The sequence below is a fragment of the Fangia hongkongensis FSC776 = DSM 21703 genome (assembly GCF_000379445.1).
Classification (GTDB): domain Bacteria; phylum Pseudomonadota; class Gammaproteobacteria; order Francisellales; family Francisellaceae; genus Fangia; species Fangia hongkongensis.
On sequence record NZ_KB902271.1, the window covers coordinates 57,672 to 115,342 of the forward strand.

Annotated in this window: 46 protein-coding genes and 1 pseudogene (2 of these 47 cut by a window edge); 16 read left to right on the forward strand and 31 right to left on the reverse strand. The window is 39.3% G+C overall.

Annotated elements, in window-relative coordinates; genetic code table 11:
- The 16 genes from A37Q_RS0110930 to rpsP all read right to left on the reverse strand — a co-directional run.
- Positions 1 to 4,608: the 5' portion of a calcium-binding protein gene (locus A37Q_RS0110930; RefSeq protein ID WP_018300312.1), read on the reverse strand. The gene continues 1,974 nt to the left of window position 1, outside the view; 4,608 of the gene's 6,582 nt are visible here — the first part of the coding sequence; the start codon lies at positions 4,606 to 4,608; its stop codon lies off the left edge, out of view.
- Entirely contained in the window at positions 4,608 to 5,573 is a 966-nt protein-coding gene (locus A37Q_RS0110935; RefSeq protein WP_018300313.1) for a hypothetical protein, read from the reverse strand. The genes A37Q_RS0110930 and A37Q_RS0110935 overlap by 1 nt, the downstream gene beginning before the upstream one ends.
- 144 nt (positions 5,574 to 5,717) lie before the next feature.
- Positions 5,718 to 6,656, reverse strand: coding sequence for a tRNA (adenosine(37)-N6)-dimethylallyltransferase MiaA (miaA, locus tag A37Q_RS0110940; protein WP_018300314.1), 939 nt, complete (start codon positions 6,654 to 6,656; stop codon positions 5,718 to 5,720).
- Positions 6,649 to 8,388 (reverse strand): SurA N-terminal domain-containing protein, encoded by a 1,740-nt coding sequence (locus A37Q_RS0110945; protein WP_018300315.1) that lies wholly within the window; start codon positions 8,386 to 8,388, stop codon positions 6,649 to 6,651. The genes miaA and A37Q_RS0110945 overlap by 8 nt, the downstream gene beginning before the upstream one ends.
- A gap of 228 nt (positions 8,389 to 8,616) precedes the next feature.
- Positions 8,617 to 8,889 (reverse strand): HU family DNA-binding protein, encoded by a 273-nt coding sequence (locus A37Q_RS0110950; protein WP_018300316.1) that lies wholly within the window; start codon positions 8,887 to 8,889, stop codon positions 8,617 to 8,619.
- 129 nt (positions 8,890 to 9,018) lie between these two features.
- Complete coding sequence (lon, locus tag A37Q_RS0110955) at positions 9,019 to 11,421, reverse strand: endopeptidase La (protein WP_018300317.1); 2,403 nt, start codon at positions 11,419 to 11,421, stop codon at positions 9,019 to 9,021.
- A complete protein-coding gene (gene clpX, locus A37Q_RS0110960; protein WP_018300318.1) occupies positions 11,414 to 12,721 on the reverse strand; it encodes an ATP-dependent Clp protease ATP-binding subunit ClpX in 1,308 nt (435 codons plus the stop codon). The genes lon and clpX overlap by 8 nt, the downstream gene beginning before the upstream one ends.
- Positions 12,722 to 12,831: 110 nt before the next feature.
- Positions 12,832 to 13,440, reverse strand: a complete 609-nt coding sequence (gene clpP / locus A37Q_RS0110965; protein ID WP_018300319.1) for an ATP-dependent Clp endopeptidase proteolytic subunit ClpP — start codon at positions 13,438 to 13,440, stop codon at positions 12,832 to 12,834.
- 162 nt (positions 13,441 to 13,602) lie between these two features.
- Positions 13,603 to 14,919 (reverse strand): trigger factor, encoded by a 1,317-nt coding sequence (gene tig / locus A37Q_RS0110970; RefSeq protein ID WP_018300320.1) that lies wholly within the window; start codon positions 14,917 to 14,919, stop codon positions 13,603 to 13,605.
- A gap of 153 nt (positions 14,920 to 15,072) precedes the next feature.
- Entirely contained in the window at positions 15,073 to 16,482 is a 1,410-nt protein-coding gene (dacB, locus tag A37Q_RS0110975) for a D-alanyl-D-alanine carboxypeptidase/D-alanyl-D-alanine endopeptidase (RefSeq protein ID WP_018300321.1), read from the reverse strand.
- A 136-nt stretch (positions 16,483 to 16,618) separates the two neighbouring features.
- Positions 16,619 to 17,962 (reverse strand): HEPN domain-containing protein, encoded by a 1,344-nt coding sequence (locus A37Q_RS0110980; protein ID WP_154648682.1) that lies wholly within the window; start codon positions 17,960 to 17,962, stop codon positions 16,619 to 16,621.
- 39 nt (positions 17,963 to 18,001) lie between these two features.
- Complete coding sequence (xerD, locus tag A37Q_RS0110985; protein ID WP_018300323.1) at positions 18,002 to 18,892, reverse strand: site-specific tyrosine recombinase XerD; 891 nt, start codon at positions 18,890 to 18,892, stop codon at positions 18,002 to 18,004.
- A gap of 6 nt (positions 18,893 to 18,898) precedes the next feature.
- Positions 18,899 to 19,246, reverse strand: a complete 348-nt coding sequence (gene rplS, locus A37Q_RS0110990) for a 50S ribosomal protein L19 (RefSeq protein WP_018300324.1) — start codon at positions 19,244 to 19,246, stop codon at positions 18,899 to 18,901.
- Between the two features lie 33 nt (positions 19,247 to 19,279).
- A complete protein-coding gene (gene trmD, locus A37Q_RS0110995) occupies positions 19,280 to 20,032 on the reverse strand; it encodes a tRNA (guanosine(37)-N1)-methyltransferase TrmD (RefSeq protein ID WP_018300325.1) in 753 nt (250 codons plus the stop codon).
- Between the two features lie 8 nt (positions 20,033 to 20,040).
- The gene (gene rimM, locus A37Q_RS0111000) at positions 20,041 to 20,559 is read right to left on the reverse strand and encodes a ribosome maturation factor RimM (protein WP_026196659.1); all 519 of its coding nucleotides are present in this window, start codon (positions 20,557 to 20,559) and stop codon (positions 20,041 to 20,043) included.
- Between the two features lie 90 nt (positions 20,560 to 20,649).
- Positions 20,650 to 20,931 carry a 30S ribosomal protein S16 gene (rpsP, locus tag A37Q_RS0111005; protein ID WP_018300327.1) on the reverse strand — a complete coding sequence of 94 codons (282 nt, stop codon included), beginning with the start codon at positions 20,929 to 20,931 and terminating at the stop codon, positions 20,650 to 20,652.
- Between the two features lie 249 nt (positions 20,932 to 21,180).
- On the opposite strand from rpsP, the gene sthA reads away from it, so the two are divergent.
- Positions 21,181 to 22,554 carry a Si-specific NAD(P)(+) transhydrogenase gene (sthA, locus tag A37Q_RS0111010; protein ID WP_035405270.1) on the forward strand — a complete coding sequence of 458 codons (1,374 nt, stop codon included), beginning with the start codon at positions 21,181 to 21,183 and terminating at the stop codon, positions 22,552 to 22,554.
- A 3-nt stretch (positions 22,555 to 22,557) separates the two neighbouring features.
- On the opposite strand, the gene A37Q_RS0111015 is transcribed toward sthA, so the two are convergent.
- From A37Q_RS0111015 to A37Q_RS0111030, 4 genes are all read right to left on the reverse strand, one after another.
- Complete coding sequence (locus A37Q_RS0111015) at positions 22,558 to 23,589, reverse strand: HlyD family secretion protein (protein ID WP_018300329.1); 1,032 nt, start codon at positions 23,587 to 23,589, stop codon at positions 22,558 to 22,560.
- A 22-nt stretch (positions 23,590 to 23,611) separates the two neighbouring features.
- Positions 23,612 to 24,511 (reverse strand): GTPase Era, encoded by a 900-nt coding sequence (gene era, locus A37Q_RS0111020; protein ID WP_018300330.1) that lies wholly within the window; start codon positions 24,509 to 24,511, stop codon positions 23,612 to 23,614.
- Positions 24,512 to 24,570: 59 nt separating this feature from the next.
- Complete coding sequence (locus A37Q_RS0111025) at positions 24,571 to 25,755, reverse strand: pyridoxal phosphate-dependent aminotransferase (RefSeq protein WP_018300331.1); 1,185 nt, start codon at positions 25,753 to 25,755, stop codon at positions 24,571 to 24,573.
- Positions 25,756 to 25,823: 68 nt separating this feature from the next.
- Positions 25,824 to 27,023, reverse strand: coding sequence for a YihY family inner membrane protein (locus A37Q_RS0111030; RefSeq protein ID WP_018300332.1), 1,200 nt, complete (start codon positions 27,021 to 27,023; stop codon positions 25,824 to 25,826).
- A gap of 20 nt (positions 27,024 to 27,043) precedes the next feature.
- Between A37Q_RS0111030 and wrbA the strand changes: the two genes are divergently transcribed.
- The 3 genes from wrbA to topA all read left to right on the forward strand — a co-directional run bounded on the left by wrbA (position 27,044) and on the right by topA (position 33,636).
- Positions 27,044 to 27,655, forward strand: a complete 612-nt coding sequence (gene wrbA, locus A37Q_RS0111035; RefSeq protein WP_026196661.1) for an NAD(P)H:quinone oxidoreductase — start codon at positions 27,044 to 27,046, stop codon at positions 27,653 to 27,655.
- A gap of 118 nt (positions 27,656 to 27,773) precedes the next feature.
- Positions 27,774 to 31,118, forward strand: coding sequence for a beta-ketoacyl-ACP synthase 3 (locus A37Q_RS0111040; RefSeq protein ID WP_018300334.1), 3,345 nt, complete (start codon positions 27,774 to 27,776; stop codon positions 31,116 to 31,118).
- Positions 31,119 to 31,329: 211 nt separating this feature from the next.
- Complete coding sequence (topA, locus tag A37Q_RS0111045) at positions 31,330 to 33,636, forward strand: type I DNA topoisomerase (RefSeq protein WP_018300335.1); 2,307 nt, start codon at positions 31,330 to 31,332, stop codon at positions 33,634 to 33,636.
- On the opposite strand, the gene A37Q_RS0111050 is transcribed toward topA, so the two are convergent.
- The 4 genes from A37Q_RS0111050 to A37Q_RS0111065 form a co-directional block, all read right to left on the reverse strand.
- Complete coding sequence (locus tag A37Q_RS0111050) at positions 33,637 to 34,020, reverse strand: hypothetical protein (RefSeq protein WP_018300336.1); 384 nt, start codon at positions 34,018 to 34,020, stop codon at positions 33,637 to 33,639.
- A 5-nt stretch (positions 34,021 to 34,025) separates the two neighbouring features.
- Positions 34,026 to 35,939, reverse strand: a complete 1,914-nt coding sequence (locus A37Q_RS0111055) for a pyrroloquinoline quinone-dependent dehydrogenase (RefSeq protein ID WP_200403748.1) — start codon at positions 35,937 to 35,939, stop codon at positions 34,026 to 34,028.
- A gap of 15 nt (positions 35,940 to 35,954) precedes the next feature.
- The gene (locus tag A37Q_RS0111060; protein ID WP_018300338.1) at positions 35,955 to 36,323 is read right to left on the reverse strand and encodes a hypothetical protein; all 369 of its coding nucleotides are present in this window, start codon (positions 36,321 to 36,323) and stop codon (positions 35,955 to 35,957) included.
- A 68-nt stretch (positions 36,324 to 36,391) separates the two neighbouring features.
- Positions 36,392 to 37,096 carry a DUF445 domain-containing protein gene (locus A37Q_RS0111065; RefSeq protein WP_018300339.1) on the reverse strand — a complete coding sequence of 235 codons (705 nt, stop codon included), beginning with the start codon at positions 37,094 to 37,096 and terminating at the stop codon, positions 36,392 to 36,394.
- Positions 37,097 to 37,263: 167 nt separating this feature from the next.
- On the opposite strand from A37Q_RS0111065, the gene accD reads away from it, so the two are divergent.
- From accD to A37Q_RS0111090, 5 genes are all read left to right on the forward strand, one after another.
- Positions 37,264 to 38,151, forward strand: coding sequence for an acetyl-CoA carboxylase, carboxyltransferase subunit beta (gene accD / locus A37Q_RS15335; RefSeq protein ID WP_035405272.1), 888 nt, complete (start codon positions 37,264 to 37,266; stop codon positions 38,149 to 38,151).
- Positions 38,141 to 39,361: a glutamate ligase domain-containing protein gene (locus tag A37Q_RS0111075; protein WP_018300341.1), complete on the forward strand. Its 1,221-nt coding sequence runs from the start codon at positions 38,141 to 38,143 to the stop codon at positions 39,359 to 39,361. Before accD ends, A37Q_RS0111075 begins: the two co-directional genes overlap by 11 nt.
- Complete coding sequence (gene tsaE, locus A37Q_RS0111080; RefSeq protein ID WP_018300342.1) at positions 39,333 to 39,755, forward strand: tRNA (adenosine(37)-N6)-threonylcarbamoyltransferase complex ATPase subunit type 1 TsaE; 423 nt, start codon at positions 39,333 to 39,335, stop codon at positions 39,753 to 39,755. The genes A37Q_RS0111075 and tsaE overlap by 29 nt, the downstream gene beginning before the upstream one ends.
- An 11-nt stretch (positions 39,756 to 39,766) precedes the next feature.
- Positions 39,767 to 40,681: a LysO family transporter gene (locus tag A37Q_RS0111085; RefSeq protein ID WP_018300343.1), complete on the forward strand. Its 915-nt coding sequence runs from the start codon at positions 39,767 to 39,769 to the stop codon at positions 40,679 to 40,681.
- Between the two features lie 68 nt (positions 40,682 to 40,749).
- Positions 40,750 to 41,106: a (2Fe-2S) ferredoxin domain-containing protein gene (locus A37Q_RS0111090; RefSeq protein WP_018300344.1), complete on the forward strand. Its 357-nt coding sequence runs from the start codon at positions 40,750 to 40,752 to the stop codon at positions 41,104 to 41,106.
- On the opposite strand, the gene A37Q_RS0111095 is transcribed toward A37Q_RS0111090, so the two are convergent.
- Entirely contained in the window at positions 41,093 to 42,259 is a 1,167-nt protein-coding gene (locus tag A37Q_RS0111095; RefSeq protein WP_018300345.1) for an MFS transporter, read from the reverse strand. The two genes, A37Q_RS0111090 and A37Q_RS0111095, sit on opposite strands and share 14 nt — an antisense overlap.
- A 142-nt stretch (positions 42,260 to 42,401) precedes the next feature.
- Here A37Q_RS0111095 and A37Q_RS0111100 point away from each other — a divergent pair, with 142 nt between their 5' ends.
- Positions 42,402 to 43,562, forward strand: a complete 1,161-nt coding sequence (locus A37Q_RS0111100) for a M14 family metallopeptidase (RefSeq protein ID WP_018300346.1) — start codon at positions 42,402 to 42,404, stop codon at positions 43,560 to 43,562.
- Here the strand turns inward: A37Q_RS0111100 and A37Q_RS0111105 are convergent.
- A complete protein-coding gene (locus A37Q_RS0111105) occupies positions 43,524 to 44,102 on the reverse strand; it encodes a hypothetical protein (protein ID WP_018300347.1) in 579 nt (192 codons plus the stop codon). The genes A37Q_RS0111100 and A37Q_RS0111105 overlap by 39 nt on opposite strands.
- 210 nt (positions 44,103 to 44,312) lie before the next feature.
- Between A37Q_RS0111105 and A37Q_RS0111110 the strand changes: the two genes are divergently transcribed.
- The 3 genes from A37Q_RS0111110 (at position 44,313) to A37Q_RS0111120 (ending at position 45,846) form a co-directional block, all read left to right on the forward strand.
- The gene (locus tag A37Q_RS0111110) at positions 44,313 to 45,161 is read left to right on the forward strand and encodes a hypothetical protein (RefSeq protein ID WP_018300348.1); all 849 of its coding nucleotides are present in this window, start codon (positions 44,313 to 44,315) and stop codon (positions 45,159 to 45,161) included.
- 32 nt (positions 45,162 to 45,193) lie between these two features.
- Complete coding sequence (locus A37Q_RS15340) at positions 45,194 to 45,517, forward strand: hypothetical protein (protein ID WP_018300349.1); 324 nt, start codon at positions 45,194 to 45,196, stop codon at positions 45,515 to 45,517.
- A 131-nt stretch (positions 45,518 to 45,648) separates the two neighbouring features.
- A complete protein-coding gene (locus tag A37Q_RS0111120) occupies positions 45,649 to 45,846 on the forward strand; it encodes a hypothetical protein (RefSeq protein ID WP_169710302.1) in 198 nt (65 codons plus the stop codon).
- A gap of 51 nt (positions 45,847 to 45,897) precedes the next feature.
- Here the strand turns inward: A37Q_RS0111120 and lpdA are convergent, their stop codons facing one another.
- The 4 genes and pseudogenes from lpdA to aceE form a co-directional block, all read right to left on the reverse strand.
- On the reverse strand, positions 45,898 to 47,313 hold the full coding sequence (gene lpdA / locus A37Q_RS0111125) for a dihydrolipoyl dehydrogenase (protein WP_018300351.1): 1,416 nt from the start codon (positions 47,311 to 47,313) through the stop codon (positions 45,898 to 45,900).
- Between the two features lie 15 nt (positions 47,314 to 47,328).
- Positions 47,329 to 48,747, reverse strand: coding sequence for a dihydrolipoyllysine-residue acetyltransferase (aceF, locus tag A37Q_RS0111130; protein ID WP_476702577.1), 1,419 nt, complete (start codon positions 48,745 to 48,747; stop codon positions 47,329 to 47,331).
- Positions 48,748 to 48,912, reverse strand: a pseudogene (locus A37Q_RS16625) (biotin/lipoyl-containing protein); the annotation flags it as partial. It abuts the gene before it with no gap.
- A 22-nt stretch (positions 48,913 to 48,934) separates the two neighbouring features.
- Positions 48,935 to 51,616, reverse strand: coding sequence for a pyruvate dehydrogenase (acetyl-transferring), homodimeric type (gene aceE, locus A37Q_RS0111135; RefSeq protein ID WP_018300353.1), 2,682 nt, complete (start codon positions 51,614 to 51,616; stop codon positions 48,935 to 48,937).
- Positions 51,617 to 51,834: 218 nt separating this feature from the next.
- Here aceE and ygfZ point away from each other — a divergent pair, with 218 nt between their 5' ends.
- Both ygfZ and A37Q_RS0111145 read left to right on the forward strand, forming a co-directional pair.
- Positions 51,835 to 52,638, forward strand: coding sequence for a CAF17-like 4Fe-4S cluster assembly/insertion protein YgfZ (gene ygfZ / locus A37Q_RS0111140; protein ID WP_018300354.1), 804 nt, complete (start codon positions 51,835 to 51,837; stop codon positions 52,636 to 52,638).
- A gap of 2 nt (positions 52,639 to 52,640) precedes the next feature.
- Positions 52,641 to 54,641 carry a UvrD-helicase domain-containing protein gene (locus tag A37Q_RS0111145; RefSeq protein WP_018300355.1) on the forward strand — a complete coding sequence of 667 codons (2,001 nt, stop codon included), beginning with the start codon at positions 52,641 to 52,643 and terminating at the stop codon, positions 54,639 to 54,641.
- Here A37Q_RS0111145 and A37Q_RS0111150 read toward each other — a convergent pair.
- A complete protein-coding gene (locus tag A37Q_RS0111150) occupies positions 54,624 to 57,017 on the reverse strand; it encodes a family 20 glycosylhydrolase (RefSeq protein ID WP_018300356.1) in 2,394 nt (797 codons plus the stop codon). The genes A37Q_RS0111145 and A37Q_RS0111150 overlap by 18 nt on opposite strands.
- A 401-nt stretch (positions 57,018 to 57,418) precedes the next feature.
- On the opposite strand from A37Q_RS0111150, the gene A37Q_RS15345 reads away from it, so the two are divergent.
- On the forward strand, positions 57,419 to 57,671 hold the 5' portion of the coding sequence (locus tag A37Q_RS15345) for a disulfide bond formation protein B (RefSeq protein ID WP_018300357.1). 293 nt of this gene lie beyond the right edge of the window; 253 of the gene's 546 nt are visible here — the first part of the coding sequence; the start codon lies at positions 57,419 to 57,421; its stop codon lies beyond the right edge, outside the window.

A 57,671-nucleotide genomic window follows, 5' to 3' on the forward strand; every position in this document is an offset into this window, starting at 1 on the left:
GCGAATAAAATCAAGATCAGAGAATGTGGTTTGATCAGAGAATATAATTGTATCTGAACCACCCCATAGTGACTTGGAGGTAAAAGCCCCATAAATAACACTATCAAATTTCGCTTCTGTAAGAAAAAAAGTATTATGACCCGATTCACCAGTGGCTATATTCTTCCCACTACCAATATAGATCGCATCATCACCCTTCCCACCATATAAGCGATTATCTCCCGTGCCACCATCGAGTACATCATTGCCATCACCACCAGATAATTCATCATTTCCTGCACCCCCTTGCAAATAATCATCACCTTCATTTCCTGTCAGCGTATCGTCACCGCCAAGCCCAATTAATGTATCATTGGCAATACCACCAGAATAAACATCATTTCCCTCGGTTCCATGATAGTGATAGCTAAAAGGCGCTGGATTGAGCACACCATCTTCTCTTTGCCAAATTGTGCCATCGGAAAACTGAACGGTATTGAGCTTCGCCCTTTTAAGAAGATCAGAATCCTCTACCATATAATGATCAGGATAGGTGTATTTATCCTCATAATAAAAGCCCTTCACAGTGATGCTCTCTGTATCTGAAAGAGAAAGCATAAGATCATAATCAAAGCGTGTGACTGTAACATCTTCTGGCTTGATTCCTGATAAAAATACCAGCGTATCTTCATATAAATCTAATGGTGATGTGCGCGGTGCAATATGATCGTCAACATTTGCTGAGATCCCTGCTGCATAGAGATCTCTACTGGTACTAAAGACATTCGCATTTTTTAAAATCGTATCATGACCATCGCCTCTTGAGTAATAATAAGTATTTTTGTTATGGGAGCCACTGATAATCTGATCATCTCCTCGACCGCCTGTTACAAATGTGTGAAACTGATTTAAATACTGAGGTTGTCTCTCAAACCACATATCCTGATCATAAACTGCCTTTGGTGCTGCCCCCGCAAGTATAATATCATTACCATCACCACCATAAAGTTTATCATTGCCGTAGACCCCGCCATCTAAAATATCATCGCCTTCACCACCATAAATAACATCACTTCCCTGAAATCCATTTAAATAGTCATTCCCCTCTCCACCTTGAAGATAATCATCGCCTTGAGAAGCCAAAAGTGTATCGTTACCCTCACCCCCAAAAAGCTCAAACCCATCTGGCCTATAGTAAAACTTCCACTGTCCAGCTCGCTTGGTATCAATCGTATCATCCCCCTCATCACCATACACTTTGCTGCCTGTTACTGACTTCCCATAAACATAAATCTGATCATTACCATCACCGCCATAAATAACATCACCCGCATCATAAGTATAAATAACATCATCTCCCTCAAAGGCATAAACCATCTCCTGAAGCTCTGTTGCTATGATATTATCAGCCTCGCTTGTCCCCAAGGTTGGCAACTGGAAAATCTCATCGTTTGAGCGATATTCATGCTCATCAAAATAAAATGTTTTAAGCTTATAATTCTTGGTATAAAACTGCTCAATTGTTATCTGATCAAGTGGATTATTCTCAAAAGATAGAACTAAATCACTTCCTTCTTTTTGAAGGATAACATCCTCTTTTGAAACACCTTGAATCTGTAGGTAGTCTTGATGGTCACTTGTAGTATGGCCTGCAAAAATGCTATCTCTGCCATCGCCAGAGCGATAGATATACTGACTACTTGTATTATCTGCACTTATTATCTCATCATTTCCTTTTCCGCCTAAAATGTCGTTTCTTTTAAAGCTATCTTTAGCACCTTCTGGCGCTTTTACAATAATCTGATCATCACCATCACCTGTAAGCAGAGTGTCATTACCATTTATCTCAATCGTATTATCTGCATTTCCTGTCACGATAAAGCTCTGATTACCCTTTGCAGCAATAAAATGCTCGGCATCTACAGCTTCTTTGTTACCAATGATTATCTCAAATGTCGGATCGTTGGCATGCAAAATACCCTGATCAAAGCTAAACCCTGAAAAAGAGCCACCGTAAAAGTGATATGCTCCATGCTGAGAAACGGCCTCTTTTACTTCAAAAGAGGCACCTTTCAGTATATCAACCAGCGTGCTTTTGGCATCAAAACCAAGCTCATTTAAAATTCCCTTTTTGTCATTATCTATCGCTAAAAGTGCTTCTACTGCCTTTTCAGGGTTATGAGCTATTTCACTTGCAAAATGAGACTCAAGGCCTGAGAAATCGACCACTATATTGCCTGAAGGATCTCTTTTTAGTTGAAGATGTTGAATATGGCTTTGGTATTCACCTTGTCGATAAATAGCTTCTTCAACAGACTCTATAAGCGCATTATAGCTTCTCTCAAGCCATACTTTTTGCGCAAGAACAATCATAATATTGCTATCATTCAGCACATGGCTTTGGTTATTTTCAAGCGCAATGACACTCTGAAATATACCACAGTTGACATGCAAAACACTTCTATTTAGCCCTTCGGTCACAGAATAATCAAACAATCGCCCATGATTAAAGCGCTCCAAAACTTGAAGCTTGTCTAAAAACCCCTGCATATCATCACTTAAATCAAATGAAACAGACGCGCCATTATTAAAGCTTTTGCCATCAAGCTCTGATACGGCCGACTCAAACCCTTCACTCACTTCTGACCAAGCATAAACCAGCTGTTCAATATATTCCTTTTTCTGTAAATAGTTACTTTCACTCTCAATCTTATCAATAATGGCAAAGATCTCAGGGTTAATTAGCACCGCTTGTGATAAATCTCTAATCGCACCAGAGCCTTTCATATTAAAAGGCAGGCTATCAAATTGTGCTATTTCATCCTCAAACTGGTGATCAAAATCCGTAGTAAATTCACGGTAAAAACGATTGGTATCAAAATCTAGTGAGCCAAGTGCATTTTCATCTCCCGCTGTATTTTTAAAGGTACTTTCCTTGGCAATAATACCCGCGGCGGTATCCTCACGAATCACCTTTGCATTTAGATCAAGCTCATCCACCTGATCAGCTAAATTGGATATTTCACCCTCATCCACCAATGCGTTTTGGTTATGATCCTGCCAAATTTTAAGTGTCTCAAAAGCCTCATCTTCAGCATCTATTTTACCATCTTGATTAGTGTCAAGATCAGCTAATGCATCAAAGCCATCTTGTGCTTTTGAACCATCTGATTTTAAGGTATTCTCTCCAAAGAGCTCACTGTCATCATCAATATTGCCATTTTGATTCAAATCTCTCACCAAAAGGCCATCATCCTTGCCTACCCAGCCGGTGCCATGTTTCACCCCATCACCATCATGATCAAAAAGAATGCCCTGATCAGCTGCGATAGTTTCAATACCATCACCATCTAAATCAAGTACAATCGGATCACTGCCAATAATCACGTTAGCGGCATTTCTAAAGAACTCAGCCACCTCAAAATAAATAGCATATTGCGAAGTAATCCACTGATCAAAAATATCATAAACAATGTCTGAAAACATGATCTCATAACTTTCAGAGAGTTCAGTATCTGTGTAATTATCCATTGAACTGGCAAAGTGATTAAGATTACTAAGCTCTCCCATTAAAGTTTCTTTCTTCTCAAGCAAGTCATGATATTCCCCCAGAAGCTCAGGTTGATCAGATATCAATGCCCCATTAACAATATGCGTGCTCTTTGAAAGTGTTTTCATAATCTCAGCAATACGGTTGTCTATACGCTCTACATTCTCATAAATGGCATTAGCTTCCCTATCGACAAGCTCAGTATTCAGCTTTTTAGGAATCAAATTACCATTACTGTCGTATTGCATATAGGCTGTAGTGGAAATTTTATGATTTATCATTGCACCAAGGCTTGTGCCATCTGGGTTGGCTAGAGGTATTGTTTGAGAAATATGCTCTGGATTGAATCGTTCAATTGGGTCATTTGGGTTACTAAACGCTTTTCCTGTTTCAGCAATATAGCGCTGAGATTTCTCGTATAGTGCTCTATCTTCAGCTGAAGCATTCTCAATTTTACTTTCGACAATATTTTTTCCACTCAATCCATTATAAGTTACCACTTTTGTCTCAGCTTTGTGGTTTGTTATCACCGCTGCAGTTTCAGCAAGACCACCACCTAGAGACTGCCCTGTATGTGTGACAACAGGCTTTTCACCCCCTTCTGATACTTGAGATTCAATAACACTGGATGAAAAGCCAATAGCATCATCTGTTTGCTTGCTCATAGCTTCAACGCCAGTCGCAATTCCTATTCCATTAACAGAGTCCATCCCAGTAAAGCTATCTGTTCCTCGATGAACAATTACAGTTTCCTTGCTTTTAATATGCGTTACTGCAACACCATAATAACCTGAATTAACAGAGTCAGGGTTTCTCACTGCACTTGTTGTTGTTAATGTATAATTTTGTAAGGTTTCACGATAGTGTTCCGGCCTTTTTTCTATATTAGCAAGAGTGTCACTTAACGCACTATCTGTTTTGGCTCGCTGTCGTATTTCTTGGCGAATTTCGCCATTTTGATTGTAAAATACATCATGAATAGTAGGCTCTACTTCACCTATATCCGCATCAAAATTAATATAACTTAGCTCACTTAATACCGCCGCATCTCGATCAGTTACTTGTCTAGCACTACTCATTATACACGCTCCCGCTTATCTTTAGATTGCTCTTTATTTTTCTGCTGTAATACTTCTTCTTTAGGGTAAAACCAAGTAATAAACTGGGCAATATCTTGAGGTGAGTGAATCTTATCGATATCATCATAACGAACAAAGCCATATTCATTGGCCTTTGGATTGTTAGGGTCCTTTTTCATTCGCCTTGCATCAATATTAAGATCGGCGATTCGCGCTTTTTTATACTGATGCCATAATGCCTGAGTTAACTGCCCAGCTAGCTGATTAATATCCCTGCCCGGTAAGTAGTAAAATGAATACTCAATATTGATATCAGAAAAACCCTTTTTCTTGAGCATTTGTATCAAATCATAGGTTTGCACTTCCATTCTCTTAAGCGATTGCTGTGTTAATGGAAAATTAAAAGCAACATCAACGCCAATTTTTAAATGCTTACCATATTCTCTCACCCAGTCATTTAATGACAGTCGCCTGCTGTGAAGTGCATACAAGGCATCTTCATTACCAAAGACAGTACCAGAGCCGACCCCAACAACACCATGCTCTGGGCTAATTCTCTCCATATAAGGTTGAATCATCGCCCACGCCTGAATGCTGATTTGTTTACGCAAATATCCATCCACCATCCGCTTACTATGAGGCCCTGACAGCATCACATTAAAAACAAATTGTGGCTTTCCTTTTGGGTAGGCTCCATATTGATATATATTTGCCTCGCTCGCATAACGCCCTGATCCTGACTTAATTTCAAAATCCTTGTTATATTTCTCCTTCAGTAATTGTTGTGCATACACTCCTACTTTTGCAATTTGATACTTTTCATAACATCTCCAAATACTCACCAGCAGTAGTATAAATACAATAACAGCAACAATACTTAACAGGGTTATCCACGCCTTGGCTTTTTTGCGCTGCAAAATAATCCGTTTTTGCGCTTGCTCGTCACTTAGATCCTTTTCACTCATCGCTCAATCACTTTATTCTATTGATTACATAAGCTATCAATACATTAATAGCTGCCCCGCATGGTTAGTTTTATTCTCTAACCATGTAAGTCTAGCTCAAAAGATAAAAGAGTGAAAAACAGACAAAAAACAGTGCTTTTACTGTTACATTTTAGTCCATCTATTAATCCATGATTTGATGGCACTTAACTTTGAAGCATCACTTAAATTTGCATCCATATAATCACATGAATAAGGCCAATTACGAATCCATGTCAACTGCCTTTTTGCAAGCTGTCTTGTTGCAACAATGCTCTTATAAACAAAATCATCATAGCTAATATCACCTTGAAGATATTGCCATGCTTGACGATAACCAACTGAGCGCATTGATGGTAAATCAACATCCATTTTATCATGCTGAAAAAGTGCCTCTACTTCTTCTAGAAAACCCATTTTCAGCATTTGCTGAAAGCGCATTTCAATTTTTTTATGTAGCTTGGCTCTATCCTCTGGCACAAATGCCATCACCTTCAAGCTCTCGCCTATACCGCCTTTTTTTTGCTCTGTTGCAATAAGCTCGGAATAGGCCTTATTTGCACTTAAAGTAATTTCAAGCGCACGCTGCACACGCTGAGTATCCGTTGCAGATAAACTCGTTGCACTAGTGGGATCTTTCTCCTTTAGTAGTTGATAACTTTCACTAAGTGATTGCTCACGCACCTTTTTTCGTATTACCGGGTCAACTTCAGGCAAAGAAGATATTCCTTCAACCAGCCCCTTTAGATAAAGCATCGTCCCGCCAACAAAAAGGACATTTTTCCCCTGTTGCCAAATAGCATCAATCAGTACTTTCGCATCGTCGATAAAACGGCTAACTGAATAACTCTCCCATGGCTCAATAATATCAATTAAATGATGCTTGACTCCTTCTTGCTCTTCAATGCTTGGTTTGGCTGTACCAATATCCATTCTTTTATAAACAAGGGCTGAATCAACGCTAATAATCTCAGCATTAAGACACTTCGCAAGTTCAATAGATACGCTGGTTTTTCCTGCTGCTGTGGGACCTGTTATTGCAAATATTGGCTGTGATTTAGCCATTTGTTTGCAAAATGTGTTGATTAATCTCAACTGGAATTTCATGGTGAAGCGCCTGAACATAATCATTTGCTTCTATGGTGGCATAGTTATTTTGAAGTGCTTGAGTATTTTGATTGCTAGGTTTACCTTTAATGACTTTTGTCAGTGAAAATACCCAAAACGCCTCTTTATCGCGAACCACTTCATATTGCCCTTTTGGCGCTTTAAACACAGCCGTTAAAATCGCCTCTGGCAAATTATCATCCCGTGAAATGGTTTTATTCTGTCCTTTTGATAAACCAGATGGTGTTTTATCAGCGTTAAGCTCATCTTTAACTTGCTGAGCTTCCTTTTTAGCAAGTGCAAGTGACTGCTCTACAACATAGGCTTTTTTAACTTTCTCTTTGACATCCGCAAAAGCCAACGTATGCGCTGGATTAATGTTATCAACGCGATAAATAATACCCGAGCTTTGTCCCTGCGTTACAAAACCTTGCTTCTTATCATGTTCAAAAATACTCTGTTGTAACTTCGCATTGCCTTCAACACCATAACTACTGTCGCCCATTGAAAAAGCTTTTGATTTTTCTACTTTAAGCTTATTGTCACTCACCACCTGCTTAAACTGGGTGTTATTCATGCTTGTCAGCACCTCATTAAACTTCTCACGTGCAGCACGATTCGCTAAAATCTTACGAACAACAGGGCTTGCCTCCTCTAAACTCATCGGTTTTGGTGCACTAATGGTTTTTAGCACCACATACTCATTCTCAGTCAACTCTTTAACAGGAGAAGCCTTAGTGAGTTGAAATAAAATAAAATCACTATAACTTTTAGCATCTTGAGCTGTTATATTTTGAATGGGCTTTTCTGTCAGCTCTTTTTTCTGCGCTGGTGATAAAAGCTCACCTTTTTCAAGTGCTGTAACGATAGCGTCTTTATCTTTTGCCTCTTTTTTAATTGTCACAACCACACCTGAGCGCATTTCTGCTGTTGTAAGAAACGCTTTATTCTGATTGTAATAACTTTGAATGTCTGCCGTTGTTACTTTATCTGGCTGAGCAAACTGCGTGCTTGCCAATGAGACATAAGAGATTACAGCCGACTCAGGTACATGATAATGCTCTTTATGGGACAGATAATATGCTTTTAACGCTTTATCACTGACATCAACATTTTTCTTATAGTCTTTTGCATCAAATGTGTAATAGTGTATAACACGCTTTTGCTTTTCTAATGCAATATAAGCAGTTTGCTCAGCTGGCAGCACAAAGCCACTTCCAATAACCGGATTTAAAATACTGGATGTTAAAAGGTTACTTGCAATCATAGATTTAATTGCACCAGCGCCACCATAATATTGCGCAATTTCATCAAACTTTTTCGCCGAGTATTTACCATTATCCTGAAAAGCTGGATTCGCAAATATTGCACTACTTACGGCACCTTGTGTAATACTAACACCTGATTTTTTCGCATCTTGCTGCAATAATGCCTGATCAACGAGCTGGTTTAATGTTTTTTTCGCTAATGCTTTTTGATCGCCACCTGAAGCACTTGTATTTTGCTGTAGCATCTGGCGATAACTATTCTCAGAAATCTGTGCATCACCAACTTTAGCTACCGCTTGTGGAGAAACACCGCCTGAAACAAAAAAATAACTAATTCCGGTTAACACAAAAACGGCACCAACAACAATGATGATAATCCAAGTAACCCAGCCTTTAAATTTGTCATTAATTGATTGCAACATAATATAGAAAAAACCTTCTAAGCTTATTTATCAATCTAGCTTACTACGCTTATAAATCACAGCGGCCATTATAAGCCTGCCAGTGTCAGTGTAATAACCCAGAAAATATCTTTATTTACGATTGGTATATTATCATGCCAATGCAAAAAAGGCATGCTCCGCATGCCTTTAATGTTTATTATTCTTTCAACTTAGAAGCCTAGCTAAAGCTAAGCTTACAATAGATGCTTAGTTTACAGCATCTTTAAGTAATTTACCTGCTTTAAACGCTGGCGACTTAGATGCTTTAATTTTCATCTTCTCACCAGTTTTTGGGTTACGTCCATCACGTGCAGCTCTTTCACGAACTTGAAATGAACCGAAACCAACAAGCGTTACAGTGTCACCTTTTTTAAGTGCATTTGTAATTGCATCAATTGCAGCATCCAAGGCGCGATGAGCGACCTCTTTTTTGACATCAGCATCTTTTGCAATCGCATTAACTAATTCACTCTTATTCACAAGCCTTTTCCTCTTTCGTTAGTTGATAAAACATTACCCAAACCCAGCTAAGCCAAGTTGTTACGCTAATTTATAGCAAGCGATTAAAGGCACGTCAACTCGATTGATTGCGAATTTACAGTTTTTTCATCAATTCTGCACAAAAAGCGCTCTAGATAAGACTTCATCGATGGTTTTTACTGGAATAATCGCCAATCCCTCTTTGACATTATCTGGAATTTCTTGCAGATCTTTTTCGTTGTCTTTTGGAATAAGCACTGTAGTAATTCCACCTCGAAGTGCCGCAAGAAGCTTCTCTTTTAAGCCACCAATTGGAAGCACATCACCTCTTAGTGTAATCTCACCTGTCATCGCAACTTCTTTACGCACAGGTTTGCCACTCATTGCAGAGAGCATCGCTGTACACATCGCAATACCTGCACTTGGGCCATCTTTTGGTGTTGCACCTTCAGGCACATGGATATGGAAATCATGATGATCATAAAAATCATCCTTCACGCCAAACTCTTTTGCCTTAGTACGCACAACGGTCATCGCCGCGTGAATGGACTCCTCCATCACTTCACCAAGCTTACCTGTTGTTTTGAGTTTACCTTTACCGCTCACCGCAACTGCCTCAATTGTCAGCAAATCACCGCCCACTTCAGTCCAAGCAAGTCCTGTGACTTGACCAACGGCATTTTGCTCTTGCGCCAAACCATAGTCATAGCGCTTCACACCAAGATAATCATTTAGATTTTTACTGGTGATACGAACCGCCTTGGCTTTTGTTTTTTTCGTCGTTGATGATTTGTCCTTCTTATTTGTCAGCAATATTTTCTTAACTGTCTTTCTGCAAAGTTTATTGATCTCCTGCTGCAAGCGTCTCACCCCAGCTTCACGCGTGTAATAGCGGATAATATCCATAATAACCGCTTTATCTATTGTGATTTCACTCTCTTTTAGACCGTTATCTTTTATTGCTTTTGGAACAAGATAATTCAGTGCAATATTCATCTTTTCATCTTCGGTGTAACCGGAAAGATAAATAATTTCCATACGATCACGAAGTGCATCTGGAATGTTTAAACTATTGGCAGTTGCCACAAACATTACATCTGAAAGATCATAATCTACCTCAAGGTAGTGATCATTGAATGTATTATTTTGCTCTGGATCTAATACCTCAAGCATAGCAGAAGCCGGATCGCCTCTAAAATCTGCCGACATTTTATCGATTTCGTCCAGAAGAAATAATGGATTATTAACACCTGCCTTGGTAATTTTTTGCATAATTTGCCCAGGCAGTGCACCAATATAGGTACGTCTATGTCCACGAATTTCTGCTTCATCTTTGACACCACCTAGCGCCATTCGGACATATTTTCTTCCAGTTGCGCGCGCAATTGATTGTCCCAGTGAGGTTTTTCCCACACCCGGCGGGCCCACCAAACATAAAATCGGGCCTTTTATTTTTTTCATCCTTTGCTGAACCGCTAAATACTCAACAATCCGCTCTTTGACCTTTTCCAAACCAAAGTGATCCTCATCAAGCACTTTCTCCGCCTGCAAAAGATCTTTTTTCACACGTGTTTTCTTTGTCCATGGTAAATTCACAAGCGTTTCAACATAATTGCGTGAAACATTTGCCTCAGCAGAAGATGGCGGCATTGATTTGAGCTTTTTAAGTTCGCCATAAGCCTTCTCTGTTGCCTCTTTCGACATTTTAGCTTGATCAACTTTTTCTTTTAACAAATCCTGCTCTTGTGCATCATCAATATCGCCTAGCTCTTTATAAATAGCTTTGATCTGCTCATTGAGATAATATTCACGTTGATTTTTCTCAACTTGAGACTTCACTCGATCTTTAATATTCTTCTCAAGCTCCAGAACATCAATTTCAGCCATTAATAATTGCAGCAAATAAGAAGCTCTATCTTTGATATTTTCAAATGCCAACACCTTTTGTTTCTTATCAACTGCTGCTTGAATTTGCGCGGCAATCGTATCAATTAAACGCCCAAGGTGTGTGTCTGACATAATGGACGAAAGCACTTCTTTTGAAATTTGCCCACTCATCTCAGCAAGGTTTTTAAAGCTTGAAAGCAGCGCTTTAATAAAACCTTTCTCGTCTGATTGTGACAGCTCATCTTTACTCTTAAGGAGGTGTAGTTGTGCTGCAATAAACGCCATATCATCATGATATTCTTGCACTTTAGCTCTTTGCACACCCTCTACCAGCACCTTAAATGTCCCATCAGGTAACTTCATTAATTGCAGAATTTTGGCATAGGTTCCAATATTGTATAAATCTTTTGCCACAGGGTTATCAATGCTGTCTGAGGTTTGTGTAACCAATAAAATCTTCTGTTTGGTTGCATGCGCCTCATTAATTGCTGCAATTGATTTTTCTCTACCAACAAATAACGGAACTGCCATATAGGGATAAACCACAATATCACGAAGAGGGACAACAGGAACCAACTCATTAATTTCTGTCATTTCTTCTACATTTGTATGCATTTGATCCTCAACTGTTATCTCTTTACTCATTAGATGCCAACCTAAATTCTGCCTGATCCTGTAAAATAACAAGTGGCTGATTTTTACCATTAATCACATCCGCATCGACAACCACTTTCTCAACATTGTCAATAGATGGCGCCTCAAACATAACATCTAATAATGCATTTTCTAAAATCGAGCGCAGGCCTCTGGCACCTGTCTTTCTCTTTATTGCCTGATGTGCCGCCGCTTTAATTGCATCGTCAGTGAACTCAACTTTCACCTCTTCAATTTCAAAAAGCTTGGTATATTGCTTAATAAGTGCATTTTTAGGCTCGGTTAAAATTCGCATTAGGGCATCTTCATCGAGCTCTTCTAAAATAGCCATAACCGGCAAACGACCAATCAGCTCAGGAATAAGCCCAAATTTAACCAAATCCTCAGGTTCTGCTTGTAGCATTAAACGGTTATGAACGGCTGGATCATCACTACTGAAAACTTGCGCGCCAAAACCAATGCCCGATTTTTCAGTTCTTTGTTGAATCACCGACTCAATGCCTGCAAAAGCACCACCACAGATAAAGAGAATATTGGTTGTATCAACCTGCTCTAAATCTTGTTGCGGGTGTTTGCGCCCTCCTTTTGGTGGCACAGAGGCTACTGTACCCTCAATCAGTTTTAAAAGCGCTTGTTGCACCCCTTCACCAGAGACATCTCGTGTGATTGATGGATTCTCAGATTTACGTGCGATCTTATCAATCTCATCGATATAGATAATCCCTCTTTGAGCGCGCTTAACATCATAATCTGCATTTTGAAGTAGCTTTTGGATAACATTTTCCACATCTTCACCAACATAGCCAGCTTCAGTTAAAGTTGTTGCATCTGCTATGGCAAATGGAACATCTAACATCTTAGCCAGTGTCTGCGCTAAAAGCGTTTTCCCTGAACCGGTTGGACCCAAAAGCAAGATGTTACTTTTAGACAATGAAACATCATCGCCATTACTGTCTTTTGGATTGAAGATACGTTTATAATGGTTATATACAGCAACAGCAAGCACCTTTTTAGGGGTGTTCTGACCAATTACATATTGATCTAGGTGTGCTTTAATCTCCATTGGCTTTGGCAACTCTTTAGGCTCTTTGCCAAAAGCATCTTCACCTGCCTCTTTGATGTCTTGTTCAATAATTCCTTCACATAAATCAACACATTCATTACAAATATAAACAGAAGGCCCAGCAATCAGTTTTTTGACTTCATGCTGCGACTTACCACAAAAAGAGCAATAAAGGGTTTTATTCGATCCAGAATCACTCCCCCCATCGCCTCTTCTTTTTCTTGGCATAGAAATTACCTCATTTTGTATATCATATTTATCAAAACTCAACTATAGATGAGAGTAAAATTGTGCTTTTCAAGCAAAATAAGTAAAAGAGCTTCTCTTCATCGATATTATTAAGATTTAGCAATACCGGCTCTTGTCTCAATCACTTCATCAATCAAGCCATAGGTTTTTGCCTCTTCGGCCATCATGAAGTTATCTCTGTCTGTATCTTGAACCATCTGCTCATAGCTTTTTCCAGTATGACTTGCAAGCACCTGATTTAAGCGCTCTTTAATTCTAAGCATGTTTCGCGCATGGATTTCAACATCCGATGCCTGACCTCTAAAGCCACCTAATGGCTGGTGAATCATAATCTGAGAATGCGGTAAACTATAGCGTTTACCTTTTGTGCCAGCGGCCAGTAAAACCGCGCCCATACTTGCAGCAAGACCAATGCAAATTGTGCTTACATTTGGCTTAATGAACTGCATAGTGTCATACACACCCATTCCTGCTGTGACTGAACCGCCCGGAGAGTTGATATAAAAATAAATATCTTTATCTGGGTTTTCTGACTCCAAAAATAAAAGCTGTGCAATGACAAGATTAGCCGAAGTGTCATTCACCTCACCATTTAAAAAAATAATACGTTCTTTTAACAATCTTGAGTAAATATCAAATGATCGCTCACCGCGAGAAGTTTGCTCAATTACCATTGGCACTAAATTATTTGTTATCATCTATTCCACCTTTATGTCTATCTATTAACCTACACTGTCAATAGGCTGTGCTTCTTCTATTTTCTTTGCTTTTCTCATGCATTAAAAACCAAAAAAAGCCACGATTGTGGCTTATAGTGTAATTTGAATATAATGAGATTACTAGTGTTTTAGCCGCGCTAATTACATCATTGGTTGCTGTGGCATTGTGTTTCTAATTAAATCGAAGAAATCTTCTTTTTCATCTTCAACTTTAGCCTGATCACACACCCAGTCAACAAGCTTATTCTCAATGACAACCGCTTTAATATTGTCAAATTCTTTTTTGTCTTTTTTAACATGTGTGCGTACTTCATCAGCATCTTCATAAACAGAAGCCATCTCTTCAATCATCGCATCGATTGAAGCTTCATCCGCTTCAAATTTTTGCTGATCTACAATTGCATTGATAATTAGACCAAGCTTCACATCATGTTTTGCTTTTTCTTCAAAAATATTATCAGGAATATCTTCTGCCTTAAGCTTAGCATTAGCACCGCCCATGCGCTTTAAAAGATCATTTTTAGCACGATCGATTTCTCTTTTTACTAACGCTTTTGGCACTTCAACTTCAATCGCTTTTACCAAACCATCAAACACTTGTGATTTAACCTTGCGCTGTGTGGCAGCTTTAAGCTCACGCGCCATATTCTGTTTGATTTCAGTATAAAACTCTTCTTCGCCGCCTTTGATACCAAATTTCTCAACGAACTCAGCATCGATCTCAGGCAAACTTGCTTCTTTGATATCTTTAACAATAATATCAAACTCAGCTTCTTTACCCTTTAGCTCTTCATTTTGATAATCTTCAGGGAAAGTCACTGTAATCGTTTTCTCTTGGTCTTTTTTCATGCCAACGATTCCCTCTTCAAAACCAGGGATCATTTGACCTGAGCCAATGGTTACCTCAGAGGCATCAGCAGAGCCACCTTCAAAAACTTCACCATCAACACGACCGACAAAATCAATCGTCACTTTGTCTTCTTCTTTGACTTCACGATCAACTTCATTCCACGTAGCCAACTGCTTGCGAAGATTTGCAATCATTTTCTCATGTTCTTTCTCACCAAGCTCAACAACTGGTTTTTTCACTTCAATCGTGTCTAATTTCTCAATAGCAATCTCTGGGAAAAGCTCAACATCAACATTGAACTTAAGCTCTTTACCTTCTTCATTTTGAACAATCTCAACTTCCACACCAGCTGCGTTTAGTTTTTCATCTTCAATTGCTTTTGCATATTTCGCTGGTAAAACATCACCAAGCACTTCAAAGCGAACTTGCTCACCGTATTTTTTCTTAATAACACCAGCTGGCACCTTGCCCGGTCTAAAACCATCAACACGTGCAGTCTTTGCAATTTTTTTAATGCGCTTAGACACTTCCTGATCAACTTCACTTGCAGGAATCTCAACATTTAAAATGCAGTGAATACCTTCTTTTTTCTCAACTGATACTTGCATTATTTATCCTTAGTTTTACTTATGAAATCATCACTTTTCGCCAGCAGGTGTTAAATCATCAACCTGACTTTACATATAGGCAATAAGCTGTAATTTTTAGCACACGAGTGTATAATTTGCACGGGCAATTGTCCAGTTGTTTTACTGATTGTTTTATTCAGCTGGTTTAAGCTTTTGTAAAACAGCTTCAATCATCTGATATGCATCGCTTCTTTGCGACTGCTTGATGCCATTAAACATAATGCAAAAAATATAACGCTCTTTTTTTACTGGAAGATAATAACCACATAGAGAAGTTGCGGTTGATGCAGTACCTGTTTTTGCATACACTTTCGCTTTAAGCGCGAGCAATCTATTTTTTAAAGTGCCAGAAATACCAGCAACTGGAAGCGCATTAAAGAAATCTTTTTCAGTTTTTTGCCCCTGCATTTTAAATAAAAGATCAGATAGAAAATGTGCTGAGATTAAATCTTGCTCTGATGCGCCGGCGCCATCTTCAAACTGCATTGTTGCTAGATTAATATCAAGTTTTGCCTTAAGAATCTCTGTGATGGCTTTTTTCCCACTGGCAAACGTGCCAATACCATAATAATGCTGCCCCAACGTTTTCATCAGCACTTGTGCATAAAAGTTATCTGAAATATTAAGCATATGCTTCACAAGCGCACTTAATGTGGCAGAATCATGACGCCCTAAATAGGTTAACCCACTAGGCAAACCAGTAGTTTTAACCACCTTATTTGCAACTTTAATCTTGAGAGTTGATAGAGTCTTAGAGACACTTTTTTGCATATAAGCACCAGGATCCTGTATAGCAAAATAAAACTTATAACTCTCTCGCGCCGGCAAACAACCTGACAAGATCAGCTGATTATCTTTAGTCACATTAGCATTAAATTGACAATATTGCAGCGCCTTTTGATCCGCAGCCCTAAGGTGGCTTATAACTTTCTCATTTTCATTAAGCACAACAAATTGTTTGCTTTTTTGCTGTAAAGTGACAGGGAAAGCATTTTCATTTAAATTAAAAGCCGTTACCGGTGCATTGTAATAAAAATACGCTCCACTTTGACTCACATCAATTGGATAAGCTCTGCCAGAAAAGACGCGATCAACAAGATAAATATCACCTTTAATCTCCGTGATCCCTTCTTTTTGAAGCTGCATTAATAATTGCACTAAATCTTGCGTAGTTAAACTTGGGTCGCCACTAAAATCAATATATAAATTATTAATCACATGCTTTGAGAGCCTTTTGTCAAAATAGAGCGTGGTTTTAAAGCGATAATCACTGCCAAGATAAAGAAGCGCTGCTGCTGCAGTGACAAGTTTAAACACACTTCCCGGTTGAAAGGTTTTATCCTCATGATAGAACAGTATCTTTTTACCATTTTTTGCATCGATAATCCGAAGCGCAACGGAGGTGTTTGTTAGCTGGTACGCGGCTAAGCTTTTTTCAATATCATCACGACTCAGCGCGCCATAAGCACTCCCCACTGAAAGCATTGAAAACAGCAACAAGAAGCATACAGACACACAGCAAAAATAATGATTACTTTTCATCACAATTCATCCACCTAGTTAATTCCCAATTTATCTGCTAACCGACAAATAGTCCTTTCATAAAATAAGTAGGTTAACAGGTTTATATCCATATGACAGCGCTAATATCAGCTTTATTTTATGAGCGCACCCCTCTCTACCTACTGGATCCACCCAATATCACACTGTCCCATTTTATATCACGAAAGCAATCTCTCAATCTTAGCATATAAAGTCTTTCCGCATAGCTAAAACAGCTTTGCATTAAGGACTTCAAATCATTATTACCTTTTAGCTTCATGCGACCCGTATGAACTATATCAGACCTATATTTATATAGTTTTTTTAGCTGGTTATAAATCCTTTCCCTACTCTCATAATTACTCCCCAATAACCACGCTCCTCGTGAGCGAAATTTACTTGTTGGAGAGTCACTGCCATCACTTTTATCACTCAATATCATTTCTAACGCTATACAAAGCTCAAGTAAACAGTTCTGAATATCCTCTAATTTATCGGAAAATATGGTCTTTGCTTTGCAAAGCCGTTGCACTCCGATCCTATATCTAATGATTTTATCGTTCTCCGATATTCCGAAACCCTTTATTTTATTAAAATCGCCCCATATTTTTTTTAGAGCTTCGACCTGTTCACTTGATAACACGGGATTAACAATAACTCTAGGGGACGGCATAAAAAAACCACTTCCAGACTTAGCTCCACCAAAACAAAAAGGAGTCTCACTTGAGTACGAGCTATGAAACTTACTTATAGCAACAACATTCTTAACCACATTTAAAAGCAAGCCTAAATCTGCCAAATCATTCCATACCTTCTCGGCACCAGCCTCTAATTTTTTATTTTCCACTGTTGCCCATTTAGTTTCAACGGGCATATTATCCACATAGTCATGCATAGAGTATTTCAGCATTTGAACCTTTTTTACAATAGCACAGCATTCTTTAGGCAATTGAGGGCTTATCAAACCATCCACTCTATGACGTAACAAATATTCTTTTACATTGCAATCCACCATGTTTTCTATGGGTTTAATTGTGAATTCGTCATCCAAAGAAATATCTTCATTAACTGTAACCCCAACCAGCCAAAGAGCAACTTCTACATTTATATAAGGGTCTTCACTTAAATATTTATCAAGCTTTTGATTTGCTAGCAATACTCCTTCTTCGCGAGACACCCCACCTAAATTCACCATCTGTAAATACCACTTTTTTATTGAATTCAAATCAAAGCGCCTACTACCACCCAAAGTTTTGAGCAATTGCCCATTAACTTTACTTGTTTTACCTTCCCAGTCATATCTAGATAAAGTATCAGCTATCATGCCATTAGTAGGTTGAGAATCTAATGCATCTTGGTAAAGCCTCTCCAAACGACATTCATAGTCATCATTAACGATGTGCCTATTAATGTATGTTTTTTCAATATTAATATTCCCCAGATTTGATTTACACACCATAGCTACTTCCTCTAACTTCAACTCCTATCTAAGTCATCCTAAATTCCCTACTTAAGACAGTCAAGCACGGGGATGATGCTTATTAAAAAGTTGCTGGAGCCGCACTTGTGAAATATGCGTGTAAATTGTAGTGGTTGAAACACTGCTATGTCCAAGCAACATTTGTACAGAGCGAAGATCTGCCCCATGATTAAGAAGATGTGTGGCAAATGCATGCCTTAGCGTGTGTGGAGAGATATCTTTACGAATACCGACCTCACCCACATAATGCTTAATACGGTGCCAAAAACTTTGCCTTGTAATGCCTTTACGGTGCTGACTGACAAATACTTTTTCCTCTTTCAACCCTGAAAGCCAGTCTTTTCTTGTGGTGTCCAAATACTGTATGAGATACTCCAGCGCATATTCACCCATTGGCACAAGCCGCTCTTTTGAGCCTTTTCCCATCACTCTCACAATGCCTTGGCGCAAATTGACATCATTTAACTCAAGTGAGACAAGCTCTGTTACACGAAGCCCCGTTGCATATAAAAGCTCAAGCATCGCCTTGTCTCGAAGGCCAATATCTGTAGAAATATCTGGCGCATCGAGAAGCCTTGATACTTCAGTTTCATCAAGATCTTTTGGTAGTGATTTTACCATTTTAGGCAACACAAGACGCTTAGCGGGATTATCTGACACTTTGGCTTTATCCACGCCCCATTGGTAGAACTTACGCAGCGTAGAGATAACCCTAGCATTAGAGCGTGAGCTATAGTTTTTCTGTACACGAGAGGCAATAAATCGCTGCATCAGATCAAGATCAGCTGACCAACAATTTTTGTCATTTAGAAAGTTGAGATAGTGTGATAAGTCCGTTTTATAGGAAGAAAGCGTATTTTGGCTCAAGCCTTCAGCAAGCCATAAATCCTCTAAAAAGTCATCGACAACGTCCGTATTTGCCGAGCACATAAAGCGTTATACTTTTTCTCTAATTCTCGCCGCTTTACCAGTACGTCCACGCATATAGTAAAGTTTTGCACGACGAACTCTTGCACGTCTTTCAACAACAACACTCTCAATGATCGGGCTATGTGTTTGGAAAGTACGTTCAACACCTTCACCTGAAGACATTTTTCTCACTGTAAATGCAGAATTAATCCCGCGGTTTTTAATTGCTAAAACAAAGCCTTTAAACGCCTGAACACGAGACTTATTTCCTTCTTTTACCCATACATTAACAGTAACAGAGTCACCTGGGGCAAAATCTGGAATGTCGCTACGCAACTGTGCATTTTCAACCATTTCTAAATATTTATTTTTCATTTTCAACTCCTACGTTGTGCATTCTCTATCATTTTATTTATTTTCATCATCAAGATCGTGTTTAATCTTGTCGATAATTTTTTTATCGCTGTCCGATAGACATAGGCACTCAATCAAATCTTTGCGTCTCAAATAAGTACGTTCAAGCTTTTGTTTGTGACGCCATGCTTCAATCTTTTTATGATCTCCAGATAACAGCACTTGAGGCACTGCATCACCATCATCCAGCATCTGAGGTCTGGTATAATGTGGACAGTCTAAAAGACCATCATAAAAAGAGTCTTCAACCGCTGAGTTTTCATCGTTTAGAACACCGGGCAACAAGCGGACAATACTATCCATCAACACCATTGCCGGCAGCTCTCCACCGCTTAAAACATAATCGCCAATTGAAATTTCTTCATCAACATAACGCTCAATCAATCGCTCATCAACACCCTCATAGCGTCCACAAAGCAAGATCAAAGCATCTTCTTTGGAAAGTCGTTTTGCAGTTTCCTGCGTTAACGGTTTTCCTTGGGGCGACAAGTATACAACCTTAGCGTCTTTTGTTAAAGTTTTTTTTGCATCAACAATCGCCTTTTGTAATGGCTCATACATCATTACCATCCCAGGCCCACCACCAAAGGGGCGATCATCAATACTTTGATAGCGATTTTGAGCATACGCTCTTGGATTCATCACGGTTATGTCAGCAACTTTATTTTTAATTGCCCGAGCACAAACGCCATCTTGCTGAAAAGCCTGAAACATGTCAGGAAATATACTAATCACTTTAAACTGCATTTTAAGCCTCAGACATAATCGTACTGCCAGCGCGTTAAAACCTCACGCTTATTAAAATCGACATCAATGACATAATCCTCAACAAATGGAATGAGGTATTCTTTTTTATCTGCCTGACACAAAAGCACTTCGTTTGCACCGGTTTCAATGATGTCTTTAACCACACCAAAAGATTGCCCTTTTTCATTCACGACATCAAGTCCGATTAAATCACTCCAGTAAAACTCATCTTCTGTTAGCTGAGGGAGTGCTTCTCTTGGAACACCAATCAGTGAATTAGTGAAAAGCGCTGCATCTTCTTTTGTATGAACACCATCAAATTGAATAAGAAGTTTATCCCCTAAACGTGTCACTTTTTCATTCTCAAGCAACACCCACTTATTAGATCGATGTCTTTGGATAAACCATTTCCCATAAGAAAGCGCCGTCTCAACAGAGTCAGATAATACATAGAGCTTAAGCTCACCTTTTAGTCGATAAGGCGCACCCACTTTGGCAACGGTAATCATCGTTTCTTGTTTAGGCATTTTATCATCCAGCGTCATTGCAATCATCTAAAGAAAAAAGCCCCAGTGTCTTCTTTAGACACTGAGGCTCACATCTACTTAAAGTTCTGATTATTCAGAAGCTTCTGCAGTTTCTACAACTTCTTTTTGCTCTTTACGTGCAGCTTTTACTAAAGAGGTTACACGATCAGACATTTTAGCGCCAGTGCCAACCCAGTAGTCAACACGGTCTAAATCGATACGAACACGCTCTTCGTGCTCTTTTGCTAATGGGTTAAAAAAGCCGATTCTTTCGATAGGACGACCATCACGCGCTTTACGGCTATCTGTTACCACGATACGATAAAATGGACGCTTCTTAGCACCACCTCTTGACATACGAATTACAACCATTGATATTTCTCCAAATGTTTATTTTATTTATTGTTGCTCTAGAATTTGCTCACAAACAAGTCCAATAGGTTGACAAAACTCATTTGATACAAAAACGTCGCACATTTTACACACATACAAAGAAATATGCCAGCCATTTCAAAAGGAAAGTATTAAATTGCTTTGCTAGCTTTCACAAAAAACGTGCGCTGTGCTACAATTCCCATCAATTTAAAATCCCATCATGGGTAAATGCAGGCACTAAACTATATGCAATATGATTATGACCTTATCGTTATTGGCAGCGGACCGGCAGGGGAAGGTGCGGCCATTAAAGCTGCTAAAGAAGGCTTAAGCGTCGCGATTGTTGAAGCGAATGATATTGGGGGCAATTGCACACACCAAGGAACTATTCCAAGTAAAGCACTTCGCCATGCAGTATCACACTTCTCTTTTCATGAAAAATATCATGACTATTCTTACCCACAAATGCTTGAAAATGCAGCACACGTTATCCATCAACAAACAGACCTTAAAATTGGGTTTTATAAGCGCAACCAAGTGGACATTCTTCATGGTTTTGCAAGCTTCACTGACCCACATACTTTATGTATACAACGTGAAACAGAACATGAAACGCTAAAAGAAACCTACCATGCGCGCTATTTTGTTATCGCCACAGGCTCAAGGCCCTATCATCCAAAAGATATTGACTTTTCTCACCCAAGAATCTTGGACAGTGACAGCGTGCTTATGCTTAAAGATAACCCAAGCTCTATTACCATCTATGGCGCAGGCGTGATTGGCTGCGAATATGCCTCTATTTTCCGCACACTTAAAATACGCGTGAATCTGATCAACAATAGAGAGCGCTTATTATCTTTTCTTGATAATGAAATCATTGATGCTTTAAGTTATCACTTTCGCGAGCAAGGCATTCGCACAAGGCATAATGAATATTATGAAAGCATCGTCGCTGACAATGATGGCGTTACAATGAAGTTAAAGTCCAACAAAGTTATCAAGTCAGATTATCTTCTTTATGCACAAGGGCGTACAGGCAACACAGACAAACTAGGGCTCAAAAGCATTGGCATCGAGCCAAATATTCGTGGCTCTATTGAAGTTAACGAGCACTATCAAACGCTCAAACACCCACATATCTATGCTGCAGGCGATGTGGTTGGCCACCCCTCTTTAGCTTCAGCCGCCTTTGACCAAGGACGCTTTGCTGCCACACATATCAGTACAGGAAAGTGTGATGCACACCTCATTAAAGATATTCCAACTGGTATCTACACACTGCCTGAGATCAGCTCAGTTGGCAAAACTGAACAAGAGCTTACAAATGAGAAAGTGCCTTATGAAGTTGGGCACGCCTTTTTTAAAGACCTTGCCAGAGCGCAAATATCAGGCAAAACAACCGGCATGCTAAAGATTATTTTTCATCGTGACACGCTTAAGATTTTAGGCATTCACTGTTTTGGCAGCCAAGCATCTGAGATTATCCACATCGGGCAGGCAATCATGTCACAAAAAGGCAAAGCCAATAGTTTAATGTATTTTATTAATACCACATTCAACTACCCAACAATGGCTGAAGGTTATCGCGTTGCCGCACTCAATGGACTTAATCGGTTATAAATATCATTTCGAGCGCGTATCTATGGTCACACTGGCAGATGCGCCCACTCTAAATTGAGGCACTTTTTTGATCTCTTTTGGATCAATAATAACCTTCACTGGAAAACGCTGTGTTACTTTAACCCAGTTGCCAGAGGCATTCTCTGGTGGTAGAAGCGAGAAAACACTGCCACTACCGCTACTAATACTTTCAACAACTCCATGGAGTGTGACATTTGGATACATATCCAACACAACCTCTGCACTTTGACCGGCCTTCATGCGCTCCATCTGAGTCTCTTTATAATTAGCATCCACCCAGAAGCCTGTGTTACTAACCAATACAAAAAGGCTCTGATTCTGATTGATCATCGACCCGGGGCGCAAAGAAAAATTGGTAATATAACCAGAAGTTGGTGCATATATTTTGGTGTAACTTAAGTTGAGCTTAGCTGTCTCTACTTGAGACTTTTCAGCCTCAATTTTAGATGCCTGTAACACCAGTTGACGCTTTTGTTGTGAAATACTCGCTTTCGCTGCATTTACAGATGCCACTGCGACATTATAATCCCCAAGCGCTTCATCACCACTTTCTTTTGAGGACATATTCTGGGCAACAAGCTTTGAGATACGCTTTTGTTTTTGTCTGGCGACAAACTCTTGCGCCTCTGCTTCTTTAAGCTTCGCTTCTTCAAGCCTAATAGAGTCTTCAATTGCCTGAATCTGTTGCTCGGCCAGTGCTAAATTTGCTTTGGCTTCCTGCAATGCATACTCAAAACTTTGAGGCTCTATTGTCAAAAGAAGCTGCCCCTTTTTAACTGCTTGATTATCTTCAACATAAATCTTATCAACCTTGCCTGTTACCTGCGCTGAAATATAAACGGTGTTTGCATTAACATAGGCATCTTCAGTAGATGGGTAGATTTCCGTGTACTTCACATAGATATAAAAGCCAATAATACAAAGGACAACCACGGCAAGAACAGTCGCATATTTAATCCAGCCTTTGCTCTTTTTTACTTCTTGCTCGCCTTGAGTTTCATTTTCACTTGTCATACATATCTCTTTTTATTCGTCCCTACAAATTTGAGTCATAACCTAATGATCGAAGTGCGCGCTCATCATCAGACCAATTTTCTTTGACTTTCACCCATAACTGTAAAAACACTTTCCTATCAAGCATTGATTCCATGTCTTGTCTAGCATCTGTACCAATTTTTTTAAGCTTTGAGCCCTTTGAACCAATAATCATTGCCTTTTGCCCTTTTCGCTCAACTAAAATTGTAGCATGGATTTCCATCAAGTTTTTTCCCTCATCAAACTTGCATTTATCAATTTCAACAGTTAGCTGATAAGGGACTTCCTGCCCCATGGTTCGCATCAACTTCTCACGAATAATCTCAGCAATAATAAAGCGCTCAGTTCTATCTGTTACTTGATCTGTTCCAAAGAAAAAATAGTCACTCTGTGGTAAGTACTCTGCGATTTTACTCTCTAGTTTATCAATGTAGTGCCCCTGCTTTGCCGAGATAAGAAAGCTTGCAGCAAAGTGGTATTTCTCTAATATCTCCTTTTCAAAAACAAGCGCATCATGGCGTTTTTTAAGCTGATCGACTTTATTCACAACCAAAATAACTGGCACTTTTGCTTGCGCGATTTTTTCAAGCACCCATGCATCAGTTGAAGTCCATTTCCCCACTTCAACAACAAACAAAATCACATCAACATCCTGAATAACGCTTCCTGCTTCCTTATTCATAAAGCGGTTAATCGCCTTTGGCTCATCTTGATGCAACCCCGGCGTATCAACATAAATATATTGAATATTATTCTCTGTTTTAATTCCGGTGATTTGATGGCGTGTTGTTTGTGGTTTTCGACTGGTAATACTCACCTTGTATCTCAAAATATGATTGAGCAAGGTTGATTTACCAACATTTGGGCGGCCAATAATGGCAATATAGCCACATTTTTTCATGTGTTACTCACATTAATAAGACGATGCTGTAATGCAACACATTGTATGTGGATTTCAGATTATTGTCGAATAAAATCAATCAGTCGTGTGATTGCTTCATCTAACACGGAAATATCATCGGCGCAGCTTAGTCTTAAATAACCAGAAGCACCAAAGGCAGAACCCGGCATCACGGCAAGGTGTTTTTCTTCCAGCAGTTTTAAGCAAAACTCAAGATCACTCTCAAATCCAAGTGTTTTAATGATCTTGTCTACATAAGGAAAAAGATAAAAAGTTGAATGCGCTTCAACACAACTAATCTCTTTAATTTCGCTCAGACGCTTATAGGTAAAATCAACACGCTTTTGATATAAATCAATAGCAGGCTTAAGCGCTTGATGATCAATATCAAATGCTGGAATTGCCGCATATTGGGAGATGGAAGAGGCGCAAGATAATGATTGTGACTGAAACTTTCTCATTGCATTGGTAATATCCTCAGGCCCAATAGTATAACCAATACGCCAACCTGCCATTGAATAGCTCTTAGAAACCCCATTAACGATGACATAACGATCTTTTAAATCAGGCGCCACATCCAACAAAGTAAGCGGTTTTTCACCCCAATAAAGCATGTCATAAATATCATCACTGATAATCCACATATCGGGATTGGCTCTTGCTAGCTCTGCTAACATCAAAAGCGTTTGGCGTGTATAAACGCTCCCAGTTGGATTATGTGGAATATTCAGCACCAATGCTTTGGTCTTGTTATTGATTGCTGATAAAAGCTTCTCCCTTTCTGGTTGAAAGCCATTAATATGCGTTGTCTCCACCGCAACAGGAACACCATCACTCAGCTTAATCATATCCGGATAGGATGTCCAAAACGGGGAGAAAAATATTACTTCATCTTCTGGGTTTAAGATCGTACTAAAGACATTGTGAAGGCTATGTTTGGCGCCCGTTGTTATACAGATTTCACTGCGTGAAAAAGCCATATCATAATCACGTTGATAACGACGGATAATGGCATCTTTAAGTGGCAAAACCCCATCGACAGGTGTGTACATTGTCTTATTTTCATGAATTGCCTGAATAGCTGCTTCCTTGACACTTTCAGGAGAGTTAAAACCCGGTTCACCAACTGCTAAGGAAATAACATCTGTTGCCCCTTCATTTATTAACTTTGCAGCGCGTGCAGACATTTCTGCGGCTTTAGACCCAGAAACATTATTAATACGATTACTTAAACGATGACTCACTAAACTACCCACTGTAAATATGATGTTCTTATCATAACCTGAGTATCAAGGCAAAATCCAGCTGTAAACTAGCGTCTTTTATTCTCTTCACTTTTTGAGTCTTGGAATAAAGCTGAAACTGGCATAGCCATCAGCTGTTTTAACGTCAAACGCATCCCAGATAAGCCTTTAAATTTATCTTCATCCAAGCTTAAAAAAGCCCCCATATCAGCATAACACTCAGACACACTTAGCCTCTCAAGGTTAGAGATCAATAAATAATGCCCATTCATCTGAATGATATAATTATACTTTTCTAGCTGGTTAAGCATCTTCTGTAGCCCAAGTGTACTCATATCCACCTTTGCTGATAATGCTAAAAGCGATACTCTTTTTTTATTTAATTCGGCAACATATAGTAGCTTTAACAGCTCAAGATAATGCTCAAATCGAGGCTCTTTTATACCTGTTTTTTGCTGGTGCGTTACACTGAGCGCCTTAACTGCAACCGCCCCCAGTAAAAACATCTGCCAAACGAGCCCTACCCATAATATAAAAAGTGGGATAATGGCAAGTGTTCCATAGAGCATCTCATAGGTCGGCAAATAAACAACATAAGCTGAGAAGATTTTTTTTGCCAAATCAAACACCACAGCCATTAACAGCCCACCCAAAAGTGCATGAAAAAAACGCACACGCGTATAGGGCAAAACTTGATAAATAAAACTAAAAGCGATCCAGTTAAAAATAAATGGCAACAGTGCCAACAAAGAAACATAGCCGCCAAAGCTGTGGCCAAACCAGTGTAATGATGCTATGTATGAGCTAAGTGCTAAACTGGCTCCAACTAAGATAGGACCCAGTGTTAAAACTGCCCAATAAAGTAGAATTGCTTGGACAAGCGGACGCTGCTTTTTAACATACCATATCCCATTTAATACTTTTTCCATTGAACGAATCATCATAATGCTGATAATGAACAGCACGACCACTGCCGTCACAGGCAAACCGACTCTATTATGTAAGAATATCTGCAAATATTTACTGATTGCTTCACTGGCGCTTGGGATAAAATTTTGCACAATAAACTCTTGGAACTCCGACTGCAAATCTTTAAATGCCGGCAGCATACTCAAAATGGACAATGACACCATTAAAAGTGGCACCACTGCAAAAAGGCTGCTTAGCGCTAATGCTGAAGCTTTATTAAAGCACCCTTGATAAAAATATTCTCTAAACACCCATACCCAATAGGTTGAAAATCTTTTAATATGTTTCCTATATTGCATAAACAGGTGCCCTTTTATTCATAATGGCAAAGCAAATACTTATCCTCTATTATAGTCAAGGCGGTTCGACAAAAGCAATCGCAGAAAAAATAGCACAAGGTGTAGAACAATCAGGCCTTGATGCAATTTTAAGAACCGTTCCAAATATTTCAGCCAACTGTGAAAAAACAAAAAGCGACATTCCTGAAAGTGGCGCAATTTATGTTACTAAAGAGGATATCAGAAATTGCGATGGTATTATTCTTGGTAGCCCAACGCGCTTTGGTAATATGGCAGCACCCCTTAAATATTTCATCGACACAACAAGTGACCTTTGGTTTGAAGGAACGCTAATTAACAAACCTGCGGCCTTTTTTACATCAACAGCGAGCTTGCACGGAGGTCAAGAAAGCACACTTATATCAATGATGTTGCCTCTATTGCATCACGGTGCGGTTATTGTGGGTATCCCCTACAGTGAAAGTGCACTACAAAACACGCTAACAGGTGGCACACCCTATGGACTTAGTCACTTTGATGGCATCAACTCAGACAAGCCACTCTCTAGAGATGAGATTCAATTGGCAAAGGCTCTGGGTAAGCGTGTAGGTGAGGTTGCTAAAGCTTTAAATACTGGAAATACAGATCTCTAACAGAGAAACAAAGGCGCTTGTTAGCAGCTTAACAAAATTTGACTTCTTATAAATTTTAGCGCTAAGATACGCCCCATAGCGACTTTTGTAATGACAAGACAACTAAGGAACGTCTTCAATGACATCATCAAACCAAAAACGGTTAGCTTCTTTAATTAACTGTTATCGGAACATGTATCGCATTCGCGTAATTGATAACACTGAATCTGAGATGGTCAATAGCGGAAAAGCCAACTTTCTTGCCTCATCAGCAGGTCACGAAGGTGCTGCTATTTTTGCGGAGCATTTCACACAAGAGGACTGGCTACATTGCCACTACCGAGACAAACCACTTATGCACGCTCGTGGCATCAAACCTGTCATGTTCTTTTACAGCTCTTTATGCAAAGCTGAAGGCGTTTCAAACGGGCGCCAAATGGTTATCGGCATGAGTGAGCGCGCACTGAATATTGTCAGCATCATCACCCCAGTTGGAAACCAAGCCCTTCCAGCAACAGGTATTGCTCACAGCATCAAAAACGCCCCTTCCAAGCCCATCGTCTATTGTGGAATGGGAGATGGAACAACCCAACAAGGTGAGGTATTGGAAGCTTTTGCTGAAGCGAAGCGTCATAACTTACCTGTATTATTTGTCATCCAAGATAACAATCAAGCCATCTCAACTCGCACAAAGGGAAAAACATTTTACTCATTGCCGGATGGATCTGAGCCCACTGAATTCATGGGCATTCCTATCACACATCTAGATGGCACAAAGCCATTTGAAAGTTATGATGAAGTGGGTGAGATCATCGATACTATGCGTAAAGACAAAGCCCCACAGATTATTATTTTAAAAACAGTGCGTCTGAACAGCCATTCCAATGCTGATGATCATAGAATCTATCGAAGCGCTGATGAGCTTGAGACAATCAAAAAAGAAGACCCTCTAATTCATGCGCGACACTATTTACTAGATCAAGGTGTCGCAGAATCTGAACTTAGTGAAATTGAAAAAGCCTGTGAGCAAGAAGTCTCTAAAGCAGCTGAGTTGTCTTTACAAGGCTCTACGCCTGAAGCCTCTTTTGATGCTGAGAAGCCACTACCTTCACACCTTTTACCAACGGCATCTGAGTACCGTGGAGATTTCTCTGCTGAAACTCGCCTTGGAATGGGTGCTGCCATGCGTGAAGTCTTCAGACATCGTTTACAAAGTGACGATAAAGTCTATTTATTAGGGGAAGACATTGAAGATGAAAAAGGCGATGTTTTTGGCGTTACTAAAGGCTTATCCACACAGTTCCCAGGGCGTGTGGTCAATAGCCCTCTTGCTGAGGCAACCATTGTTGGCGTATGTTCAGGAATGGCATTAACAGGAAAACGCCCTGTCGCCTTTATCCAGTTTGCCGATTTTATGCCACCAGCTTATAATCAAATTTTCACAGAACTTGCTACAATGCATTGGCGCTCAAATGGCGATTGGGACTGCCCGGTGATTGTGTTTGCAGCTTGCGGTGGATATCGCCCAGGACTTGGTCCTTTTCATGCGCAAACTAACGAAGGAACTTATGCGCATATCCCGGGACTTGATGTCTATATGCCATCTAATGCTGCTGATGCCGCAGGCATGTTAAATGCGGCATTTGAGTCAAACCGACCAAGTATTTTTCTATACCCTAAAAAGCTTCTTAATAATGCAAGTGTTGAAGAGACAACCTCAAGTGATATTGATAAACAGCTTGTGCCTGTTGGAAAGGCAAGAATAGCAAAACCGGGAAGTGATATCACACTTGTCGGCTGGGGAAATACCGTTTCCTTGTGTCATGAAGTATCAGAGACACTTGAATCTGTCGGCATTGATGCTGAGATTATCGATATGCGCACCATTAAGCCATATGATCTACAAACCGTCCTCTCCTCGGCAGAAAAAACAAAACATCTCATTGTGACTCACGAAGATAATATGACTTGTGGCCTTGGTGGGGATATTATTGCATCTGTTGTTGAACATGCAAAAAGCACTATCAAAGCCAAACGCGTCACACGAGCAGACACGTATGTCCCATGCAACTTTGACAATCAAATGGAAGTACTGCCTTCTTTTGAAAGACTCCTTGGCGCAGCAGCAGATATGCTTGATTTGACCCTTGAGTGGGAAGTAATACAAAACACAGATAGCGGCAGCTATAATGTTGAAGTCATTGGTGCAAGCCCATCAGATGAAAGTGTTCTCATTACTGATTTATATGTGAATGTTGGCGATACTGTTAAGGTGGGTGATAAGCTTGTCGATTTAGAGGCAAGTAAGTCAGTTGGTGAGATTCTTTCACCCAGTAATGGTACAGTTGAAGAGATTTACGTTGAAGAGTCAGAACGTGTAACGGTCGGAGATAATCTTCTAAAGCTTCGCCTACCTGAAGGCGCAAGCAATGTTCAAAAAGTCAAAAAACGCCCGATTTTGAAACGTAAAGTGCAAAAAGAACAGCTTGATAAAGCACGTCAAAAAGGCGGGGTATACCCTGTTGGCATTATGACACCAAGCTTTAAAACTGGCTCTAAATGTGTCACCAATGAGATGCTACTTCAGAATTTTCCAGATCACAGCAGCAGCGATATTATTGATCGAACCGGTATTGAAAAGCGCTATTGGTTAGATGAGAATGAGAATATTTTGGACTTGACAGCAAATGTCGCCATCGATGCGCTCAATAAAGCAAATTTAACGCTTGCTGACATTGATCAGGTGATCTGTGCAACGTCTAGCCCTGATCAGTACCTCTCTCCCTCTATGGCATGTTTAGTCCTTGAGAAGCTCTATCATAGCTATGGTGAACGAGCAATTCCTGCTTATGATATTAACGCTGCCTGTAGCGGCTATATTTATGCCCTACAGAATGCTCGTGATTACCTGCAAACCAGACCAAATAAGCGTGTGCTAGTTATCACCTCTGAGTACATGAGTAAACGCACAGATGTGACTGATTTTGACACTGCATTTCTATTTGCCGATGCAGCTACGGCAACGATTGTTAATGGTAATGACCATCAAGATCAAAGCTGTGCTGTAATCGATGAGATTTCACTGACAGCGAATGCTGAGAATGGCGATATATTAAGCATTCCAACAAAAGAGGGCGAATATATACGCCTTGAAGGGCAAAAGCTCTTTAGCTTTGCCGTTAAAACCATGTCAATGATTATGCATAAATGTTGTCAGCAAAGTAATATTGCGCTTAATAGTGTTGACTTGGTTATCCCACATCAGGCAAATCAAAGAATATCTAATGCAGTTGAAAGGCGCCTTAAAATGCAAGCGGGTACACTTTATAGCAATATTGCAAATTATGGCAACACCTCTTCTTGCACTATTCCGATTGCCTTAGGAGAAACACTTGATGCACAAAAGAAAGATAACACAGTTGCACTTTGCGCATTTGGCTCTGGTTTCACCGCAGCTGCTGCACTATTAACAATGTTGAAATAAATATAATACCTATAGTTTTTAGTGTTTTTACACACACTTCATTGCTATTGAGGCAAAAATTCGCTATTAATGCTTCAAGTATAAGGTACGTGTCTTATTAACTGCTGAATTGACAACATACTCAAGCAAACATTCTTTTGTGAGTGAGTATTCCCTCTTAAAGCAGTTATACAAATATAAAAAGATTGAGAACAATTTAAGATATAGCAGAATGAGTAAAAATTTAGTAATTGTAGAATCACCCGCAAAATCAAAAACCATTAAAAAGTATCTTGGTAATGATTTTGAAATCCTTGCCTCCTATGGGCATGTCAGAGATTTAGAACCCAAAGAAGCTTCAGTAGATGTTGAAAATCACTTCAAAATGAAATATCAACTGATCGATAGAAACAAACGCCATGTCGATGCAATCAAAAAAGCAGCAAAAACTGCTGAATCTATTTATCTTGCAACGGATCCAGATAGAGAAGGCGAAGCCATTTCATGGCATATTTATGAGCTTTTGAAAAATGCCAGACTGCTAAAGGATAAAACTGTCCACAGGATTGCTTTTAATGAAATCACAAAATCAGCTGTCACTGAGGCTGTGGCGCATCCAAGAGAGCTTGCCATGGAGCTTGTTAATGCACAACAAGCAAGGCGTGCACTTGATTTTTTAGTTGGGTTTAAACTTTCACCTTTATTGTGGAAGAAAGTCAGACGAGGACTTTCTGCAGGACGTGTACAGTCCCCTGCTCTTCGTATGATTGTTGAGCGTGAGCTCGAAATTGAAGCCTTTGAAGTCAAAGAGTATTGGGGTATTAGTGCTGAGCTACAAAAAAAGCGTAAGTTCTTTGCTAAACTCACCGAATATAACCAGCAAAAACTTGAGCAGTTCTCTTTGATTAATGATGCTCAAGCTAATGATGCACTTGAAACCATTAAACAGGCTGCAAATGGCAGCCTTATCGTTGACAGCATTGTTAAAAAGCAAAAAAGAAGAAATCCAGCAGCACCTTTTATCACCTCCACCTTACAACAGGATGCCGCAAGAAAGCTTGGTTTCACCACGAAAAAAACCATGATGCTTGCCCAGCAGCTCTATGAGGGAATTGACCTTGGCAAAGAAGGCTCTGTTGGTCTTATTACCTATATGCGTACTGACTCTACAAACCTCTCTCAAGATGCGGTTAATGAGATACGAATGTTTATTACTGAGAGCTATGGCAGTGAGTCTTTACCGTCCAAACCTCGTGTATACAAAACAAAAAATCAAAATGCTCAAGAGGCGCATGAGGCTATTCGTCCCACATCTGCCTTTAGAAAACCAGATGAGATAAAATCTGCTTTAACTCAAGATCAATATAAGCTATATGCTCTTATCTGGAAGCGTGCTGTCGCCTGCCAGATGATTCATGCTGTGTTAAATACCGTTGCCATCGAGCTTGTTACTGAGAACCGTGCTCACCGCTTTAAAGCCACAGGATCCGTAATTCATAAACCTGGATTTTTAAGTGTTTATCAAGAGGCAAAAGATGAAGATGCCGAAGCGACAGATGAAGGAACCATTTTGCCTGAAGTCAAAGAAGGTGAAAAAATCACCGTCAATGATATCACAGCCAAACAACACTTTACTGAGCCACCACCGCGCTACAGTGAAGCCTCTTTAGTCAAGGCACTAGAAGAGCACGGCATCGGTCGACCTTCCACTTATGCAACCATTATTTCCACACTTCAGCAACGTGAATATGTTGAAGTAGATAAAAAACGCTTTAAACCAACTGACGTTGGTCGCGTGGTAAATGGCTTTTTAACCAATTACTTTAAAAAATATGTTGAATATAGCTTTACAGCCAACCTTGAAGATGAGCTTGATAATATCGCTGAGGGAAAATTGGAATGGGTGCCTGTATTAGAAGAGTTTTGGCAGCCTTTTATCAAACAAATTACCGATATTGACGCCAACGTGAAAAAAAGCGATGTCACGCAAGAGGCTTTAGATGAAGACTGCCCAGAGTGCGGACATAAGCTCTCTATTCGCTTGGGCAGAACAGGACGCTTTATTGGTTGCACGAACTACCCTGAGTGTAAATATACAAGAGCGCTAACAAAAGATGGTGAAGAGCCTCAAGAGAAAAAAGCCGAGCCGGAAATCGTGCCTGATAGAAAATGCCCTTCTTGTGAATCTGATCTTTTAATTAAACAGGGACGCTATGGCAAATTTATTGGCTGCTCGAACTATCCTAATTGTAAACACATGGAACCACTTGAAAAGCCAAAAGATACAGGTATTCAATGTCCAAAGTGTAAGAAAAATAACTTTGTTGAGAAAAAATCTCGTAAAGGTAAAGTGTTCTACGCCTGCGCCGGTTTCCCTAAATGCAAAAACTCATTTTGGTATCCGCCTATTGAAGAGGAATGCCCAAAATGTCACTCGCCTATACTATTGCACAAAACAACGAAAAAAGATGGCGAACAAAAAGTGTGTCCAAATGAAGAATGTGATTATGTTCTAAATATTGAGAGCAACCCTTCTTAATTATTTAGAGTGAGCAAGACTTTTTTTATTTTGATAGTTTATTGCGATCATACTGCACAGGGTTCCAATAATAATTAACACTCCTGCGCCGGTTGAAAGAAAAAAGATACAAATCACACCAATAATAAACTCAGCAACTAAGATACGATATAAATGGTGATGCTTAAATGTCATTAGACTCAGTATCACCATGATAATGCCACAGACAAATAGGGTCATTTCATAAATCAACATTGGCTCTTGAGGTATTCCAACTGTATTATATGTTACTTTATAGCCAATTAAAGATGAGCCAAAAAAGACGCTTATTGATAGCACAAATAACCATATCCCACCAATCAGGCATAAAATAGCACCTATTACTTTATAGATATTGTTCTTCATATTATTCACCCTTTTTCTATTTCTTCTGGCAACCTAAAGGCAATGACCTCATCACTTACCCGTGGCGTTAGAATGCTATTTCCGCCCACAACAAAAACAACATATTGTCTATTTTTATATTCATAAATAGCAGGAATCGCTACAGCTGGCGCAGATACATCATGCTGCCAAAGCACATCTCCTGTTTTAAGATCTAGTGCCCTGACTCTAGAGTCCATAGATCCACCGATAAATATAAGCCCTGATGCCGTGATAACAGGCCCTCCAATAGTAATAGAACCCCAAGATTTAGGCATATAAAACCCCCATTTTTGTACTTGCCCAAAAGGCTTTCTCCATAGGAGTTTTCCCGTGTTCAATTGATAGGCTGATATTGTTCCATAAGGTGGATTCCAACAAGGCATCCCTAAAGGATTTAAAAAGGCCGTGAGCTGCATTCCATAAGGCGAGCCTGTCATTGGAAAGTAGCCACCTGAAGCTTCGTTTGTCTTACCCGAGCGCTCAAGTAAATGATATTGTTTTCGAGGGATAAGCTTGTATATTTGCGCCAAAGACGAACTGTTGACAACAAAGACACCTGAATTAGGGTCAACTGCACCACCTCCCCACTCTACACCACCTGCAGTAGCAGGATAAACTAAGGTTCCCTTTTCGCTTGGCGGCGTAAATCGCCCTTGATATTCAAGTGTTTTCAATTTCCTTGAACAATAACCAAAACTCACAATATCGGCAAGTTTTGAAATCCCCGGAAAACTACCTGAGGTGGGAAGAGGATAAGGCACAAATGGCTGAGTTGGCGCAGCTTTCTCCCCATGTGCATTAGACACTGGAACTTTTTTTTCAATAATAGGGTAAATAGGCTCTCCTGTATAACGATTTAAAACATATAAAAAACCTTGTTTACTTGTTTGGACTAATGCTGGGATTACTCTGCCATCTATCGTTAAATCAACTAAAGTAGGGGCTGAATTGGTATCATAATCCCACAGATCATGATGGACAAGCTGATAAGACCAGATAACTTTACCTGTATAGATATTCAAAGCAGTCACTGATGTTGCCAAGGGAATGCTCTCTAATCGATTTCCACCCCAAAAATTAGGGCTTGGTGAGCTCACAGGAAGATATAAAATACCTGCTTTTGGGTCGATGGACATACTTGCCCATACATTTGCCGTTCCTGTCTTTACACTAACATCATGAGGGATAGAGTAAAAAGTCCATACGAGTTTACCTGTTCTGGCATCTACGGCAAAAACAGTACCTGTTGGATCAACAGCTCTTGCCCAATCTTTTCCAGCCCAGCCAATAATAATGAGATTTTTATATACAGTGGGTGGCTGTAAAAGTGATAAAGGCCATAGCTTTTTATGGTTATTCCACTGGTTGACATCAAGCATGCCATGATTAGCAAAATCTTGACATAACTTACCCGTATCAGCATCTACAGCGTATAGTTTACCTGTCATCGTACCAATATAGACTCTCTTTTGGCACGCTTTATTTGGTTGTCTATGCTCTGCCTGCCAATAAGCAACGCCTCTGTTTTTTAAATCTGGCTGGGTTAATGCTTTCAAACTTGCATGCGGATTAAAAACCCATATCACCTTCCCCGTTTCTGGGTCAAGAGCGAAAATACGATAAAAAGGCGTCCCAATATAAAGCATATTATTGGCAAAAATAGGCGTGGCAGACCAAACGGTTTGCGGCACTCCTTTCTCTCCTGTCGATACATCTGATGTATGCATTTTCCATGCAACTTCTAGCCCACGCACATTCTCTGGCGTGATTTGTTTAAGCTCTGAGTATTTTTGTGCTTTTAAATCACCATTAAATGTATTCCATAACGTCTCATTACTCGCTAATCCAAGTTGAATAAGAGTACAGAGCATTAATGAGGTCATCTTTATCCATTTCACGCTATCTCTCCCTAATTACTTCGTCAAAACCTGTATTAACCATCCAATAATTGCAATCATACTAAGTACAAGCAAGATCTTAGCCTCCAAGAGGTACGTTGCAAACAACACCCCTAAAAGTAAAATAATGCTAATAATATAGATAACTACCCTCTCCCATCTTGCATGAAGGTGCCTAAAAAGATAACAGAGCACTCCAAGTAAAAATAAAATAACGGCACTTATCAAGACCAAACGCATACCTGCAGTATGATTGATTGGACTATCGATCGAAAGATAATCATATAACCCAAGAAAAAAGACAATCAATGACATGATTGACATAATAACTATGCCAAACATTTTCTTTTGTGCTACTCCTCTATATGTTTGTGACCCATCCATTTTTATATCCTTACTGACTGATATTTGATAGTAAGGATAGTCAATTTGAACTATTCAGGAGGGAAATATCACATAAAACTTGCAATCAAGCCTAAAATTCCACCGAAGACACCGCCCCAAATAACAAGCCAACCTAGGTGTTTACGGATCATCTCTTGAATGATTTTTTTCACCATCTCTGGTGTCAGTTCATCTAAACGATTATCAATCATCACTTCAACTTTATCACTGATAATTTTACTATCGAAAGACTGTAAAATAGCGGTAATATTCTCCTGCATTTCAGGTTTGGATAGCATCTCTTCAAATGCTTTTGACATTTTCTCTTTGAAGCTTTCTCTCATCGGCTCAATTGCTTCTTTGCCCCCAAGAAATGATTGAATCATGCCGCCAAAGCTACTGGCCATAATTGTCTCCACAAATCGATCAAATAAAAGATCATAGTCAATAAGCTTTGCGATTTTGCTTTGCAATATCTTTGGATCAAATTCAAATGATTTTAACAGAAACTTTTCAATTTGATCATGATGAAAAAACTGCTTGATAATCATATTCTTAATAGCACGTTTAAATGATTCAAACTGCTTTGGAATAATACCAGAGCCATAAATAAATGGAATTTTATCAAAGAGCATAATGATCGCAAGCCAGTTAGTAATTGCCCCTGAAAGCGCATAAAACCCTATAGATTTAATATGTTCTTCTGCAAAAACAATACCAATAAGACTAACAATTAATGCAATTAAATTTGTGACTGAACTTTTATTTATCATCCGTTATACACTATAGTTTCAAAAGCCAACATGATAAAAAAAATGACTCACAAGGACAAGTTTTATGCTAAAGAAAATCAGCTCATACAATCAAGATAGTTGCATCATCGCTTAGTCACTATATAATGGACGATTATCCTGATAATATGAATGACCCTGAAAAACAGATGAGTTGGCTGACAAAAATTATTCCGCAACTACGCTCAGATTCTGAGAGAAAAGAGTTGCCAGAAGGCGTTTGGCATAAGTGTCCTGAATGTAGTTCGATTTTATATTTGCCTGATTTATTAGAAAACCTAATGGTCTGCAGCAACTGTAACCACCATATGCGCATCAGTGCGCGTAAACGTGCGCAGATGTTTTTTGACAAAGACAGTGCAACCGAGCACTTCACAGAAATCAAACCTAAAGATATTCTAAAGTTTAAAGATACAAAATCATATAAAGACCGCCTGTCACAAGCACAGAAGAAAACAAAAGAAAACGATGCACTTTTGGTATTTGACGGCACAATTGTTGGCACACCTGTTGTCAGCGCTATTTTTGATTTTACCTTTCTTGGTGGTTCTATGGGATCTGTTGTTGGCGAGAAGTTTGTCCGCGCAGTGAATCTTGCCATTGAAAAGCGTCTACCACTTATTTGTTTTACTGCAAGCGGTGGTGCGAGAATGCAAGAGTCTCTTTTTTCTCTGATGCAAATGGCAAAAACAAGTGCAGCTCTTGCTAAGCTTGCTGAGCATAAACTTCCTTACATCGTGGTTTTAACAGACCCGACAACAGGTGGTGTGTCCGCCTCACTTGCCATGCTAGGAGATATTCACATTGCTGAGCCAAATGCCTTAATTGGATTTGCAGGTCCGCGCGTCATTGAGCAAACTGTTCGCGAGAAGCTTCCTGAAGGCTTTCAGAGAAGTGAATTTTTGGTTGAAAAAGGGATGGTTGATATGATTGTCTCAAGAGCGGATCTTCCAAGTGAAATCTCAAGGCTTATCACTAAGTTAATACATACAAAGCCAGATCAAAAGATTATAAGCGACAACAGTGATGTTGCCTAAATGTGAGGCGTTAATAAATCACATTATTTCTAAAAATTACCCACAATGCCAATTTGAGGATATTGGAAAGTTTGCCTCTTTGCTGAAGCTTTCTTACCGTCCAAACATTATCACTATCACCGGCACAAATGGAAAGGGCTCTACCCTTTTTGCCTTAGCGCACTTTTTCGCTCACAATAAAATCTCTTTTATCGCACACAGCTCTCCACATTTTAATGCATTTAATGAGCGTATTAATGATAATGGTATAGCCATATCTGATGAAAGACTTTTCTTAATCTTACAAACGATTGACCATGCGGCAGACGCGCTGCAAGTTCGATTAAATTACTATCAGATTGGCTTTTTATGTGCTCTTTGTCAAACCGAGAGCAAAAAGCCTAAATGGCTGATTCTAGAAGTGGGAATTGGCGGCAGAGTTGATCCTGCTAATTATTTTGATGCTGATATTGCTATTATCACATATGTAGGGCTTGATCATATGGAAATTCTAGGTAACAGTATTGAACAAATCGCTTGGGATAAGGTGCATATTGCAAGAGCTGATAAGCCCATTATTATTGGGGAAGACTTGCCATCTAATGCCTATCAATATCTTCTTGACATTAATGCTCATATTATCCATGCCAAAAGTAGACCATCTCACAGTATAAGCACGCTTCCTCCGACCTCGCTTAACTGTGCATTAAGTGCAATAGAGTTTATCCAAAAAAATACATCTGATTCTTACCACATACCTGAAGATCTCTTTCAGCTAGAGATCCCTGGGCGCTGCCAACACATTCAAACAAGTCCTCATATCTTTGTTGATGTGGCGCATAATCCTGATGCTGTTAGCTTTATGTTAAAGAAACTTGCGCCCTATATACAAAATGCCGCATGTGTTTTTGCGCTATTTGCTGCGCAAACCACTAAAGATATTCACACTATTTACACACTTGCCAATAAAGTTGTTGATAAATGGCTGATTGCAGATTTACATGATACTGATCCGCGATTTAAAAATATCCAAAACGCTCGCATTTTACCAACTGATAACAATATAGAACACGTCGACTCTTTTGATGATGCTTATCAAAAGCTATTTGCAAAAATTAAAGAAAATGACCTTGTTATTGTTTTTGGTTCTTTTACACTAGCAAGTAAGTTTATCCACAAACACCAAAATATTAATCTAACTAATGACAACCACAGCTTATCATGCCAATAATGAACAACGAATGCTAGCGCTTGGCAAAAAGCTTGCCGATAAACTCTCACCCAAAGATATCATCTATCTTCATGGCAACCTTGGTGCCGGCAAAACCACTTTGGTGAAAGGAATTTTGCGCGCAATTGGCTTTACAGGCAATGTCAAGAGCCCAACTTATACCTTAGTGGAAAACTATTTTATTTCGCCACTTGAGTTGTACCATTTTGACTTATATCGCTTGGCAGATCCCGAGGAGCTTGAATGGATGGGAATTCGTGACTACTTTGAGCATGATGCCATTTCGCTAATTGAATGGCCAGAGAAAGGCCAAGGGATACTCCCCTCCCCAACCAAGGAAATTTATATTGAATATTACAATAAAGGACGTAAAATAACACTCTTTGAACATTAAGAGTACATAATATGATACAGGCAGCAGTTATCCTACTTGCACTTATTTTAGGATATTTCATTGATATTCGTGCGCTTTCAAATCGTATTATTAATCACATTCTCTCGATTGTTATCGGCGCCATTATTTTTGTTATGGGCTATAACTTTGGTGCACTTGCCACTGAAATCCAACATGAGCTAAGCTCATTGATGCTCATCACCATGAGCTATATTGTTGCACTTTTAATTATTAATGGCTTTGCTATTTGGCTTTTTTTCACATTGAAACCAAAATATAAACTCCTTGCTGATGCGCATCTACATAGCAAAAAAAGTCCGTTAAAACCAGTCATCCAGAGCTGCAAATATCTGTTGTATCTGGTCATTGGCGCCTTTTTGGGTATTTATTTCGGCGTAAAACTCAACAATATCAGCCTTATCATTGATGGCATATTAATCATTACTCTTTTTATTATTGGCATGCAAATGCGCCGTGAAGGACATTCTTTAACCCAGCTGCTTAAGAACAAAACTGGCATTATTGTTGCTTGCATTTTGATTATCAGCTCACTGGTAACAGGGCTTATTCTTGGCCTTATTTTTCAAATATCAATTCCACATGCCCTTATGATTACAAGCGGCTTTGGATGGTATAGCTTATCAAGTATCTTAAATGCGCAGCTGATTAATGCGCACTATGGGACGATTACATTTTTTATCGACTTCTCACGCGAAATTCTTGCAATCCTGCTGATTCCAACCTTTGCTAAACGCTTTGGTGTTGAACTATTAGGATATAGCGGAGCGACTGCGATGGACTTTACTTTGCCAGTTATTAAAGACAATATCGGCATGCATGCTGTCCCAGTTGCGATTAGCTCTGGCTTTATTCTCACCATTGCCACACCTATTTTAATTCCTATCATTAATCTATTTGCCCATTAAGCTTTAATTTTTACTTATCTCTCGGTAAAATTTTATTATCTTATTTACCCAGAGTTTTAGATATAACTATGAGCAACGAAAAGCCAATTGAAGAGAAAGCCCAAAAACTTGGGATTAATAATATAAAACGCCATATTTTCCTGTGCTGTGATCAGACTAAAGATAAATGCTGCAATAGAGAAGCCTCTCTTATTTCATGGAATTATCTTAAAAACAGGCTCTCTGAGCTTAAGCTTTCTCAATCAGGTGAGATTTACCGTACAAAAGCAAATTGCCTGAGAGTTTGCCAAAAAGGTCCTATTGCTGTTGTATACCCAGAGGGTGTTTGGTATCACTCGTGCACACCTGAGGTGTTAGAGAGCATTATTCAAGAGCACCTGATTAAAGGAAAAGTTCTCAAGGAATATCAAATCACCTGCGTTTAAAGCAGCTCATTATAAGCGTAATTAGCACACTACCAATCACAGTCACCCATAAACCCAGTAACATAAAATCATATACGTCCCATGCTAAATGCGCCTGAATAAATGTCCAAACTGAAACGCCAAAAGTAACAGTAAATGAAACAGCAGCGGCAGCACTACCATGCCCTCTTTCAATATAAAGCATTGCTGAACCCGTTGATAAAGGAGCAATATAACCAGCACAAAAACTTAAAAGAATCAGCGCAATACTGAGATAAAGTGCGCTATAAGGCAATGTGCTAAACAAAACAGCAAAAATAACAAATAGAGCTAACAATATAAACCTGTAAACTATGCGGTGGGCAACTTCTGTCATTCTGCGATAACTTAAAATACCCAATATATAAAAAAGCGTAATCAAACATAAAACAATATTAAATGCTACTGCCGTCATATTAAGTGTGCCTTGCAACAACCCACTGGCATTGGCCATTATAATTTGAATATAAAATGAAAATACAAAAACAAGCATGATAAGATTAATTGCATAGCCTCTAGCTGAAAAAATGTACGCAAAATTCTTAATGATTGTATTAAGTTTAATGAGCTTTTGAGAACTTTTGTCATACAATAAAACGCCTCTGCAACTAATGAGCAAAGCAAGCTCAATAACAGCCATAGCAATATAAGCTAATCGCCAGCTTTCAGTGGCTAAAGTTCGCGCCATAAGTGAGCTTAGAAGTGGCGCCACCACAATACATATTGATAAAAGAGAATATGATTTTTTCATTTGTAACGCATTTATCGCGTGCCGTGAAACAAATGAACGCGCAATGGATGCATAAGGACCTGTGCCAATTCCCATCAATATAAAGCCAAGATAAAGCATCCCTAAATTTTGTGCTAAAGAAACGATAACAAGACCAATGATAGAAATCACCTGAACCACATTTAAAACTTTTGAAGCGCCAATCACATCCGAGGCACTCGCTAAAATAATTGCCGAGATACTGTATATCATAAAAAGTGCACTGATCGCTGATAATACTGCACTATGACTAAGTGACAAGTGGCGCGCTACATCAGAAGTTAAAGACAACGAAAGTGTTAAAGTCATATAACCGACCAATGTTAATATATTCGCTGTAAAATTAATTACGCTTACTTTTCTCATAAATATTTTGTATCCAAAGAATATCTATCTACATTCTAGCAAAAAAGGCTGCTTGTAAATTAGCTAACTGCTACTACTCCCCTTGCAATCTTCTCAGGTTTTCCCCTACACTAATGATCAGCTTATTCCTAAGGAGAACCTTATGCAAATCTACACCCATTTTGATGCAGGTAGTATTGAAGTTGTTTCAATAGAAAATCACCATGCAAAGCTGAATATTCGCCAAGATACCCACTCTGATTTTTTACAATGGTTTTACTTTCAGGTAAATCTGAAAACACTCAATAGCTGCACTTTCAGTATTCATAATGCAGGAAAAACCAGTTATCCAAAGGGATGGTTTAACTATCGCCCATGCATCTCTTATGATCGAAAAAACTGGAAGCGTCTTGATTCAGCGAATTTTAATGGAGAAGCGTTGGAGTTTACACTAACCCCCGAAGATCAACAGTTTTACCTTGCTTATTTCACCCCTTTTAGTTATGAGCAACATCTTGATTTGATCGCTAAAGCACAAGCTTACCAACATGTTACCCATCATGTTTTAGGACAAACAACACAAGGGCGAAACATTGATCTATTACACATTTCAAAGACAGATAAGCCTAAGAAAAAAATCTGGATTATTGCGCGCCAACATCCAGGTGAAACCATGGCTGAGTGGTTCATCAAAGGTGTCGTGGAAAAGCTTAGTCAAACGGTCGAGCCAGAAATAAATACTCTCTTAAAGACTTCCGCTTTTTATATTGTACCAAATATGAATGTTGATGGCGCTCATTTAGGTAATTTACGCGTTAATGCCAAAGGGGTTAATCTTAACCGTGAATGGTTAAGCCCAAGCATTGAAAAAAGCCCTGAGGTCTTTTATGTACTTGAAAAGATCAAAGAGACAGGTGTTGATTTATTCTTAGATATTCACGGTGACGAGGAAATTCCTTATAACTTTATTAGCGCAAGTGAAGGGATCCCAAACCTGAGCAATGAAATCTTTAATGCGGAACAACAGTTTATCCACAACCTTTTAAAGACCAGTAACGAATTCCAACGAGAGCATGGCTATGCGATTGATGAAAAAGGCAAGGCTGATCTTAGTATGGCATCCAACTATATCTCCAACGCCTTTTTATGTCCATCGATGACTATTGAAATGCCTTTTAAAGATAATGACAATGCGCCAAATGCGATAACAGGCTGGTCAGCAGAGCGCTCAGCACAATTTGGCCAAGATACATTAAAGGCTATTTACCAGTTATACAAAACTGACTTAGAAAGTCACTCTCGGACCCACGATCAAATCATCTAAGCTCTGAAGTGGACCCAATGGACGAATCTCATCAACATAGGCTTTTCTTTTTGGCTCTCCAGACCAAAGTTTATACACTACTGTCTCATCTTGAATAATAAACACAGCTTGAAATGCCCACCCTTGTTTTAATACTTCTCGACGAAAGCCTGTTAAATCTAAAAATGCATTGCCAATACGCTTCTCATAGTCATAATCAACATTAACAACATAGGCATGACATCGCTTGAACACACTTAAACACTCAGCAACGGCATCAGGAACATTTTTCCCTGTGCTTAATGGGTCAAAGCGAATACGAATATCTAGGTAACTGTCAATTTTGACATTATTAGCAACATATGGATCAAAGCCAAGCTGCTTGAGTTCACTCACTGTCGTTTTATATGGTGCAACCTTATTATAGCTTTGTTGAATCGCATTAAATGATGCCCAATTATCTGTACGTTCTGTTGTTTTGGAAGGCAATAAGAAACTGCATCCAACAAGAAAGCCTGCTATGCTAAGGATGGTAGTGCAATAACACAAAGAACGTATCATTAAGCTCACCTATTTATACCTTTGCTACTAGTATAGAGTGCGATTGTTGTTTTGCCATAAACCTCAAATCACCCAATAATCGAAGCATTTAAATTTCAGCTAAACATGGATCATAAAGCGCATAAATATCAACTAATTCAATACTTTCGGCTTGTAAAAATAAAACTCTATACTATGCTCCAAATGAGCATAAACAAAAGGAGAGAGACTTTGAAAAATGGAAAAATTGCACTTGCGACCTTAATACTACTGGGCGCAAGCGGACAGTCATTTGCAGTAGAAGGCGCAAGCGCCTCTTCATCAGCAGCATTAACCTCTAATGTATCTGAAAAAGGCAAAAAAGCCTCTTCAGATTATTTCTTTACAATGGACTATCTTAAAATGGCTACCCTTCCAGGCTTTAGTATGGGAGCACCCGCCGGGATGGTTCCATCATGGGGTGTTGCATTTGCTTCATTTGGTGGCATTACAAACAGCCCCTCTGATTATCGTACAGATGGTAGCGCTTCAGTTGGTTTTGGTATCGGGGATGCTAAGAAAAATGTTGGCGGTGCTGTTAGCCTAGGAATAGGAAGTATTAACCCAACAGATGGCGGCTCCTTTAATCGAGGCAATATTGGCCTTTCTCTTGGTCATTTCTTCACAAAAACACTAACAAGTGTGGCAGTCGGTGGACAGAGCTTAGGTGGCTGGAATGCTGGCGGATCAAGCGCTGTTGATCCTTCCTACTATGCTGCTGTAACCCAAATTCTTCCCAATAATATTGCCCCTGTCATTGTCAACGCAGGGATCGGAACCAACTCGTATTTCTTCTTGCGAAGCACCAAAAAACCAACAACTCATATTGCACCATTTGGGTCAGTTGCTGTATATGTTTTACCACAAGTCAGCTTAATTGCTGATTATACATCTGGTGTTGCTTCAGCGGGGGCCTCTATCGTTCCAGTAGCTGCATGGCCAATTACTGTGAATGTCGGTGCTTGGGATGTTTTCAAATACGCACCAAACCATGACAGAATTTCACTGTCAGGCTCTGTTGCCTATGCCTATGTATTTTAATCATTTCAAATTTTAAAAGGTGGATAATAGAAATGGAAACACTCATTAGAAAAAGTTACAAACAATCAGCAAAGCTCTTGGCTATCTTTTTTATTTTGCTAGCACCAATATCTCTTAGCATTTCACTAACACATGCTGCCACGACAGGTTCATCAAGTAGTGATGATAGTAGTGATAGTGGTGGTAGTAGCGATGGTGGCGGATCTTCTGGCGGCTCTGGAGGCGGCGGTATTGGCGCGTCATTTGCTGCAGCAATCACTGGCGCCGCTGGATCAAGCAGTTCAGCATCTACTTCGGCTGCCTCAACTACCACCGCTGAGGTGACAACCAATACACCTTATACTTATCGAGGCTAATACATTAATCTGGTAATACTTTTTTCTTCTTTTCCCTTCAGCGCACAGCATGATACAATTGAGTGCATACCAAAGCTAATACTGATTACTATTCAATAATGAAAAATGAGGATATCGATAAGCAATCTCAAATGTCGCATCTGGAGTTGTTTAAATTAAATGGCGCCAAAGCGGCAATGCGATCGCTTATTTTTATTTTAATCTTTGCGCTTTTTCTTTATGCGATAACTGGTGATATTCTCTCCCCTGAGCTTGCCGTTATCTTTTTTCTGATCGACGCAAGTATTAATACTTTCAAACACAAATGGTTCAAAAACTTAAGAAAATAATGCTCCAAATAGTTGGCTGCATATAGGACAGCCTCACTGGAATATTCAGGTCTATTTTTTCTTTTTCGGCGCGTAGATATCTGTTGCAGTTCCTTCGTATACTTCCGTTGCCATTGCCAGCGTTTCAGATAATGTTGGATGTGGGTGAATCGTCAAAGAGATATCTTCTGCATCACAACCCATTTCAATTGCCAAAGAAGCTTCAGCAATAAGCTCTCCGGCATTTGGTCCAACAATTCCAGCACCAATGATCACATGATTCTCATCATACAATACTTTTGTCATGCCTTCATTTCTACCAATACTTAACGAGCGACCACTCGCTGCCCAAGGGAAAACACCCTTGTCATATTTAATGCCTTGTTCTTTTGCTTCTTTCTCAGTTACTCCAACCCATGCAACTTCAGGGTCAGTGTAAGCAACAGATGGAATACATTTAGGTTCAAAATAATGTTTCATACCAGAGATCACCTCAGCAGCAACACGACCCTCTGGTACAGCTTTATGTGCAAGCATTGGCTGACCAATCACATCTCCTATCGCATAAATATGTGGCACATTGGTGCGAAGCTGTTTATCCACAGATATAAAGCCACGCTCATCGACATTAACACCTGCTTTTTCAGCATCAACCAAGTTACCATTAGGCGCACGTCCAACTGCCAATAAAATGCGATCAAATTTCTCAGGCTTATCAGTGGCTTTAGCGCCTTCCATAGAGACATAAAGACCATCATCTTTCGCTTCAACTTTGGTCACTTTTGTTTTCAGACGAATATCATAGCGCTTAGACATCATCTTCTCATATGGCTTAACAATGTCTTTATCTGCAGCACCCATCAGTTGATCTAAAAACTCAACAACCGTAATATCAGAGCCAAGCTCACTATATACTTGCGCCATCTCAAGACCAATAATACCGCCACCAATAACAAGCATTTTTTTCGGCACTTCTTTCATTTCAAGCGCACCGGTTGAATCAATGATCCTTGGATCTTGTGGAATAAATGGTAGCTCTATAGAACGAGAACCTACCGCGATAATTGCATTGTCAAAACCAACTGTTTTAACACCCTCTTTTGTTTCAACTGCAATTTCATTTGGGGAAGTGAATTTGCCATACCCCTTAACAATTTCAACCTTACGCTGTTTGGCAAGCCCTTTAAGCCCCATCGTCAATTGCTTAACGATATTGTCCTTATAGCCCAAAATTTTATCTTTATTGTATGCAAAATTATCAAAGCTAATTAAGCCATCCTTTTCTAAATGGCGCGCTTCATTAATGACTTTTGCAACATGTAAAAGCGCTTTTGATGGGATACAGCCCACATTCAAACACACCCCTCCAATTGTGTCATACTTTTCAATAAGCACAACCTTCTTGCCCAAATCTGCCGCACGAAATGCAGCACTATAACCGCCAGGACCACTTCCTAGCACAACAACTTCAGCTTGAATATCACTCACTTTTAATTCCTCTATTTATAATAAAATTTCTCTTAAATCGCTCAAAATTGCACAGTATTTTGTTAAAAATTGTGCAGCCAACGCGCCATCAATGACTCTGTGATCAGTTGACAATGAAAGTGGCAACATTGTTTTTGGCTCAAACTCTTTTCCATTCCACACTGGCTTCACTGCAGCTTTAGAAACGCCCATAATCGCCACCTCTGGCATATTAATAATTGGGGTAAATGCTGTTGTACCCAATATGCCTAAGCTTGATATTGTAAAAGTTGCCCCTTGCATATCAGCAGGTTTTAACTTTCCTTCTCTTGCTTTTTTCACTAAATCCATAATTTCTCGTGAAATCTCAAAAATACCCTTTTGATCTGCATCCTTAATAACAGGAACAACAAGCCCTTTTGGCGTATCAGCAGCAAAACCAATATTATAATATTTCTTAATAATCAAACTTTCACCATCATTTGATAATGAACTGTTAAAGCGAGGGTAGTGCTGAAGTGCTGACGCTGCGGCTTTAATTAAAAATGACAGCGGTGTAATTTTCACACCTTGCTTTTCTGCATAGGCTTTTTTTGCTTTTCTAAATGCTTCTAGATCAGTAATATCCGCATCATCATAGAAAGTAACATGTGGAATTTTCACCCAGTTACGCGCAAGGTTTTTTGCACTTAGCTTATTAATTCTCGATAAGCTTTCTGTTTCAATTTCACCAAATTTAGCAAAATCAACCACTGGATCTGGTAACAAATCCAAACCTGCACCTGCGCCCCCAACTTGACCACTTTGCACTTGGGTCACTGCTTTTTTAATATAGGACTCACAGTCTTCTTTCGTAATACGCCCTTTTCTACCGCTGGCAGAAACACGCGATAAATCAACACCTAAAATACGCGCCAAACGCCTTACAGCTGGAGATGCGTGTGCTTTAGTATTATCTATAACTTGACTCTCTGCTACAGCTACCGGCTGCTCTACTTTAGCCTCTGGCAGTTTTATTTCTTCCACCTTAGGCAGAGCCTCTTGAGTTGTCATATGAGAAGCATCAGCACCATTAACAGCTAAAGTTAAAACCAAAGAGCCTTGAGAAACCTTATCTCCCACTTTAATTGCAATTGCTGTCACTTTGCCATCTTTTGGTGATGGAATTTCCATCGATGCTTTATCTGTCTCAAGTGTTGCCAATGAGTCTTCTTCTTTCACCTCATCGCCCACACTTACATTGAGCTCAATTACATCTACATCTTTATAATCACCGATATCAGGAACAGTTACCTCATAAGATGCTTGGCTTGTGCTTTTATCCGCACTTATCTCTTTTGTCTCATCCAAAGGCGCACTATTTGTGCCTTGTGCTTGCTTAGTAGCTGTTTCAACCTGCAAAATCACTGAACCTTCTGAGACTTTATCGCCTTCTTTAACTAAAATTTCCTTCACAACACCGTCAAATGGTGCAGGAACTTCCATTGATGCTTTATCTGTTTCAAGCGTGATTAATGAATCTTCTTCTTTAACTTCATCGCCCACACTTACATTGACTTCAATTACATCAACCTCTTTATAGTCACCAATATCTGGAACTGTTACTTGTTGTAATGCCATTTATTTTCTTCCTCTGTCTCAATTAATGGTAGGCCGGATCAGTGCGATCGCTGTCAATATTGTACTGTTTCGCTGCTTTACTCAACACTGATTTAGTAATAACCCCTTCTTTGAAAAGTGCACTTAATGCCGCAAATGCAACATAGTAGCGATCTACCTCAAAGAAACGGCGAAGGTTCTCTCTTGAGTCTGATCTGCCATAACCGTCTGTCCCAAGGGTTACATAATTCTCTGGCATAAACTCACGCAACTGCTCAGTATATAACTTAATATAATCCGTAGAGACAACCACAGGACCTGTATGACCTTTTAGACATTTTTCGATATGCGTCACTTTTGCTTTTTTCTCAGGGTTCAACAGGTTCCAGCGCGCAACTTTTCGACCATCGCGATAAAGCTCATTGGCACTTGTCATGCTCCAAATATCACTGGTAACGCCAAAGTCTTTTTCAAGCATTTCACTTGCAGCTTCAACCTCACGCAAAATAGTTCCTGAGCCCATTAGCTGTACATGTTTTTTCGCATCCGGCTTTTTCGCGCCTTTCAGCAAATAAAGGCCTTTAATAATATCTTCTTCAACCCCTTTTGGCATTGCACCATGAGCATAGTTCTCATTCATTAATGTAATATAATAAAAGACCTGCTCTCCTTCAACATACATCCGTCTCATTCCATCCCAAAGAATAACACCTAGCTCATAGGCATAGGTTGGGTCATAAGAGATACAAGATGGAATTAACCCTGCCTGAATATGACTATGACCATCTTCATGCTGCAAGCCTTCACCATTTAGAGTTGTACGACCTGCTGTACCACCTAGCAAGAAGCCTTTTGCATGAGAGTCACCTGCAGCCCAAGCCAGATCGCCAATTCGTTGAAAACCAAACATTGAATAGTAGATATAAAAAGGAATCATTGGCACACGATGCACGCTATAGGAAGTTGCTGCTGCAAGCCATGAGCAAAATCCACCTGCCTCATTAATCCCATCTTGGATAATCTGCCCATCTTTAGATTCTTTATAGTACATCACTTGCTTTTTATCTTCAGGGATATACTGCTGACCACGATGATTGTAGATTCCAAGCTGACGGAATAAGCCTTCCATTCCGAAAGTGCGTGACTCATCAACTGTCACAGGCACCAAACGATCTTTTAGCTCTTTATGACGCGTTAAATTAACAAACATTCTAACAAAGGCTGTTGTGGTAGAGAATTCCCTCTCACCACTTGACTCTAAAAATGCTTTAGCAAAATCAGTATAACTTGGAATTGGCAAAGCTTCATTGTTTTCAAAGCGCGCAGGAGCATAACCACCTAGATCTTGGCGTTTTTGATGTAGATAGCTATCTTCTTTTGAGCCTTCTTCAAAACGAATCAGCTTCATTTCTTCCACTTCTTGATCCGTTGCTGGCACATCAAAACGATCGCGAATATACGTTAAGGCTTCGGTGTTTAACTTCTTGACATTATGCGCGATGTTTTTAGATTCGCCCCACTCACCAAGACCATAACCTTTCACTGTCAAAGGCAATATCAATGTTGGCTTACCAGTATCATTGTTTGTTGCTCTTTGATAAGCTGCATAAACTTTAATCGGATCATGACCACCTCTTAATAAATTTTGCACATCTTCATCTGAAAAGCCACTTCCAAGTGCTTCAAGTTCAGGGTCGCCGCCAAAAATTGTCTGGCGTAAATCATTACCACCATGAGAGCGTGCAAACTGCATTTGCCCATCATTCATTTCAGCCAGACGTTTTTGTAACTTGCCATTTATATCTTTTGCGAATAGTGGCTCCCAGTTACTTCCCCAAAGCACTTTAATGACATTCCATCCAGCACCTTCAAACATAGCTGCAAATTCTTCAACAATCTTACCATTACCATCAACCAAACCATCTAAACGCTGTAAGTTACAGTTAATGACAAAAATTAAATTGTCTAAACCTTCTCTTGCAGCACGGTTAATGGCGCCCAAAGACTCAGGTTCATCCATCTCGCCATCACCACAAAATGCCCAAACCTTGCGCTTGGAAGTATCTGCAAGTTTGCGCGCTTCAAGGTATTTCATAAAGCGTGCTTGATAGATCGCCTGTAATGGTCCAAGTCCCATTGAAACCGTTGGAAACTGCCAGTAATTTGGTTGCAAATAAGGGTGCGGATAAGAGGATAAGCCTTTCTCACCATTAAATGCTTGTTGTCTGAAATTAGTTAGCTGCTCTTCTGTCAGTCTACCTTCGAGATAAGAACGTGCATATATGACAGGTGTCGTATGACCTTGATAAAAAACCAAATCTCCAGCTTCTTGATTATTTGGCGCATTGAAAAAATGGTTAAAACCCACTTCATAAAGTGTCATGATCGAGGCACCAGAGCCAATATGTCCACCTAAAGAGCCATCTTTTTTATTGGCCTTTGCCACCATTACGGCAGCATTCCAACGATTTAGGTTTTCTATTTTCTTTTCAATTTCTAAATCACCAGGATATGCCGGCTGATCAGACGGTAAAATTGTATTCATAAAACGCACAGCCTTTGGCGCACCATAAGCACTCTCAAGACCAACTTTTCCTGCTTGGTCAAATAACTTTGTTAGCAAGAACTCCGCACGCTCTTTGCCTTCACGCTCCACTACATCCTCAAAGGCTTCCAGCCACTCTTGAGTTTCTGTAGTATCAATATCCTGAAGATACTTTGACATTATCGCCTCCAATTGACGCTACTTTTGAAATAAAAACGGCTTAATTATAAACACAGAAGCTTGGAAAATACAGTACACTAGCAGCATTTTAGTTTAGAGTATCGATTAACAGCTATTTATAATGGCTGTTTTGCTTCTCGCTTCTTGAACAGATTTACTTTTTTGGTAAATTAAGCTATTTTCTGTTGCTATCGATAAAATTTAAAAACACTCTATCTATGTCCTATTTTATTTATGATGCGTTCCAAGCAATTTCTGTCCACGGACAAGATGCAAAAAACTATCTTCAGGGTCAGCTAACCAATGATGTGAATAAACTCAGCTTTGATTCACCACTACAACTAACTGCCTTATGTAACCAAAAAGGGCGTATTATCGCACTTTTTTTTCTCTATTATGTCAGTGATGACAATTTCATTTTGACCTTACCAAAGAACCTCACTGAACAGGCGATTACGGCCTTAAGAAAATATGCCGTTTTTTCAAAGGTAAGCTTTGATGCTACTGATAACTATCAGCTTGTATTTCAACAAGGTAATCCTCTAACATCACAGGCTCAAAATCCGCCAACCTTATATCAACATTGCATCCTTTCCAATGATGCAATAGCACATATACAAAAAGATGCTCATCCTATAAGTTTTGAAGAGGTGATGTATCAGAATATTCTGCAAAAGCTTCCTCTTATTGATATTTTTAACAGTGAAAAGTTTTTACCCGCAGAGCTTAATTTAGATGAACTTAAAGCAGTCTCTTATGAAAAGGGATGCTTTATGGGACAAGAGATTATTGCACGCATGAAATATAGAGGGAACCTTAAAAAATCACTGTATGCGATTTCAATTAAACCAAAACTTGAAATTACTGATGATTTATATGATATCCATGGTAAAAAAGTGGCTGATATTGTCAACCATAGCGCTATTGAGGATACAAATTACGTTTTGGGAATATTTAATAATGCCATTACGCCAGAGAGCATCGAGCTTTCTAATGAAGGTTTAATTCGTATTCTTTCTTAAACATGATGCTAAATGAACAACAACAAAGTGCTGTGCGCTCAATTGATGGTCCTCTTTTGGTGCTTGCAGGAGCAGGAAGCGGTAAAACGCGCGTTATTACTGAGAAGATTGGCTATCTTATCAAAACCTGCGGCATAAAAGCCTCACATATTCTTGCCGTTACTTTTACCAATAAAGCGGCTAAAGAAATGAAAGAGCGCGTCCTAAGTACATTAGATAAAGATGAAAAGCGTGGTCTTCACATCTCAACTTTTCACACACTTGGGCTCACTATAATCAAAAAGCATTTCCAACTATTAGGATACAAACAAAATTTCACCTTATTTGATGAGCAAGATAGTGTCACACTGATTCATGAAATCGCCTATGAAGCCTTTCAGTCCACAAAGCAAATTGCTTATGATATTAAGCAACAAATATCGCTGTGGAAAAACAGCTTACAGCACCCCCATGAGATTCACCTTGAAGAGGCAGATAGCTCAAAAAGGCAGGCTTATGAGGTATATGTACAATATCAAAAATACTTAAAAGCCTATAATGCACTTGACTTTGATGATCTAATATTCATTCCTGTGAGCTTATTAAAACAAAATGCTGAAGTTAGAGAGTATTGGCAAAATCGTTTCCATTATATTTTGATTGATGAGTACCAAGACACCAATGAAAGCCAGTATCAACTGTTGCAGCTTTTAACAGGGAAAAGGCAAAAATTCACAGTGGTTGGAGATGATGATCAGTCTATTTATGCTTGGCGTGGGGCAAGACCAGAGAATCTTTCCATCTTACATCAAGACTATCCAAATTTGCGTATTATTAAGCTTGAGCAAAACTACCGATCAAGCGGACGCATTTTACACACAGCCAATACCCTTATTGAGAAAAACCCCCATCTATTTACTAAGAAGCTTTGGTCTTCTCATCATTACGGCAAGGAAATACGAGTTATTCAAGCCAAAAGCGAGGATGATGAAGCACAGCGTATTGCAAGTGATATTATTACCCACAGAATTCACCACAAAACAAGCTACAAAGATTATGCTATTCTTGTCAGGGGTAATCATCAGTCTTTTCTGCTAGAGCGCTATCTTCAATTATATAAAATTCCTTATGAGATCAGTGGTGGCAGCTCTTTTTTTGCTAAAACTGAAATCAAAGATGCTTTGGCCTATTTTAAACTTATCATCAACCCAGAAGATGATCGGGCATTTTTGCGTATTATTAACACGCCAAGGCGCGAGATTGGCGCTGCCACATTGGAAAAATTAGGCGGATATGCAAATATGCGTGACATTCCACTTTTTGAAGCTATTAATGACATTGCTTTGGCATCGCATGTATCACCTCAGGCCTATCAAAAGCTGCAACAATTTAGTGCTTTTATTTCACGTTATCGCCAGAAAATAGAACAAAAAAACAACCTGCAAGAAAATCTAACCGCCCTTTTTGAAGATATCAACTATGAGACATGGCTAATTGATAATACAAGCTCTCTTGCTCAAGCACAAAGGCGATATGAGAACATTTGTGAGCTGATAGGCTGGATTTGCAATAGAGAAACAGAGACTGAGTTTGATTTTGCTCAGAGTATTAATCGCATGCTTCTTTTAGATGTTATTGACCGAGAGGAAGAAAAAGAGAAAAATGACAAAGTGCAAATATTAACCATTCATGCTTCCAAGGGGCTTGAATATCCTTATGTTTATCTCATTGGTTGTGAAGAAGGCATTTTACCGCATCAGCAAAGCATTGAAGATGGCACAATTGAGGAAGAAAGACGCCTTGTCTACGTTGCAATTACCCGTGCTAAGATTGAGCTAACACTCAGTTTAACCAGTACACGAAAGAAGTTTAATGAAAAAACAAATACCACACCTAGCCGTTTTCTCGCTGAACTGCCAGAAGACGACCTTATCTGGCAAGGAAAAGCAGAATCCTCTCAGGAACAAAGAAAATCACTTGCCAAGTCGAATATTGCCCTACTTAAATCACGATTTAACAGTTAGCTTACTCGGCACTTCTCTACTAATACCATATGGCATTCCTCTATACATAATGCCTAATGTTTTATTTAAATAACCCAAGACACCACTTTGATCTTTAATACCTAAACGCATTGCCAATGATTGCCAATTAGGTTTGCCATATTGCGTTGTTTGTGAGAAAGAAGACCACGCAGCTTCAGACAAACCCAGCATTTTAGGGAAAGCTTTATATTCTAACGAGCGCCCATTGACTATATTCTCACTCCAAAGCGTCCCTTCTAGACCAAGGATATTATTTCGATATTGCATAGAAAACGTATCAATTGTCTTTTTTGCTATTATCGCACTACTTAAAGCGGCTTCAGTATCTAAAAAACTCCCAGCCCAGTATAAACCTGGCTCCCAAGCATCAGGCGTATAGGTTAAATCAAAATATAAATGATCTGCATAGGCCAAGACGGTTGGATAATTATGCTCAGCTAAAACTTGTGCATGCGCAACACCAACATTGGATGGATCCCACACCCATACATGGGCAGTTTTAGCTGAAGGCAAAGCATACGCCCCAATATCACCATAATCCATTTGCACAAACTGCTGCCAACCTGAAAGCTTGATCTTTGGGTTTGCCTTTTGTAAAGCCTTGAAAAACTGATGTGATCGGTCAAGTGCTGTCAAGCTCCCGATGCAGCTGGCATCATTTGACCAAGCATCTTTAGAAACCTCATCCCCGCCAACACTCACTTCATTTTGTGCATATACCGTTGTTTGATCCTGAAAAAGCGCCCCAATGTCCACGATAATTTTATTTATTTTGCGCGTAAATTGTTGTGCCTGTGCCGTGGATTTCTCATATAAGCAGACAGGAATCACATCATTATAGTAACCTTGCACACTAATATATTGGCTAGCATCAAGTGGATTAATAAAAATATTCGCCATTGCATGCACTAATGCTCTTGCATGCCCTGGCAGATCAACCTCAGGAATAATTGTGATTTTATGTTGATTTGCATAACGAATAAGTGATTTGATTTCTCTTTGTGAATAGTATGAGCCATACTTTGTTGTTGCATTTGGAAAGCGCCTTTCTAGTATATGTTTATCTTCATCAAACTGATCACGATTCGTTAGATCTAAATTTGCCTGCAAAAACATTGAGGGTGGATTTGTGCTCTTTGAATAAAATCCTCTGTATGCAGCTTTCTTAATAATCTCTCCACTTATAGAAGGCAACTCTAAACGCCATGCCTCATCATCTGAAAAATGGATATGAAGCGTGTTAAGCTTAAGCGCTGCCATCACTCTAATAAGCTTTTTCAACTCATCCAGATTAAAGTAATGTCTTGCCACATCAACTAAAAGTCCACGGTATTTCATCTCAGGGGCATCTTGTATTTGAAAGCTTGGCAATACCCGATGATGAAGATAGATAAGCTGGCGCAAACTTTGAAGTGCATAAAAAACACCCGTATCTGTTTGCGCACTAATTGTTATTCCCTTTGCGTTCACTGACAATATATAGCCTTCAGGGTTTGGAACACGATTTTTTAAGACTTTGTTGATTTTGAGATAATAAGCAGCTTTTTTATTACTGGTCAAATCTATTTTTAAAATACGTTTGATTAAATGTCTATTTAGCTCTTGATCAAAATCATTACGATAATAAAAAGTGTGCTCTAATACTAATTGCTCTTTTGCATTATAATGCACTAATGTTTTTGGGGAGGGAATCAAGCCTAATGCATCTATATCATCGTTATCAGAAATGGGTTGGGAATTGTGCCAATTTTGCTTTATGTGCTCCTTGGTCGCACGTGAGACCTCTTCTTGATTATATCCCCCAATATGGCTCCAGTTTTTTCTATCACCATATGCACTAAGCGGTAGATTAATAGTTTTTATTTTACTCGTGCTGTTATCTACTATAAAAAAAGACTGCGGCATTGAGTTAATATTCTTTGGTGCCCACTGATTATTATCAACAAGCTCAATACGATAGTAATGACCAGTTTTAAGTGGAAACTCATCCACAGGTTTAAGCACATTGGTATAACCATCACCATAAATCTCCTCCATGCCTTCTTTCACATAGACAAGCTGTGCTGTCTTTTTCGTCTGCATATCTTGGATACGCATGTTAAGATTTGGGTTAATATCTGTACCTGTCGCAGTCACGCTAAGTGCATTAAATGTTCGAGGCATGTAAAACCCAATCGACCAATTTGTTAACGCTTTAGCGCCACGCTTAACTTTGAAATCGATTAAGGTGTCAAAAGTTAGTCCATTCGATGAAGTCACCTTCGTTTGAACCTTGTAAATTTTGATGCTAGCAAAGGCGGTCATTGAACATAACAAACCTAGTACTATTAGCACCGTTCGCAAATATGCTTTCATCCTACATCTCTCTACAATAAAACAATCTCAAAAGGCATTATATCCACTTATCAATCACCATAAAATTCAATATATGCGCTTTTTACTATGAGGATATTAAAAAAAAGTTCACAATGTTTTAATGTTTTGTGAAGCCAGCAGACTTCCAAATTGTACTAAATTGAAACGGCTGTTAAGCAAAGTTTGCTCTATTGGTAGTAGATTTTACGGCAAAACTCAGTAAAATGAACGTTTGTTCTGAAAATAAAACAGTACAAACGATAAGTTGAGGTTAGCACTCTATGAAAGAACACGATTTAATTTTAGCAATTAGTTATATGCCTATGGCGTCGAAGTCGTGACTTCAGGCGAATATACACTATAATGAAATTGCTTATTAATAACCCAGAAGATTGAATACCGTGCCGATAGGATTTGCTCATAGAAAGCTGCATTTAGCTGGTTTTGCTGTTTGCTGCATTGTTATTATTGCTATTGTTATCTTAGAGACAATGGGAGCCAAACCCTGCCCAATGTGCCTGCTTCAACAGTTCTTTCTGCTTATTGTCACGGTGCTATCACTGATTGCACTTATTCACAAAGGCTCTGTGGGCACCACCAGAGTCTACAGCTTCTTGCTTGGCATCTTTGCACTTATTGCAGCACTTATTGCTT

Bases quoted from the DNA above. Each gene is read 5' to 3' on its own strand.
- A37Q_RS0111060 (WP_018300338.1), bottom strand. From the start codon at position 36,323: ATGGATGGGTCACAAACATATAGAGGAGTAGCACAAAAGAAAATGTTT.
- A37Q_RS0111105 (WP_018300347.1), bottom strand. From the start codon at position 44,102: ATGATACGTTCTTTGTGTTATTGCACTACCATCCTTAGCATAGCAGGC.
- rpsP (WP_018300327.1), bottom strand. From the start codon at position 20,931: ATGGTTGTAATTCGTATGTCAAGAGGTGGTGCTAAGAAGCGTCCATTT.
- lon (WP_018300317.1), bottom strand. From the start codon at position 11,421: ATGAGTAAAGAGATAACAGTTGAGGATCAAATGCATACAAATGTAGAA.
- tig (WP_018300320.1), bottom strand. From the start codon at position 14,919: ATGCAAGTATCAGTTGAGAAAAAAGAAGGTATTCACTGCATTTTAAAT.
- A37Q_RS0111145 (WP_018300355.1), top strand. From the start codon at position 52,641: ATGATGCTAAATGAACAACAACAAAGTGCTGTGCGCTCAATTGATGGT.
- A37Q_RS0110935 (WP_018300313.1), bottom strand. From the start codon at position 5,573: ATGAGTGAAAAGGATCTAAGTGACGAGCAAGCGCAAAAACGGATTATT.
- dacB (WP_018300321.1), bottom strand. From the start codon at position 16,482: ATGAAAAGTAATCATTATTTTTGCTGTGTGTCTGTATGCTTCTTGTTG.
- A37Q_RS0111050 (WP_018300336.1), bottom strand. From the start codon at position 34,020: ATGAAGAACAATATCTATAAAGTAATAGGTGCTATTTTATGCCTGATT.
- A37Q_RS0111150 (WP_018300356.1), bottom strand. From the start codon at position 57,017: ATGAAAGCATATTTGCGAACGGTGCTAATAGTACTAGGTTTGTTATGT.
- trmD (WP_018300325.1), bottom strand. From the start codon at position 20,032: ATGCAGTTTAAAGTGATTAGTATATTTCCTGACATGTTTCAGGCTTTT.
- xerD (WP_018300323.1), bottom strand. From the start codon at position 18,892: ATGTGCTCGGCAAATACGGACGTTGTCGATGACTTTTTAGAGGATTTA.
- A37Q_RS0111040 (WP_018300334.1), top strand. From the start codon at position 27,774: ATGACATCATCAAACCAAAAACGGTTAGCTTCTTTAATTAACTGTTAT.
- A37Q_RS0111090 (WP_018300344.1), top strand. From the start codon at position 40,750: ATGAGCAACGAAAAGCCAATTGAAGAGAAAGCCCAAAAACTTGGGATT.
- A37Q_RS0111120 (WP_169710302.1), top strand. From the start codon at position 45,649: ATGTCGCATCTGGAGTTGTTTAAATTAAATGGCGCCAAAGCGGCAATG.
- aceE (WP_018300353.1), bottom strand. From the start codon at position 51,616: ATGTCAAAGTATCTTCAGGATATTGATACTACAGAAACTCAAGAGTGG.
- miaA (WP_018300314.1), bottom strand. From the start codon at position 6,656: ATGGCTAAATCACAGCCAATATTTGCAATAACAGGTCCCACAGCAGCA.
- A37Q_RS0111065 (WP_018300339.1), bottom strand. From the start codon at position 37,096: ATGATAAATAAAAGTTCAGTCACAAATTTAATTGCATTAATTGTTAGT.
- sthA (WP_035405270.1), top strand. From the start codon at position 21,181: ATGCAATATGATTATGACCTTATCGTTATTGGCAGCGGACCGGCAGGG.
- A37Q_RS0111095 (WP_018300345.1), bottom strand. From the start codon at position 42,259: ATGAGAAAAGTAAGCGTAATTAATTTTACAGCGAATATATTAACATTG.
- A37Q_RS0111100 (WP_018300346.1), top strand. From the start codon at position 42,402: ATGCAAATCTACACCCATTTTGATGCAGGTAGTATTGAAGTTGTTTCA.
- clpP (WP_018300319.1), bottom strand. From the start codon at position 13,440: ATGATAACAAATAATTTAGTGCCAATGGTAATTGAGCAAACTTCTCGC.
- A37Q_RS15340 (WP_018300349.1), top strand. From the start codon at position 45,194: ATGGAAACACTCATTAGAAAAAGTTACAAACAATCAGCAAAGCTCTTG.
- accD (WP_035405272.1), top strand. From the start codon at position 37,264: ATGAGTTGGCTGACAAAAATTATTCCGCAACTACGCTCAGATTCTGAG.
- topA (WP_018300335.1), top strand. From the start codon at position 31,330: ATGAGTAAAAATTTAGTAATTGTAGAATCACCCGCAAAATCAAAAACC.
- tsaE (WP_018300342.1), top strand. From the start codon at position 39,333: ATGACAACCACAGCTTATCATGCCAATAATGAACAACGAATGCTAGCG.
- A37Q_RS0111085 (WP_018300343.1), top strand. From the start codon at position 39,767: ATGATACAGGCAGCAGTTATCCTACTTGCACTTATTTTAGGATATTTC.
- A37Q_RS0111075 (WP_018300341.1), top strand. From the start codon at position 38,141: ATGTTGCCTAAATGTGAGGCGTTAATAAATCACATTATTTCTAAAAAT.
- A37Q_RS0111015 (WP_018300329.1), bottom strand. From the start codon at position 23,589: ATGACAAGTGAAAATGAAACTCAAGGCGAGCAAGAAGTAAAAAAGAGC.
- rplS (WP_018300324.1), bottom strand. From the start codon at position 19,246: ATGAAAAATAAATATTTAGAAATGGTTGAAAATGCACAGTTGCGTAGC.
- A37Q_RS0111030 (WP_018300332.1), bottom strand. From the start codon at position 27,023: ATGCAATATAGGAAACATATTAAAAGATTTTCAACCTATTGGGTATGG.
- rimM (WP_026196659.1), bottom strand. From the start codon at position 20,559: ATGCCTAAACAAGAAACGATGATTACCGTTGCCAAAGTGGGTGCGCCT.
- clpX (WP_018300318.1), bottom strand. From the start codon at position 12,721: ATGCCAAGAAAAAGAAGAGGCGATGGGGGGAGTGATTCTGGATCGAAT.
- ygfZ (WP_018300354.1), top strand. From the start codon at position 51,835: ATGTCCTATTTTATTTATGATGCGTTCCAAGCAATTTCTGTCCACGGA.
- era (WP_018300330.1), bottom strand. From the start codon at position 24,511: ATGAAAAAATGTGGCTATATTGCCATTATTGGCCGCCCAAATGTTGGT.
- A37Q_RS0110945 (WP_018300315.1), bottom strand. From the start codon at position 8,388: ATGTTGCAATCAATTAATGACAAATTTAAAGGCTGGGTTACTTGGATT.